This window comes from Microseira wollei NIES-4236, from assembly GCF_020521235.1.
GTDB lineage: Bacteria > Cyanobacteriota > Cyanobacteriia > Cyanobacteriales > Aerosakkonemataceae > Microseira > Microseira wollei.
This window is the reverse complement of sequence record NZ_BLAY01000089.1, coordinates 1-41615: the sequence shown is the minus strand read 5'-3', so window position 1 is coordinate 41615 and position 41615 is coordinate 1. Positions and strand designations below refer to the sequence as shown.

General features: G+C 46.5%; 35 protein-coding genes. 16 read left to right on the top strand and 19 right to left on the bottom strand.

The annotated features are described in order from the left end of the window. On the bottom strand, positions 1-197 hold a 197-nt coding region (locus MiSe_RS26615), incomplete at its 3' end, for a hypothetical protein (RefSeq protein WP_226586225.1). A gap of 97 nt (positions 198-294) precedes the next feature. Between MiSe_RS26615 and MiSe_RS51200 the strand changes: the two genes are divergently transcribed. Further along, a complete protein-coding gene (locus MiSe_RS51200) occupies positions 295-417 on the top strand; it encodes a hypothetical protein (protein WP_264196703.1) in 123 nt (40 codons plus the stop codon). Between the two features lie 332 nt (positions 418-749). Here MiSe_RS51200 and MiSe_RS26610 read toward each other — a convergent pair whose 3' ends face one another. The 3 genes from MiSe_RS26610 to MiSe_RS26600 form a co-directional block, all read right to left on the bottom strand. Then, positions 750-1445 carry a sugar transferase gene (locus MiSe_RS26610; RefSeq protein WP_444980554.1) on the bottom strand — a complete coding sequence of 232 codons (696 nt, stop codon included), beginning with the start codon at positions 1443-1445 and terminating at the stop codon, positions 750-752. Between the two features lie 377 nt (positions 1446-1822). After that, a complete protein-coding gene (locus tag MiSe_RS26605; protein WP_226586223.1) occupies positions 1823-5284 on the bottom strand; it encodes a hypothetical protein in 3462 nt (1153 codons plus the stop codon). Positions 5285-5483: 199 nt separating this feature from the next. Beyond that, positions 5484-6701, bottom strand: a complete 1218-nt coding sequence (locus MiSe_RS26600) for an RNA-guided endonuclease InsQ/TnpB family protein (RefSeq protein ID WP_226586222.1) — start codon at positions 6699-6701, stop codon at positions 5484-5486. A gap of 1262 nt (positions 6702-7963) precedes the next feature. Between MiSe_RS26600 and MiSe_RS26595 the strand changes: the two genes are divergently transcribed. From MiSe_RS26595 to MiSe_RS26580, 4 genes are all read left to right on the top strand, one after another. Then, positions 7964-8788 carry a zinc ribbon domain-containing protein gene (locus MiSe_RS26595; RefSeq protein WP_226586221.1) on the top strand — a complete coding sequence of 275 codons (825 nt, stop codon included), beginning with the start codon at positions 7964-7966 and terminating at the stop codon, positions 8786-8788. Between the two features lie 104 nt (positions 8789-8892). Further along, positions 8893-9600, top strand: coding sequence for a Crp/Fnr family transcriptional regulator (locus MiSe_RS26590; RefSeq protein WP_226586220.1), 708 nt, complete (start codon positions 8893-8895; stop codon positions 9598-9600). A gap of 69 nt (positions 9601-9669) precedes the next feature. Further along, positions 9670-10377: a DUF2232 domain-containing protein gene (locus tag MiSe_RS26585; protein ID WP_226586219.1), complete on the top strand. Its 708-nt coding sequence runs from the start codon at positions 9670-9672 to the stop codon at positions 10375-10377. 243 nt (positions 10378-10620) lie between these two features. After that, complete coding sequence (locus MiSe_RS26580; protein WP_226586218.1) at positions 10621-11832, top strand: nicotinate-nucleotide--dimethylbenzimidazole phosphoribosyltransferase; 1212 nt, start codon at positions 10621-10623, stop codon at positions 11830-11832. Positions 11833-12053: 221 nt separating this feature from the next. On the opposite strand, the gene MiSe_RS26575 is transcribed toward MiSe_RS26580, so the two are convergent. Next, positions 12054-12428, bottom strand: a complete 375-nt coding sequence (locus tag MiSe_RS26575; protein ID WP_226586217.1) for a hypothetical protein — start codon at positions 12426-12428, stop codon at positions 12054-12056. 417 nt (positions 12429-12845) lie between these two features. On the opposite strand from MiSe_RS26575, the gene MiSe_RS26570 reads away from it, so the two are divergent. Then, positions 12846-14006: an extracellular solute-binding protein gene (locus MiSe_RS26570; RefSeq protein ID WP_226586216.1), complete on the top strand. Its 1161-nt coding sequence runs from the start codon at positions 12846-12848 to the stop codon at positions 14004-14006. A gap of 42 nt (positions 14007-14048) precedes the next feature. Beyond that, complete coding sequence (locus tag MiSe_RS26565; RefSeq protein WP_226586215.1) at positions 14049-16430, top strand: response regulator; 2382 nt, start codon at positions 14049-14051, stop codon at positions 16428-16430. Between the two features lie 265 nt (positions 16431-16695). On the opposite strand, the gene MiSe_RS26560 is transcribed toward MiSe_RS26565, so the two are convergent. The 5 genes from MiSe_RS26560 to MiSe_RS26540 form a co-directional block, all read right to left on the bottom strand. Continuing rightward, positions 16696-17850: a response regulator gene (locus tag MiSe_RS26560; protein WP_226586214.1), complete on the bottom strand. Its 1155-nt coding sequence runs from the start codon at positions 17848-17850 to the stop codon at positions 16696-16698. Between the two features lie 67 nt (positions 17851-17917). After that, positions 17918-18958 carry an RRXRR domain-containing protein gene (locus MiSe_RS26555; RefSeq protein WP_226586213.1) on the bottom strand — a complete coding sequence of 347 codons (1041 nt, stop codon included), beginning with the start codon at positions 18956-18958 and terminating at the stop codon, positions 17918-17920. A 989-nt stretch (positions 18959-19947) separates the two neighbouring features. Further along, positions 19948-20781 carry a hypothetical protein gene (locus MiSe_RS26550; RefSeq protein ID WP_226586212.1) on the bottom strand — a complete coding sequence of 278 codons (834 nt, stop codon included), beginning with the start codon at positions 20779-20781 and terminating at the stop codon, positions 19948-19950. A gap of 95 nt (positions 20782-20876) precedes the next feature. Beyond that, complete coding sequence (locus MiSe_RS26545) at positions 20877-22007, bottom strand: aldo/keto reductase (protein WP_226586211.1); 1131 nt, start codon at positions 22005-22007, stop codon at positions 20877-20879. Positions 22008-22129: 122 nt separating this feature from the next. After that, a complete protein-coding gene (locus tag MiSe_RS26540; RefSeq protein WP_226586210.1) occupies positions 22130-22633 on the bottom strand; it encodes a bifunctional nuclease family protein in 504 nt (167 codons plus the stop codon). 328 nt (positions 22634-22961) lie between these two features. Between MiSe_RS26540 and ribE the strand changes: the two genes are divergently transcribed. Next, complete coding sequence (gene ribE, locus MiSe_RS26535) at positions 22962-23651, top strand: riboflavin synthase (RefSeq protein WP_226586226.1); 690 nt, start codon at positions 22962-22964, stop codon at positions 23649-23651. A gap of 369 nt (positions 23652-24020) precedes the next feature. Here ribE and MiSe_RS26530 read toward each other — a convergent pair whose 3' ends face one another. Beyond that, complete coding sequence (locus tag MiSe_RS26530) at positions 24021-26090, bottom strand: M23 family metallopeptidase (protein ID WP_226586209.1); 2070 nt, start codon at positions 26088-26090, stop codon at positions 24021-24023. Positions 26091-26123: 33 nt separating this feature from the next. After that, on the bottom strand, positions 26124-26912 hold the full coding sequence (locus MiSe_RS26525; RefSeq protein WP_226586208.1) for a biotin--[acetyl-CoA-carboxylase] ligase: 789 nt from the start codon (positions 26910-26912) through the stop codon (positions 26124-26126). Positions 26913-27045: 133 nt separating this feature from the next. Here MiSe_RS26525 and pgeF point away from each other — a divergent pair, with 133 nt between their 5' ends. Then, positions 27046-27840: a peptidoglycan editing factor PgeF gene (gene pgeF / locus MiSe_RS26520; RefSeq protein ID WP_373872876.1), complete on the top strand. Its 795-nt coding sequence runs from the start codon at positions 27046-27048 to the stop codon at positions 27838-27840. Between the two features lie 118 nt (positions 27841-27958). On the opposite strand, the gene MiSe_RS26515 is transcribed toward pgeF, so the two are convergent. After that, entirely contained in the window at positions 27959-29611 is a 1653-nt protein-coding gene (locus MiSe_RS26515) for an FG-GAP-like repeat-containing protein (RefSeq protein WP_226586206.1), read from the bottom strand. A 281-nt stretch (positions 29612-29892) separates the two neighbouring features. Continuing rightward, on the bottom strand, positions 29893-31074 hold the full coding sequence (locus tag MiSe_RS26510) for a calcium-binding protein (RefSeq protein ID WP_226586205.1): 1182 nt from the start codon (positions 31072-31074) through the stop codon (positions 29893-29895). 462 nt (positions 31075-31536) lie between these two features. Between MiSe_RS26510 and MiSe_RS26505 the strand changes: the two genes are divergently transcribed. The 3 genes from MiSe_RS26505 to MiSe_RS26495 all read left to right on the top strand — a co-directional run bounded on the left by MiSe_RS26505 (position 31537) and on the right by MiSe_RS26495 (position 33781). Next, the gene (locus MiSe_RS26505; protein WP_226586204.1) at positions 31537-32865 is read left to right on the top strand and encodes a helix-turn-helix domain-containing protein; all 1329 of its coding nucleotides are present in this window, start codon (positions 31537-31539) and stop codon (positions 32863-32865) included. Positions 32866-33092: 227 nt separating this feature from the next. Next, positions 33093-33407 carry a hypothetical protein gene (locus MiSe_RS26500; protein ID WP_226586203.1) on the top strand — a complete coding sequence of 105 codons (315 nt, stop codon included), beginning with the start codon at positions 33093-33095 and terminating at the stop codon, positions 33405-33407. Positions 33408-33478: 71 nt separating this feature from the next. After that, entirely contained in the window at positions 33479-33781 is a 303-nt protein-coding gene (locus tag MiSe_RS26495; protein ID WP_226586202.1) for a hypothetical protein, read from the top strand. Positions 33782-33856: 75 nt separating this feature from the next. Here MiSe_RS26495 and MiSe_RS26490 read toward each other — a convergent pair whose 3' ends face one another. Next, positions 33857-34882, bottom strand: a complete 1026-nt coding sequence (locus tag MiSe_RS26490; protein WP_226586201.1) for a beta-barrel domain-containing protein — start codon at positions 34880-34882, stop codon at positions 33857-33859. A 178-nt stretch (positions 34883-35060) separates the two neighbouring features. Here MiSe_RS26490 and MiSe_RS26485 point away from each other — a divergent pair, with 178 nt between their 5' ends. After that, positions 35061-35276: a hypothetical protein gene (locus tag MiSe_RS26485; RefSeq protein WP_226586200.1), complete on the top strand. Its 216-nt coding sequence runs from the start codon at positions 35061-35063 to the stop codon at positions 35274-35276. Positions 35277-35309: 33 nt separating this feature from the next. Here the strand turns inward: MiSe_RS26485 and MiSe_RS51195 are convergent, their stop codons facing one another. After that, complete coding sequence (locus MiSe_RS51195) at positions 35310-35444, bottom strand: hypothetical protein (protein ID WP_264196702.1); 135 nt, start codon at positions 35442-35444, stop codon at positions 35310-35312. A 498-nt stretch (positions 35445-35942) separates the two neighbouring features. Between MiSe_RS51195 and MiSe_RS26480 the strand changes: the two genes are divergently transcribed. Further along, the gene (locus MiSe_RS26480) at positions 35943-38087 is read left to right on the top strand and encodes a peptidase domain-containing ABC transporter (protein ID WP_226586199.1); all 2145 of its coding nucleotides are present in this window, start codon (positions 35943-35945) and stop codon (positions 38085-38087) included. Between the two features lie 417 nt (positions 38088-38504). On the opposite strand, the gene MiSe_RS26475 is transcribed toward MiSe_RS26480, so the two are convergent. The 3 genes from MiSe_RS26475 to MiSe_RS26465 all read right to left on the bottom strand — a co-directional run bounded on the left by MiSe_RS26475 (position 38505) and on the right by MiSe_RS26465 (position 39784). Beyond that, positions 38505-39014: a helix-turn-helix domain-containing protein gene (locus MiSe_RS26475; RefSeq protein ID WP_226586198.1), complete on the bottom strand. Its 510-nt coding sequence runs from the start codon at positions 39012-39014 to the stop codon at positions 38505-38507. Then, entirely contained in the window at positions 39011-39457 is a 447-nt protein-coding gene (locus tag MiSe_RS26470) for a DUF6932 family protein (protein ID WP_226586197.1), read from the bottom strand. Before MiSe_RS26470 ends, MiSe_RS26475 begins: the two co-directional genes overlap by 4 nt. A gap of 108 nt (positions 39458-39565) precedes the next feature. Further along, entirely contained in the window at positions 39566-39784 is a 219-nt protein-coding gene (locus MiSe_RS26465) for a hypothetical protein (RefSeq protein WP_226586196.1), read from the bottom strand. Positions 39785-39790: 6 nt separating this feature from the next. Here MiSe_RS26465 and MiSe_RS26460 point away from each other — a divergent pair, with 6 nt between their 5' ends. Next, complete coding sequence (locus tag MiSe_RS26460) at positions 39791-41194, top strand: tetratricopeptide repeat protein (RefSeq protein ID WP_226586195.1); 1404 nt, start codon at positions 39791-39793, stop codon at positions 41192-41194. A 159-nt stretch (positions 41195-41353) separates the two neighbouring features. After that, on the top strand, positions 41354-41615 hold a 262-nt coding region (locus MiSe_RS26455; RefSeq protein WP_226586194.1), incomplete at its 3' end, for a hypothetical protein.

The following is a 41615-nucleotide window of genomic DNA, read 5'->3' as shown; positions in this document are numbered from 1 at the left end:
GTAGGGGCACGGCATGTTTGAGCTGATCTACTACCCCATAACTTGATATTGCCGTGCCCCGACAAAAGTGCCGGGAAATAAATTTCGGGATGTAGGGGCACGGCATGTTTGAGCTGATCTACTACCCAATAACTTGATATTGCCGTGCCCCGACAAAAGTGCCGGGAAATAAATTTCGGGATGTAGGGGCACGGCATGTTTGAGCTGATCTACTACCCAATAACTTGATATTGCCGTGCCCCTACTTTCGGGGCACGGCATGTTTGAGCTGGTCTACTACCCCATAACTTGATGTTGCCGTGCCCCTACTTTCGGGGCACGGCATCTTTTACCTTGTCTACCGCGCCGGATAACTTGATGTTGCCGTGCCCCTACTTTCGGGGCACGGCATGTTTGAGCTGGTCTACTACCCCATAACTTGATGTTGCCGTGCCCCTACTTTCGGGGCACGGCATGTTTGAGCTGGTCTACTACCCCATAACTTGATGTTGCCGTGCCCCTACTTTCCGGGCACGGCATCTTTTACCTTGTCTACCGCGCCGGATAACTTGATATTGCCGTGCCCCTACCCGTGCCCCTGCCACAAATATCCAGGGCTAAAACACAAAACCCCCCTAAAAAAGGGGGGTTTAAAAAGCCACAAAAGAGTTTCCTAAACGATTGGTCTAACAGAAGCACTCAATAACAGGTAAATGCACCACTGAGGATCGAATTGATTTACCCCGTAGTCTTAACCCAAACTGCCCTAACTAGCAAGCGCCACTCTTATTCAAGACAACGGGGATAGTTTTCAGAATTAGGTGGATGTCGTAGGCAATTGACCACTTATCCTGGTAGTCCAGATCCATTTTGACGATATCTTCAAAATCTTTAACGCTAGAGCGACCGTTTGCTTGCCACTCGCCAGTAATACCCGGTTTAACTCTCAACCTTTCCCAGTGGTGGGGTTCGTACTTCATCACTTCATCTACTGTAGGCGGACGAGTTCCCACCAAGCTCATATCTCCTTTCAACACGTTCCAGAATTGGGGTAATTCGTCTAAACTGGTGCGGCGCAGAAACCGACCGATTTTGGTAATGCGAGGGTCGTTTTCGTTCTTAAAAATATGACCTTTGGCTTGATTGCTAATCAGGTGTTTGAGTTTATCCGCACCAACTATCATTGAGCGGAATTTCCAAATGCGGAAGGTGCGACCGTTAAGACCAACGCGAATTTGACTGTATAAAATTGGCCCTGGGCTATTGAATTGGTTAGCGATCGCAACAGGAACCGCCACAAGGGCTGCAATCCCCAATCCTACCACAGCTCCTGCAATATCAATCAGGCGCTTGGTTGTGCTTTTAACAGAGGGATGGATGTCTTTTCTTGCCGAACAAACCCGGCGGCGTTGGGGAACGAGCGTGGGTTGAATTCGACTGGTAGTAGGCAGGTCAGATGTAATCATCGCACTCGCGGTCAGCTTCTGGGGTTTATCTTTCTTCTCTTGCCAATATAACCAGAGTTGCTCGCCCACGAAATTGGTGAAACTACAGATTCACCAAATCTTGTAAAACGGAAGATGAAATGTCAAGTTTCGATCATTCTATTTGCATATTTACCGATATAAAGTTGCAGTTAACCCAATTATGCTGCTACCAAGCTTTCCCTAATTTCTCCTATTTTTTGCGGGTTTTACTAGACAATTTATACCAACTCCATGCTTCTTACCCCGATTTTGTTTTTGGCTACAACCTTTTAAAGTCTTTGCACGCAAAGTTTTTACAACAGGCGCTGTTATTCGAGCATCAAGTATAAATCGCAACTCATTAGTATATTTAACCATCACCTGTTGACGGTTGGGGTCAACCAGTAAACGCCTAATGGTTCCTCGAAGGTTTGGCGGGTTGGCTCCAAGACGGCATTAAAATAGCGGCGCAAGCGATCGCTTGTTTCGGCATTGAGGCAATAGGTTTGATTGTCTTGTTTATGGAACAGCGGTGCAGATGCGTTCGCCGCATTCTGTCGCGACGCCTCGGTTAGCATCAACGCATCCGCATAAGAAGGAACAATTCCAGGGGGAAGATAACCTTCTAAGTAAGCGAGGATGCGTTGCTGACAAGCACCCGTATTAATTCCCCGCCGCTCGAGTAACTGGGTAATTTTCCCTACTGAGAGGGGTTGCTCGCGCAAGCTACGTAAAAGTTCTAACAGTAGAAAATAGTCTCCGTACTGGTGTCGGGGTGCATCCAAAACTTGGGGATATAGGGGCAAAGTAACCAATCCCAAAGCCACGCTGGCGTTTTGGTTGGTGTCTTGAATTAAAGTAGCATTGGGGAGTTTTTGACGCACCCACTCTCGTATCGCATCGATGCGAGCCGTTCCACCCGTACAAATTACTTGACGAATCGATTCTACCGCCACACCCTGGCGCACGAGCAAAACGTTCAGTTCTCGATTGAGGCATTGAATAAAAGGTGAATAAACCAGGTTTTCCAATGCCTGACGCTGCAACACCCAACGGTATCGATCGATTTCTAACGTAGAACTGTCTTGATGTTGAAGGTCCAGCTTTACATGCTTTGCTGCTTCTAAAAGTATTTGTCCGATGGGGGAACTTTCTAAGATTTGCTGCAAGCGATAGCGCGTCGCCAGATCGGGTTCTCCCGGTAATGGCAACTCTAAGGAAGAATTTTCAGGCTCGATTAATCGCTCCGCAATCCTGCTTGCTTCATCTTTTAACAGTAGCTGGCAGATAATATCTTGGTCGATAAAGTTGCCCGCATAGGGAAAACTACGGCAAGCGAAGTCTGAGTAAGATAATGAGGTAATATTTTCTGGAATTTCTACCAGTCCCAGTTCGGTTGTGCTGGCTCCTGAGTGGATAATTAAAGTATCCCCTTGCCAACTGAAGTTAGCTTGCACTAACTGGGCAAGCGCCGAAGCGATCCCTTCCTCCACAAAGCAAATTTGTTCCGGATTTTCGACTAAATTTGCCCCTAAAATTGCTTCTCGGACGTTAAAGCGGTATGCTTCAGGCCACTCTGCGGGTACTGATGCGATCGCGCCTGCCAACTCACTCAGGGCCCGATTAAGGTTTTCTGCTGCCAAACCTACTGCTGAAATTGAAACTTGGGACTCGACATTTTCCGGCTTTTCTGCGTTTGGTTTGAGGGTTGAAAGCAATGCTTGCAGTGCTTGTCCAACCCAGTGTAGGGCAACCGGATGATTCGATTGCTGTATCGCTGGCTCCCAATTGCCAGTTTCAGATGAGTAATAAGGAAGGCCAATTTTCAGATATTGCTTAAAGTTCTTTAGCAATATCCCCGACTCTGTTTCTGGAGTAATTAAAAAAGCAGCGCTTTCACTATTTTCTTGTTTTACGTAAACAACAGCGGGTAGGCGAAATAACGGATCGCTTTCATCCATCTTTCCCGCAATTGACCAGGTAATGGGATAAACCTGGCGGGTTTTGCCATTCAATAATGCCGCCGACAGTCCGGTTGTACCAAAGTCAATTCCCAAATACCAGAAGCGAGGGGGTGTTAATGGAACGGCATCAAATGAGTTAGAGAAAGAATTAATCTCTGTTGCTGCTGCTTTCCTAAATTGCCTCGGTGCTGCTTTTTTTTCTGGTGCGGGTTCGGGTGGCTTTAAGTTATCAACTTCCGGTTGAGCCAAGTTTGCTTTAATATCTGAAACAGCCGGTCTTGGGTCTTGAGTCGAACCGCCAAACAGTTCATCAAATTCAGCCAAAATATCATCAGGGATTGCACCAGCGACTTCTTCTTCTTCCCCTGTGGCGGCGGATGCACCCACTACCTGAGCGCCAGGGTTTGCTGCTGGCATTTGTGTCTGGGGTATTGCTGACTGTGCTTCTACTGATTCCCCTAAAGTTGTAGCAATTGGTTCTAAGTTCAGATCGGCTTCTATCTGCTTGATCGAGGTCGGCAAGTCCTCTACAGATTCGTCCAACCCCGGTGACTGGGGTTGCTTTAAAGTAGAAACATCGGTATCGAGGGGGGAAGAATCCTCCAGTTCCTCCTTGTCCGTTTCATCATTAAGGGGTTGCGCTTCTACCGGATTGATTAAGAGTACCTCCTCTTGGGGCGGACTACTTTGACCCAGGGCAGAATTTTCGATTAAATCGGTCAGGGTGCTAATCGTATCGACCCTTTCTGCCTCGCCGATACTGCCTAAGGACCGTGCCGGTGCCGGAGCTGGCGGTTGGGTTGGGGCGCTCTCTGTTTGCGCTACCAGCGCCGCCATTCCCCCATAAAGCGCTTCTGGTCTACTTTCTCTTTCTCTACTTTCCTTCTCCGTATCCTTACGGTTGACATCAGACTGCGGTTGTTGTTCAGATGGACGCCACTCAAAACCGGCATAGGGTAGGAGTATGTCGTCAGGATGGTACTGCTTGAACCGAGAAGGATTTGGATCGGATAATCCTGGTGCTGATGGGGAGGCGGTGGTTGTTTCTGCCGTTGCGGTGGCGGTAGCCTGTGCGTCAGCACTTATCGCACTGCTGGTAGATTCTTGGCTCGCTCTAGCCGCTTGCTCTAATTCCTGCTCTATCCCAGCGATCAGATCTGTCAACATCGCCTCGCTCTCCGCGCTGAGGCTATGCATTTTCTCCAGTCCCTGAGAAAACGACGACTGATACTTTTGCATATTCACTTGTAGCGTTTCAAACATTAAATTCAGTTTGGCATCGAGGGACTTCAACAGTCGATCCAGCCTTGCTTGCTGTTTCCGCAGTTGAGCGGCCTGCTCTTGCCACTGGGGAGGCAAAGTTACATCTGTTACTTCTACATCCGGGGAGGGACTATGGGGAGATTGGTCGGTTACCAACTCGGTTTCTAGATGGGAGAGGGTTTGTACGATTTGTGGCGTGAGAGTTTCCTGTAAGTTACCCATCAGCGCTTGAAAGAATTGGGCGATCGCTTGCTGCTTTTGTGTCGATTGTTGCTGTTGGGATAAGTAATTTTGTCGTTGTTGCTCTAGCTGCTCGATTTCTTGCATCAGAGCTTGCCGTTGCTGACGTAAAGCGGCTATCTCCGAGCGCACTGACTGCAATTGTTGGTTTGAAGCCTCTTGGGAGGATGGCTTTGGCTTTGGCTCAAATGCTGCTGCTCTCGCTATTTGTTGTTCGAGAGAAAGGAGGTTGCTGCGAACTAGCTCTAAAACCCGACGCTGTTGAGCGGTTGCTCTAGAATTCAACCAACCCAAGCCAAAGGAGGCGGATTGATTGAGTACGGCGTCAATCTCCGCAATCATTGCCTGAATTTGATCCGTCTGGAACGTCACGATTGACTCCCTTGTTAGAATTGACACTCCCCGCAGCGAGCGCGAAGGGGTATGCTTTGTTCAATGATGATGGATTTTGTCATCAGTAGTCGGTAGCTTTGAAAAGACCCCCAATTCCTGCTTGCCCTGCGGATATCTAAATTTAAGGTTGGGCAGTGGATGCTTTTGTCGCGCGTTAAGAATTATCAAGGTGAACTACCTACGCTCCCTTTACAGGTGAGCGTAGGCTTCCCAATTCACGGGGAGTAGCCTCATCAGTAGTGGACTTACGCCCAAACCTCTTTGGTCTTACACTCCCTCCAAGGGCAGAAGCGCTGGTTCCCAACGCCAAAATCCGTAAGCCTTCATTTCTGATATTGATGGCGGCATTAATGTCTCGGTCATGTCGATTACCGCAGTGAGGGCAAACAAACATCCTGATAGACAAATCCATCTTTGGTATTGATAGCAGTGTCTCTGAACAAAGGTGTGTTGAAGGAAAGAATCTATCAATTTCCAAGTATACTTTTCCTTCTGCTTCAGCTTTGTATTTGAGCATGGTGCAAAACATTCCCCAGCCAGCATCATAAATACTTTTGGCTAGATTATGATTTTTGACCATATTCTTCACTGCCATATTTTCCACCACAATTACTTGGTTCTCGTTGACTATCTTACGGGATAGCTTGTGGAGAAAATCTTCTCGGATCCGAGATATCTTTGAGTTAACTTTAGCTACGGCAAGTTTCGCCTTACGGCGTTTACCTGTAGTCTTATCCTTTTTACGGCCGAGTTTACTTTGCTTGCGTTTTAGGTTCTTTTCTCTCTTGCTTAGGTGTTTAGGATTTTGATACTTTGAGCCATCTGATGTGACGACAAAATCAATTATTCCTAAGTCTATCCCTACCGCTTTACCATCACTTTTAGTATCAGGCTGTGAGATATAATCCTCAATCAACAGCGAAGCATAGTATCTGCCATCTGGTATTTTGGATAAATTGACAGTCTTAAGTTCCCCTGTAACATCTCTGTGGATTTTGGCTTTCACCGTTCCCAGTAGACCAGGAAACTTAATCTCGCTATTACTCAAAACCTTTACGTTCTGAGGATATTGAAGCGACTGCCTGCCATGTCTACTTTTGAAGGTTGGGTATCCTGCCCTCCCATCAAAGAAGTTGATAAAGGCTTGAGATAGGTTCAGTACGGATTGCTGTAAACATTGCGAATAGCAAACCTTTAGCCATTCGTGTTCTTTCTTCCATACAGGAAGTTGCTTTTTCATGGTGAGAGCAGAAATGCCCTTGCCAGTGTCCTTGTAGGTTTGGGACATGGTAACAAGAGACTGGTTCCAGACCCAACGAACACAGCCAAAGGCTAGCGCTAGATGCTGTTTCTGCAATTCGGTTGGGTAAAGTCTGACCTTGACTGCTCTCAACATGACTCGACCTTTATCACGCTTAGTTAAGTATGATAACAGCTGCTCTTATGCAACACAATCATATTGGGCAACTCCGTACCGACCTTGCCCCGCGATTCATCCCACGCTCACTTGTCGGGTTGAGACGTGGGGCTTCTCGCTATTCAAGCTAACGGTTCTACACAAAGTGTATGCTAAAAACAGCAAGGGTTGACAGCGTAGTCAAAATTACGGCTGCTTGCTAGCTGAGTGGTGATAGCGATCCCGACTGTCAAGCCCCGTGCAGCGTTGCTTGGGGTTTTGCCGCTTAAGCTTGCGCCATCCGGAGCCTGGGTTCAAGATCGCGAGCTGGTGTCATCCTCAGTAGGTTGGTAGCGATTCGCCAACCGAAGATCGCCAACCCAGACGCTACTATATGCGAACGGCTTCGCAAAAAGCGGATGCTTAAGGCACGCGATCGCTTGCCGCATTCGTTCTATACTGTTTTATCTCAATCGCGATCGCTGGTCAGTCCTGATGCAAAAAATATTGATATTTTGACAGTCCAACGGCTCTTAGCACGTTGGATTCTCCCGTCTAGCCCAACTCTTGGTCTGCGAACAACGTTCTCCCTCATTGGAGTTTTATTCATGGAGTTGCCCCTTACCGTTTCTTTTGTTGATATCACTACCAACATCAGGGAGGCATTTTACTGCCACCGGGAGTGCCTTTCACCCCGTCCCATCTATCAACTACGACGATTACAGTCTCAACCTCTGGCTAGGTTTTGCGTACCCCTCTCTAGATAAATTGGATGGTTCAGAGGTGGCTTTTTTACTCACCAATCAACAACTTGTTTTTTTTGTTGAACTGCAACATCCAGTTCAGGTGTCAGGATGTTCCTGATAGAATTATTGTACCGGATAAATTGGTACAAAACAATGGCAAAGGGAAGAAAATTCATCACGTTTGAGGCAATAGATGAGCAAAAAGAAATACTGAAAGCTTACTGGGAACAAGAGAGGCGAACCCAGACTGATGTACTTAGGAGCTATATCAGAACTCTCAAGGGAAAACTTAGGGCTGCTGACACTTAAGACAGCACCGTCCATATGCTGACCGCGCTGTATCCCACGCTTAAAGGTGGTGGGCTGTATTCGCGAGAGATTTTTTTAAAGACGCAGTACTAAGTAACCAAATCTCTACGTATTTCGCTTAATCCTTAACATTGAGTTTCACAATCTGACACCCATTACCCAGTTGCAAATCTTTAAGTTTTCCTTACCAATGCGGTCGTAGTAGCGATGTACAGCCTGAAGTTAGAGTTAAAACTCAACAACAAAGAGCGTTCAAGGCTTGCTGGTGGCGGCGGATTTAGTCGCAAAGTGTATAACTTTGGGCTATCGCTACTGGTCTGGTCATGGGGATTTGAGGGAATCAAAGCTAGGGAATCCAAGGGGTTAACCCAGATGGAGAAAGTCTTCACCAACCATGTCAAAACTAAGGCTGAATATGCTGGGATGAAACAGTACCCATCAGCTATCTACTCATCAGCACTGCTTTGGAATTTGGCTAAAGCTGTTGAGGGGTGGCGACAGGGTGAAACTGGCTCTCCTCAATACAAATCTAAAAAGAGTCGGGACAGTTTCACGGGTTTGAAAAAGTCAGGTGCTAACATCAGAAGCGATTTATGGCAGAAAACAACGAAGGCTATTAGTCGAAAGTACTACCTTATTACCAGTGAAGATTTGAACAGTTTTGGCAGGATTGCTAATAGCAAGCTAGCCAAATATATTGGCAGTATTGGTTTATACGATTGCAGCAGAATGGGGATTGAAAAACAGGCATTATACGGCACTCAGGTAGAAGTTGTGGATAGGTGGTTTCCATGGTGGAAAACATGTTATAAGTGCGGTCATGTCCAACCAATACCGCTGCCAAAAAGAGTATTCAATTGTGGTGCTTGTAAAAATGCGATCTCGCGGGATTTGAACGCCGCTATCAATCTAGAACATGCACCACCAGACCGAGTACGGTGGGCAACGCCGGAATTTACGCCTGCGGACAAGAAGATGCCGTCATCCTTGGTTGAGGCAGGAAGCAAACGTCAATTTAAGCGCAATGCTTGATTTGTGTAAGTTTTGTGTTGCACGCTATCAGTCAGTGCCAATTCAGTAGGCCACTGTTGATATAGATCGCAGTTATTCGAGACTCCTCGTGACATGATGGCCTCATGGAAGATAGAATCCGCCCTACAGAATCCCAGACGAATGTGAATGCGCTAATTCGTAACACTCCTTTTTTTACAGGTTTACCAGAACCAGCCGTCGAAAAAGCGACGGCTCACGTTGTCACGCGCAGCCATCCAGCCAATCAGGTAATTTTGCTGGAAAATGACTGGGGGAGTTCGGTTTACTTCATTTTGGATGGCTGGGTGAAAATTCGTACCTATAACCTAGATGGTAAAGAGGTAACGCTGAATATCCTGGGCAAAGGGGAAGTATTCGGCGAAATGGCGGCACTAGACGAGGTGCCTCGTTCCACCGACGTGATCACCCTGACTACCACGATGATTGCCAACCTGCCCGCTCAGGATTTCGTACAGTTGATTTATGGCGAACCAATGGCGGGAGTCCGCTTATCCCAGCTGATGGCGCGACGCCTGCGTCAAGTTAACCGTCGCCTGCGCTTGCGAGAATCTGATAGTATGTCGCGGGTGGCAGACACGATATTATTCTTGGCTGATGGGCAGGGTAAGCGCACGTCAGAAGGAACGGAAATTCCGAATTTACCCCACCGGGAATTGAGCAGTCTCTCAGGACTGGCGCGGGAAACGGTGACGCGGGTACTGACGAAGCTGGAAAAGAAAGGATTGATTCAGCGGGATCAAGAAACGCTGCGTATCCCCGATATCAATGCCCTCGAACGTCTCATTATCTAAAAAGCTGCTTAAGCAGGTGAAAATGAACCATAAAACCCGTCAAAATCAATTGGGTGGTCTGCTAGTGCCATGAAAGATCCGTTTGAAGCAACCCCAGAGTCGAGGGCAAGCGATTCCGCTTCCAGTCCCCCTGTATCCTCACCCCAGGTTCGAGCTACGAATGCTTTGGTGTTGGTGGAAACGGCTTTTTTAGCCAGTACCGCTAGCTTGATTTGGCTGGTCAACTATTATTTTCCCCTCGGTCCGGTGCTGCGGATCTTTTTCCCAGTGCCAATTGCCTTGGTTTATCTGCGGTGGGGCTATCGCGCCGCTTGGATGTCGGCTTTGGTTTCTGGGTTGTTGCTTTCGGTGCTGATGGGACCACCCCGCAGCATTCAGTATTTTATGCCGTTTGGATTGTTGGGCGTCCTGCTGGGGGCTTGTTGGCGACGCCGCACTAACTGGGCTGTTTCTATCGCCTTGGGTTCGCTGCTGGGAACGATAGGTTTCTTTTTTCGGTTTTGGTTGGTTTCAATTTTGTTGGGCGAAGACCTTTGGGTTTATTTGATCGTTCAAGTCACCCAGCTAGCAGAGTGGATATTTTTGCAGTTGGGTTTATTAGCTACGCCGAGTGTTGTGCTGATTCAAGCGCTCGCTCTCGCTGTTGTCCTTCTAAACAATATCGTTTACCTATTCGTCGTCCACATCGCCGCTTGGTTTCTCCTAGACCGCCTGGGAAACCCCATCCCCCGCCCCCCCACTTGGGTACAGGTCATGCTCGATTATGAAGGCGAGTAAGGGAATTTCAGATTTTAGATTTGAGATTTTAGATTGAAATTATCTTTGGAATTGGCCATCTAAAATCTGGCATTACATTAATTAAATCTGCTTTTCTTCAATCTATAGCGGATTGCTTTCCTCTTCTTGATCCAGCCCTTTGGCGCAAGTTTGTGTAGCAGCAGCATTAATGCTGCTGCTACACAAACAAAGCGAAAATGCTTTCCCTCACTTTTCTTCAATCTAAAATCTACAATTAATTCTATGCCCGATGACCCATTACCGATTCGCGTTTACACCCAAATACCAGCAGGACACCGATGGTTGCAGCGATACCAAGGTTGCCAACCTGCGTTCGCTTGCGTTTTAGGATTTACCGAAACTGGATTAATTCCGGGAATTTCGGCAGCCGGTGCAACGCCAGATGACCGGCGCTATACTGCAATCGCAGATGCCGAGTTTTTGTCCCAAGGTTGCCAAACCAACCCCCAATATCCCTTGCCACCCCTGGCAGCGGGTGCTTCACCCGCAATCATTACCCGCGCAGTTGTGGAAACCCTGTCCCTACCAGTTTATCTATTCAACGCTGGACTGCCCGAACCGCCGTCTGTACCTGCAATTGATTTAGGCGGTACAAGTGCTAGCTGTCTCACTTCCGGGAATGCTCTAGAACTAGCCACGGTAAAAAATTTATTCGAGCAAGGATTGACATGGGGCGAAAAGTTAGCCCAAAACCACCCATCGAGCTATCTGATTTTAGGCGAATGCGTCGTGGGAGGAACGACAACTGCACTTGCGGTTTTAACTGGCTTGGGTATCAAAGCCGCTGGAAAGGTCAATAGCAGCCATCCCCAATGCAATCATGCCCAGAAGTGGGCGATCGTGCAAGCAGGACTGCAAGCGGCGAGGGAGAGATGGGGAGCAGGTGCGCAGGGGAGATGGGGAGCAGGGGAGAATAGAGAGTCAAACGCTGGACCCCACTCTTTGCCACCCGCCCACCCGCCCACCCGCTCACCTGCTCCTGGGCCCCCGCTACAGTTAATCGCAGCGGTGGGAGATCCGATGCAGGTGGTGGTGGCTGGGATGGCGATCGCAGCCAGTCGGACAACGGGTGTTATGCTCGCTGGTGGGACGCAAATGCTCGCCGTCTACGCGCTGATGCGAGACATCGCCCTCAAATATTCCCTCAATTGGCAACCCGAACAAATTGTCGTCGGCACCACCCGCTGGGTGGCAGAAGACCCCACGGGCGACACGCTAGGATTGGCACAAGAAATTGGCTCAGTACCTTTGATCGCTACCCAGCTGAGTTTTGTTACCTCGCGTTACGGAAAGCTACAAGCTTACGAACAAGGATATGTAAAGGAAGGCGTAGGAGCGGGTGCTTCCTGCATTGCAGCTTCTTTATACAAAGGCTGGAAGCAAACTCAACTACTTCAAGCAATTGAATCAATCGCAGAACGTTTCGCCAATTAAAGCGGCAATATCAATCATAGGACTTACGCAAACACCAAAGTTTCTCTGAAAAATCGTTGATTTGTCAGCTAGAGATCTAGGTCGAAACTTTGGTGATGGCAACGCCCTTGCGTAAGTCCCGAATCAAAAACAGACAAGGAAAACTCCTTGTCTGTTGGGAAACGACACACGCCTTCCATACATTTGCGACAAAGCAAGCTAATGTCAGGTCAACTACCGGGTTAATGAACTCTTTGAGCGAGTAATTGTTCTTCTAAAGCGGCAATGCGGTTGTATGCTGCTGTTAGTTGTGCGGTTAGCCGTTGGATTTGTATTTCTGGTGACAACTCTTTTTCGCGGGTAGTAGAACCCGCATCTAAGTAGTTGGTATCAACTAGGACATCTTTGTGTGCAAAAGCCGTATCGAGACGGCTATTAGCTAAAGCGGAGTAGCGTCTTTCGTTGGTTTTCAGCGGCGATCCGTCAATGCTAGAGCCAGCCGTTAGCCTTACTTCAGAGATAACTTCGGATAATTTATTACTTAGCTGCTCGATAATTTGATACAGTGCATCCACTTTGTGATTCAAAGCGGTGACTTGATTTTGTAATGAATCCATGCCAAGCCCCAATGAGTGCTGATTGCTTCCTTCATCCTAAAGAACAATAAGTTAAAAGTAATCTAACAATAGGATTATTTAACTTTTGATAGAAATGGCACTATCATCTGCTTTTCAGTTTTGTTATAAAACTTTACGTTAACTCGGCAGCTAAATAGGAAAAAATTACTAGAAGGAAAGCGAACAATTTTGGCGGCTAAGGGTCAAAAGGGTAGTAGGTGGATCGAGACGGAGGCTGGTCGAGGCCAGAAACCGGGTTTATTCTAAGAGAAACCCGGAATATGAGCGTAAGTTCTGTGGATATTCGATTACCAATTACCCATTACCAATTACCCATTACCCATTACCTATAACGCTGCAAAACCGCTTAAGATAATCTAAAAGAGCGGGATATGAGCAGCCACGAGCCAAAATCAGATGAAGAGACGGTCTTTTTTAGTCGGTGCGGGAAGCCTGACGTTGTCTGGGCTAGTGAGCGGGTGCGATCGCAACCCTGGGACAGCGTTGAAAGTACGGCTGCTGAAAGATTCTATCCCAGCCCAAATTTTAGATGAATTTCGCCAGGGATTGCAGCAGTCAGCCAAATTGGATTTTGTGGCGGAAGCTCAGCTATTGGACTTATTTACACGGCTGCGATCTTGGCAGAAAAAATCAAGCGATAACGATCTGGGATGGCGGCTGTTGCCTTTTGGCGGTCAACAAACCACTCCCACTGCCGATCTGGTCACATTGGGGGATTATTGGTTAGCCCCAGCAATTAGACAGAAGCTAATTCAACCCCTCGACCCAAAACAGCTCAAAGCTTGGCAGCAATTACCCCAAGAGTGGCAACAACTCGTGCGGCGTAACGACACTGGACAACCAGATCCAAACGGAAAAATTTGGGGGGCGCCTTACCGATGGGGCAGCACGGTTATTGCCTATCGTCGCGATAAATTTAATTCGAGTGGTTTGCAGCCGCCTACAGACTGGTCGGATTTGTGGCGGGAGGACTGCAAAGGTCGCATTTCCTTACTCGACCAACCACGGGAAGTCATCGGCCTGACTTTAAAGAAACTAGGATTATCCTACAACACCCCAAATCTTGACAAAGTTCCACAACTGAAAGAAAACCTTCGCGCCCTGGATCGGCAAGTTAAATTTTATAGTTCTAATGCCTACCAACAACCCCTAATTTTAGGAGACACCTGGCTGGCTGTCGGTTGGTCTACCGATTTATTGCCTCTGGCGCGACGCTATCGTCAAATTGAGCTAGTGGTTCCCCAATCTGGCACCGCTCTTTGGGCAGATTTATGGGTACGTCCCAAAAACGAAAAAAGTCCAGATACTCCGCCTTTGGTGCAACAATGGATTGATTTCTGTTGGCAACCAGATATTGCGCGTCAACTTTCTCGCTTTACCCAAGCTGTCTCACCCATCTTAGTCAGCATGAAACCCGAAGAGATACCAGATTCCTTAAAAAACAATCAGGTACTTTTGCCACCAACGGAAATTATAAAACGGAGCGAATTTCTCCTTCCTCTTGCTCCGGAATCGGTTAAACAGTACCAGTCTCTTTGGGCAAAAAAATTTGGATAACATTGCCACGCTGGACTTTTGAAAAACCGACCGAAAACTAAGATGGCTCTACCTCAAAACACCAAAGCTATAGCAAAAATATTAGTCGTTGACGATCTTCCTGATAACTTACGTTTGTTAGTTAAGGTTTTACGAGAAAATGGCTACGCCGTGCGCCCCGTTCCTGATGGATATTTAGCTTTAGAAGCTGTGAAAAAAAGTCCACCAGACTTAATTTTACTTGATATACTTATGCCCAATTTAGACGGTTATGAACTGTGCCAAAAACTGAAGGCAGACCCGCAAACCAGAGATATACCCGTTATTTTTTTAAGTGCGATCTCCGAAGGGTTAGATAAAGCTAAAGCCTTTCAAATTGGGGGCGCTGATTATATTATAAAACCCTTTTACGTAGAAGAAGTGTTAGCGCGGATCCAACATCAACTCAACTTGCGTTCTATGCAAGCACAACTGCGGCAAAGAAATCAAAAATTAATCAAGCGCAATACCCGATTGAGACAGGAAATCCGCGCTCGCAGACAAGCTGAAGCAGCATTACGCAATAGCCAATATTTTCTGCAAAAAATTGCCGATACGGTGCCGCAAATTTTGTTTCTATTTGACCTTAAGCAGGGAACAAATGTTTATCTTAACCAGCAGTATACTACATTTTTAGGCTACTCGGCGGCGGAAATTTCCCAGGCTTCTAGACAGTGGTTAATCGATTGCTTTCATCCAGATGACCAACACTTATGGAACGACATATCGCGTCGCTTCATCAATCTTGGTGACAATGAAGTTCTCTCCACCGAATATCGCTTCCGACACAAGAATGGGGAGTGGCGTTGGCTTTTGGCACGAGAAGTAGTATTTTCTAGAGATGATTTGGGCTGCCCCACCCAAATTCTTTGCTCAGTAGAGGATATTAATTCGCGCAAACTTGCCGAAGCCGAACTTCAACAAGCAAAAGAAGCAGCCGAAGCCGCTAACCGTGCCAAAAGCATTTTCATCGCCAACATGAGTCACGAATTGCGAACTCCCCTCAACGCCATTCTCGGCTTTTCCCAACTGATGAATTATGATGCAAATCTCTCAAAAAAACAACTGGAAAACCTGAACATTATTCATCGCAGTGGAGAACATCTGCTGACTTTGATTAATCAGGTGCTTGACCTCTCGAAAATTGAAGCAGGAAGGATGGCGCTATCGGAAAATAACTTCAACCTCCACCACTTACTGGCAGATGTGGAAGATATGTTTTCTTTGAGAGCAAAAAATAAAGGTTTACAGTTAGAATTTGACTGTGGGCCTGATGTAAGCAAATATATTCGCACCGATGAAGTTAAATTGCGGCAAGTACTGATTAACTTAATCGGTAATGCGATTAAATTTACTGCATCTGGGAGCGTAAGAGTCGTAATTCGCCAAAAACAACTGACAACTGACAAGGGCAGGAGGACAATTCAATTTGAGGTTAAAGACACAGGGGTTGGTATTGCTGCTGAAGAATTCAAGAAACTATTCCGACCCTTTGTACAAACCACATCCGGGCAAAAAGTGCAGGAAGGAACCGGATTAGGATTAACGATTAGCCATCAATTCGTCAGGTTGATGGGGGGTAAAATAACCGTTATCAGTGGCGGTAAAATCTTTACTCCGGGAACCCCTCCCAGGGAATTGAACGACGACGCAATACCAAAAGAAGGCACAAGGTTTTTATTTGACATTCCCGTGGGTATTGCTGATGGGATAGTTGAGAACCAACCCCAAAGTCGTCGCCTTATTGCCCTTGCTCCTAACCAACCAAAATATCGCATCCTAGTGGTGGATGATAGCGATATAAATCGTCAATTGTTAGTTCAACTGATCTCGCCCGTTGGTTTTGAGGTACGAGAAGCTAGTAACGGTAGTGAAGCGATTGAAATTTGGGAATCATGGTCACCCCATTTGATTTGGATGGATATGCTCATGCCGGTGATGGATGGGTATGAAGCAACGAAACGCATTAAAAGCACGACCAAAGGTCAAGCCACCCCTGTCATTGCGCTGACTGCTAGCGTGTTTGAAGAAGAAAAGTCGGTGGTTTTATCGGCTGGCTGCAATGATTTTGTGCGAAAACCATTCCAAGAAGAAACTATTTTTGACATCATGGCTAAATATCTGGGAGTGAGTTATATTTATGAGGAAAAAGATCCGCCTTCTCGCCCTGGAAATGTGACTGTTGAACCGTTAAATTTAACAGTTATACTAGCAGCTATGTCCAAGAAATGGATTGCTAAATTGCATGAAGCCGCTCTGGACGCAGATTCGGAATTAGTTTCTCAACTAATTGAGGAAATTCCTTCATCTCATGCTCTTGAGTTAATGACTCTCAAGGATTGGGTTAATAAGTTTGAGTTTGAAAAAATTTTGGATTTAACTGAACCGTTAGTTGGTCAAAAATAAAGTTCAGAAACAGCGCCAGCAGCCAGAATTGCAGATAATTCATCAGGACTTAAGCAAAAAAACAAAGGGCGATCCGAAAAATCGTGGGTGATTAGTCGCGAGATTGACGCATCACCTTTGTTTTTGGCTCCCCATGGCAACGGTTGTGTAACTGCTAATAGCTAATCGCTAATGGCTGCTCTTGGAGGCAATTGACAAGCTTGCAATTAGCAATTAGCAATTAGCCATCCATACACTAGCGATACGGACATGATATAAGTCCTGTTCAGGCAAAATCGGCTTGCAGCTTTAACTTTAATTTAAGCTGCTTAAATTCTGTGATATCGCGGATGGTAATCGAACAACCATCTCCAAATTTAACGGCAATCAAGTAATACCATTTCTGAAAGTCATCAGAGTTCCAATAAAATTCTTGCTCCAGGGATTCTCCTGTTTCAACAACTTGCACCAATAAATCAAACAATCCTGGAGTGAGTTGATTAAGTTGTTTCTTGAACGCTAACTTACCCATAAGGTCTTCTCGTTTTTTGCCAAATAGTTTAGCAATGACAGGATTCAATACTAAACAGCGAAAGTCCTGGATATTTCCAGTTATCGCATCCCTTACCGCTTGCATCGCTGCCAGTCCATCTAAGGAATTGTTCAATAAACTTGCCAGTAGGGCGCGAGATTGGTAGAGAATTTCTGCGGTTTGTTGATGTCGCTCTATTTGCTGTCGCAGCTGGTGTTTTTGTTGTTGGATAGTCAGTTGAGTTTGAATGCGGGCAATTACTTCTTCTGGCTGAAAGGGTTTTGTAATATAATCTACTCCTCCGACTTGAAAAGCTTTGACTTTATCAATAACTTGGTCGAGCGCACTTAAAAAAATCACGGGAATTTCTGAGGTATTTTCATCGGCTTTTAGGGCAAGGCAGACTTGATACCCATCCATATCAGGCATTTTAATATCGAGCAAAATCGCATCCGGGGGGTTATTGCGGACTGTTTTTAATGCCATTTTGCCATTGGTGACGCTGCGAACTTTGTAACCCTGCTTAGTCAATAATTCTGTTAAAAATCGCAGGTTTTCTATCAGGTCATCAACAATTAGGATATTCGCTTTGGGGTCTGTAGGTTGATCGGTTTCGCTTGCTTCTATTTTCACAGAGGCGCGAGTGGGTACGCCGCAAAGCTGCTCCACTAAACGGCGAAAGTTATTCTTGGTTACTTTTTCCCCAAGTGCGTCTGAAAGACGTTGCCATAACAGGGAGGCTAAATCTTTAACATGCCCGATACTCAAGTATAAGCTGTCGGCAACGCTGCTGTAGGTTTCGTTTTCCCAAGCAGCTTTGAGGATTTCTTTTTCTGGGTTACTTAGTTGTTTACCTGTTTTGGCTTCCAGGGTAGCTTCTATAAATAAGATTGCTTCTTCTGTTGTCATCTAAAAATCTCCGGGAAGTGTGGAAACCGTGCGTCAAGAGACCAGGTCGGAACACGACACGCCAAATTTATTTGGCGAGAGCAACGCGCCACGAATTGTAGGCAAGAAACTTACAATCAGTGGGCAATGCATTTTGAGTCAATCGCTTACCTGAATTAATATGGTGCAAGCTAATTGTTTTTCTGTCTGGATTTTTCTTGGTGGGTGACTCCTGCCAACCACCGACGTAGCAAAAGCCGTATTTGGGATGCTTGACGACTGACCCACGCTTAAAACCAGCGCTGATGGTTCCACCATAGCGAGGTCTAACCTGTCCTACTTGATGTTGCAGTCGGTGCAGTTGACGACGATGAAACTCTAAGGGAACAACTTCGATTACTCTTGTGTTGTCGGGAACACTATGACCTCCAACATACCAATTAGCCAAAACCCACGAATCAACACAGTGAGCATCAAACTTATTGGATAATTTATTTTTAGACTTTTTCAATCCCAACGCTTGACGCTCAGTGTAAGTATCATTTCCCGAACGAATTTCTAGATTGGCAATTCGACGTAATTCAAAATAAAACCACTGCTTGCCAACTTCTAGGGGAGAAAACATAACATGCCACTTGCGTCGGTTCTTCCATGTTTTAGCTTTGATATCTTCGACCACAAATACTGTGACCGTAAAAATAGATGTCAGCCATTCACAAATACGCATTTTCCATTGCCAACGAGCTTTTGTTGATGGTGGTAATTTCTGTTTATTGACTAATCGATTCTGGCGATTTTGACGGCATAGAGTTTTACGAAATCGTCTAGCCCGTCGCATATTACGACGTGTTTCTACATGGTCTTTCACCCAATCAACTGCATGAGTTTGCACGTTTAAATAGGTGTTTGATTTTGATTTAACCGTAAATCCTTCACGTTTGCTACCTGGGTCAACACCGACTGCGATTGGTTGATAGTTTCCTAGTATGGGTTCTATATTGAGTCGAACACAAAACACCCCTTTTTTAAAGAATGGTGTAGCTTTGCCCGATTTTATCCAACGTTTAGCCCTAGCAGAGGTTGTTGGCATCAGGGGGCGATTATTGCTGTCTACAACTGGAACAAACATTTAACGATAAGTCCTATTGCTAGGTATATATTTCCCTTCGAAACTGACTGAAGCGAGAGGTTAAAAACTAGGGAAGCATTCTTAACGTCTTCTGGGCTACCACACCCAAGCAGTTCAGTTTTTTGTCCTACCCTTACGGTTAGCGTCTAGACACTGGTTTAGTCTTGTATTAAGAGTTTGGTGATTTCTCCTCTTACAAGCCCCCGAATAGAATTCGTGGGTCAGTGACGAGCGTCTATATATCCCTCTTGTCAGGTGTTTGGTTTTTGTACCCCTGATAAAAGTTTAGCTCGAACAATGGCAGTCGCTAGACAAACAAAGCCGTACCTCATAGGGTTGCAAACGGCTGTATCATGTCCGGTGGATTGGGGATCGTTTCCTTGTCTGTGAGAAAACTCTGAAACCCTCTCATATCATGTCCGCTTGTATCGGCATCGCGAGGGGGGCGGGTTTATCAACACAATTCGCTATCAATCAAAGGTATCTGGTTAAACCCGCCCCTACAACACCATTAACTATACAAGTCCGTATGCGTTGGGACTCGGTATCATATCATCAGAACTGACGCAGGACTAAGCCAGAAACAAAGGTGAGACCTTGATCTCTGGTTGCCAAACCAACTATGTTTCGTATCACCAAAGTTTCTTTGCGTCAGTCCTAATCCTGTGGAGTTATATCGTGTCCGGTTGCATCGGTTGCGTTTGGAGAGCAAAGGGGATGGGGGAGCAAAGGGGATGGGGGAGAAAAAACGCTTTTTCGCACAATCAACTATACACAACTGATCTCTCGCGGACATGATATTATATAGCGATCGCGCGGGGCAGCGGGTTGATCGATACAATTAACCTCAGATCAAAAATTGTTGGTTAAACCCGCCCCTACAACACCATTAACTATATAATGCCGATGCACCCGGACACGACTGTTGTTAAATCCGACTTAACGTGCGATCGCTCTGCCAAGGTAATCAGCGATCGCTTCCAATCATCTTACCTTGACCCAAGGCTCCTGATATTGGGAGTATCTAGTTTAAGATTGCAGCTGACTGGAGTCGCGCTGAAGTTACAGGTATAAGTTGCCAAAGGCGTATTCTGCTGATTAAAAACCCGAACATTGTACTGAAAATCTCTGGCTACCGTACCAAAGTGATTAACAAATGCGTAGCGTTCTAAATACGTAAGCAAGCTCCAGATTTGTCGATTTACAATTAAATCTATTCGACGTTCATTCGGGTAAGCACACCAGTTGTTGAGCAATTTGTTACCAAACTGTTCGTCAGCCCACCAAAGGCTAGGTCTTGTCAGTCCAGTTTGGGAAATAGTATTTGCAGTCACAACAGAACCAGCGGCTATTGTAGGGATGGGTGGCGGATTTGTTCCTTGTTCTAATGGCGGGCAATTTGTAGGAGGTGCAGACGGTTCTGGTGCAGCTATTGTTACTGCTGGTAAAAATAAAATTGCGCTCAGGTTGACAACCATTAAAGCAATTTTAGATTTGGCATACAACGAATTGCCATTGGGTGTGGTCAAAAGTAGTTGGTTGAGAGTGACGCTCTGACGCAAAGACGCTCTGACGCGGAGAAATTTTTTCCCTATCACCAACGGGTTTTGATCGCACCCAGAGCCATTGGGCTTCGTTTGTGTAGCGGCAGCATTAATGCTGCCGCTACACAAACGAAGGTGTACAAGAGAAGGCTGCAAACGGCTATAAATGCGTAGGTTGGCTTGAGCGCGATATGCCGACCGCACGCTGGCGCGAACGCCATCCCACATTTTACGGATTGGGTTTCGTTCCTCAACCCAACCTACAAAATTTTCCCGCATTTTTGAACTTGATATTAGATGTAATTTTGGATTAAACATAAAGCTGCCAAATTGAAAATTTCAATCTCAAATCTGCCATCTAAAATCTAAAATTACTATTCCCAAAGGCGGCGACCTGCTGCACCATTGAGACGCTGATTAGTATCTTGCAATAAAGCGGGGATATCCAAATGTTCTGGACAGCGGGGAAGACAGTCGCCGCACTCGGTGCAACGGTTTCCTTTGACGCCTGGAAACCAATGTCCGGCGTTTTCAAACATGCGGTAACGATATTGACCGTAGTCGGTCATTTCGTAAGCAACGGCTAAATTTCGCAACCGCAAGATTTCCGGAATGTTGATGTTTTCCGGACAAGGGAGACAAGCATAACATTGGCTGCATTTATCCGTTCCTAGAACGTTTTCTAAATGCACCTGCAAGCGTTCTAATATTTCTAGTTCCTGGGGCGTTAGGGGTTCGTCGCAGTTTGCGACTTTTAAAGGTTCGGTCAGTTCAGTTGGGTTGGCAGCGCCTAAACTGAGGGTAGTAATTCGAGGGTCGCTCAATAAAAAACGGTAACCCAGGTGTAAAGGCGTTAAGGGATGGCAGAGGTTTTTCAGGGTAGAGGGTGGTGTGTAGAGGCGTCCTCCTTTATCGGCGGGGGAAATGATGAATACGCCCATGTCTTTTTTCCAGGCTAATTCAACGGCTGGGTCGTGGCGCTGGAAAAAATAGTAATAATGCAGATTGACAAATTCAAATAAATCTGTATTGATAGCTGCCTGAATCAATTCCAAACAACCGTGGGTGGAAAAGCCAAGGTGTCGCACCCGCCCATCGGCAACAGCTTGCTGGACTGCTTGCATACAGCCATCTGGGCGTTTTACCCAGTCTAGGTGTTCCCAGGTATTCAAGCCGTGAATTGCCAGACAGTCGATGTAGTCTAAATTCAACCTTAAGAGGGATTCATCGATCCACCGCTGCATGGTAGAACGATTGTCGGTTGGCGAGAATTTTGTGGTGATGTAAAGTTGGGAACGGGGCAGCCCTAAACCAGCTTTCAGGGCTGCCCCTAGATATTCTTCGCTTTTTCCGTATCCTTTAGCCGTTTCTAGGTGATTAATCCCCTGCGCTATAGCTGCTTGCAGCGTCTGCACCGCATTTGCTTCAGATTCGAGGTAGCGCATGGTTCCCAGGGAGAACACTGAAAGCCGCAGATTCGTTTTTCCAAAACGCCGGTATCGCATAGGATCGATTTTAGATTTGAGATTTTAGATTTTAGATTGGGGGGATTGGTTTGAATTAAACATTGACGGCTTTAAAAATCACCATTAAATCCTGCTATCCAAAATCTAAAATCCTGGCATAATTAGCCTTCGCCGGGACTGAAGCGTCCGCGTTGAATCAAATCTTCGGGTCTTAGGTTGGATAAGAATTCGCGGAAGGCTTCTTGTTCGGCTTGATCGGCTTCTCGATCGACGGGGATCGAGGCATCGGCGATTACTTCTTCCATTACCCATATGGGGCTGTTGGTGCGGAGGGCGATCGCGATCGCATCGCTGGGGCGCGAATCGATCTCTTTCTTGACTTCACCCTGACGGACGATCAGCAAAGCATAGAATGTATTATCCTGCAGCGCATGGATCACGATCCGCTCCAAGGTCATACCCCAAGCTTCTAACATATTCACGAACAGGTCGTGGGTGAGGGGGCGAGGAGGCGCTTGTTTTTCCAAAGCCCCAATAATAGATTTGGCCTGGTCTTGGCCTATATATATAGGTAGCGCCCGTCTATCTGAAGCATCTTTCAGAAGCACTATCGGGCTGCGCGTCATAGCATCGAGTGCAATTCCGGCGACTTTCATCTCAATCATTAGCTTAGCCTCTAGAATACCTTAGGCGATAGGGAATCAAATTTGAGCGGTAAACTGGTACTGAATAGTCCAACGGTAAGAATCGACTTTGTTGGGGGGGGTCGCTAGAGTTCATCTGTTGTACTCTGTTCGGGCTTTTAGACCTGGTTACGGTCAAACCCATAATAAGGTCTTTACCCAAGTATGCCTCGATCTTGACGCGGATCTCACAGGTCGGGTTTGGGATTTTGATTGTATAAGTAGACCATTAGGCTGGATAAATTGTTGCCTTTGTCACCAGTTTCAGCCCGTTCGAGGTTTCTTTGAGCAATTTTTGAGTAATAAAGCAGTGTTTACCGGATTAATTCAAGCTTTAGCTACAATTGAGCCGCAAGAGTCTGATAAATTGCGGATTTCTTGCTCATCCGAGGCAGCCGAGCAAATTTTACCGGGTCTGGCGATCGGCGACAGCGTGGCGGTGGATGGGGTTTGTCTGACCGTCGAGGAGATACATTCATCGGGGTTTGTGGCTTCTGCTTCTCCAGAAACCCTGCGGCGAACTACGTTGGGACGGCAGCAACTAGAAAATAGCTGGGTCAATTTAGAGACATCGCTGCGGGTTGGCAGCAAGTTGGGCGGACATTTTGTCACGGGTCACGTGGATGGGGTGGGTGAAGTGCGATCGCTCGAACCAACCGCCAATTCCTGGGAAATCACCTTTACCGCTCCGGAAATTGTCGCCCGTTATATTGTCCCCAAAGGCAGTATCGCCGTCAATGGGGTAAGTTTAACTGTTTCAGACTGCGACAAGAAGGGAACTTGGTTTAAAGTTGCCGTCATTCCCCACACCTTTGCCCAGACGAACCTGCAATATCTCCAACCAGATAGTTGGGTGAATTTGGAAGGAGATATTTTAGGCAAATATGTGGAAAGATTCCTGCATTTTGGCTATAGTCGCGAGACTGCGCCTAGTTGGGGCGAAGTCCCCAGTTTAGAGACAATTACACCAGCCTTTCTAGCCGAACACGGCTATCTTTAAATTTTAGGGCTGCTAATGGCTAATCGCTAATGGCTAATCGCTAATGGCTGGTCAATCGCTAATGGCTAATGGTCAATCGCTAATGGCTAATCGCTAATGGCTAATGGTCGATCTGGAAAATATTCCTATGAGCAATTAGCAATTAGCTATTAGCTATTTTTAAACTGTTAAATATTTAAGATTGCAGATTTAATTTTCCATCTGATATCATGTCCGGTAGCAACGGTTGTGTAACTGCTAATAGCTAATCGCTAATGGCTCTTTTGGCAATTGAATTGCGAGCAATTAGCAATTAGCAATTAGCCATCCATGCACTACCGATACCTAAGGACATGATATGAAATCTTAAATCTGCAATCTGCAATTGGGTTAGCCTCCAGTTAAAGGTGGAACGAAATAGGCTGGGGTATTGGGGACGATAATTTCGGGTAATTCGGTGTTATCTAGCTGGGTTTTTGGTTGGGCGAGTTTGGTTGACTCGGTGGTTTCTGATTGGGGCGATTGGGCGATCTGCAAGGTATTGAGCAGTCTAGCTAAGCTGGACTCGATTTGAGCGCCCGCATCTATGGCTACCCAGCCTTCTGGGGTTTGCTCGCGAATTTCAAAGTGGAGGTGGGGACCAGTAGAGGTGCCGGTGTTACCCACGCGCCCGATTGTGGTTCCCTGTTCGATAAAATCTCCTGGTTCGACATATACCTCTGACAGGTGCGCGTAGCGAGTTTCTTGAGTGCCGTCGTTGTGCTGGATGATCGCGGTTAAGCCGTAGCCGCTTAACGTATCTGCTAGGGCGACCCGACCCGGATAAGCTGCCACGACGGGGGTTCCCATTGGTGCCCCCAAATCGGTTCCGGTGTGGAAGCGCAGGTCGCCGCTAATGGGATGAATTCGCCAACCGAAGACTGAGGTAATCTGGGCGGGTATGGAAAGGGGAAAGATGATGGGAAGAGTGGGACGGCGAGGATATTCTTGGGGTTTGCTTGTGGCGGTATTGTAAGCTAAACCGGGCCAAGGCGGGATGGGTTGGCTGTTTTGCTCCCTGCCGATGGGTTGCGGGGCTAAACGCTGCGGCAAGGTTGTCTGCGTCCCGATCCCGTTCCAATGACGGACGCGGACAGAGTTGGGATTGGGGGTAACCGAGCCGATCTGGATTTGCCCGACTGCGGCTACTTCTGCGCCTCGACGCGAAGAACGCCATGCTGTTTGGGAACGACGGCGGAAATTATTGATGCTGGAGCTATTGGCGATGCGTTCGCTCGCCGAAGTACTGGCAACGTATTCGATCGGGATTTGCGCCGGTCGTCGGGAACGCGACATTTGGCTGCGTCTAGTGCTTCTTTCTGGCTCTGGTTGCCCAATGCGCGCCTTTTGGCTGCGTCTGTTGCTTCTTTCTGGCTCTGGTTGCACGATGCGAGCAATTTGGCTGCGTCTGTTGCTTCTTTCTGGCTCTGGTTGCACGATGCGAGCAATTTGGCTGCGTCTGTTGCTTCTTTCTGGCTCTGGTTGCACGATGCGAGCAATTTGGCTGCGTCGAGTGCTTCTTTCTAACTGCTCTGGTTGCCCTCTGCGAGCAATTTGGCTGCGTCGAGTGCTGCGTTCTACATGAGTGGGTTGCGAGTTGCGGGCAATTTGTACCCTACGGGGGATGCGATCGACTTGAATTTGTGGAGCGCGGCGGGCAATTTGTACCCTACGGGAGATGCGATCGACTTGAATTTGTTGCTCTCTACGGCGGGCAATTTGTGACCCACGAGAGATGCGCCCGAATTGAGTCGGTTGTGAGTTGCGGCGGGTGATTTGGGAACGGCGGGAGATGCGACCGACTCTATAACGGTAAACGGGGATTTCGATTGAGCGATCCGTTTGCGTCTCTGAAGCAGAATCCCGTCTAAATAGATTACTCCTCACCCTTGTTCTCACGCGCGCCACTGATTCGCCAGCTTCGATCGCCCGCTGTCTTCTGGCGATCGTTGTTTGACGCCTCGTGGTGCGTTCGGTCATCACCACCGAACTGGGGGCGTCATAGGTGTCAGTTCCGCCGCTTCTGCGTCTGGTCGCACCCAGACTGTAATCGGTTCTGTCGATGTATGTATTGTTATTAACAGCGGATGTTATTCTTTGTCTTTGCCGCTGCATTCTGGCTCTTAAGCGCCGTCCCGACCGAGCTGGAGCGCGTCTGGGAGCTGCTAAATTTGGTTCGATGGGGGAAGCTTTGGGGAGCGCTTCCACAATTGTAGAACCACCGCCTGGGTTGGATGCTTGCTCTTGTGTCCAAGCGATGCTGCTACCGAGAATGCCGAGCGCGCCGACCCAACCAATGCCTTGCGCTAACATAACCCGCTGCCAAAATTTACCCCGCGAGGGATTGGTGGCGAGCGCTACTAATTGAGTTTCTTCGGACTGCAATTTTATTTGCTTGTCTCGGTTGATTGGTTTTTCCATCTCCATCACACCGTAAGTAAATTGACTAAAACTTTATCTATAACCCAGACTGATTGTACCGGGCTCTACGCTAATTTCCACAGGGGTTGCAACTCCCGTTTGACAGATTTGCACCCGCAAATTGCCTCTGGCACAAACTCCCACTACTACCCCCGCTTGTCCATCGACTGTGACTGTTTGACCCATATTGGTCAGTATATTTTCATAAGCTGGCAATAGATGATCGATTCCTTTTTCCTGCCAATATTGGTATCCAGAAACAATTCCCATGAGAGTAACAGCAGCTAAGATTTCCAGCGAGGTAATCGGCGATACTGGGTTATTTTCTAAAAAGGATTGTAAATTGATCCCTGTTTCCGGAACTGAATTAGCCCAGTTAATGCCTACTCCCACAACAGCTTTGGCGATTTTCCCTTGCTGTACTCTAGTTTCGGTAAGAATGCCCCCTAATTTGCGCCCTGAAAGTACGAGGTCGTTGGGCCATTTGAGCCAGACTGGAATGCCTTTGTCGCGCAAAGCGGTAGCAATTCCCCAAGCACTGCATAGAGTCAGACCAGCCGCCAATTGAGTTGGCACCTTTGGAAACAGCGCCAGGGATAAGTATAATCCACCCGGTGCAGATTGCCAATGCCTGCCCCACTGTCCTCGTCCTGCGGTTTGTTGGGTGGCGATCACAACGGTTCGGGGGGGTGCGTTGCCCTCAAGTAACTGCCACAGCGTCTGGTTAGTTGAAGCGACGGTTTCAAAGATCTGGAAATTATGCGGCGTTTCTTGTGGGGACGCACCTATCGCTGCGATAAATTTTTGCCGATTGAATTCCACTGGTGATTGAAAATTTTAGATTTCAGATTTTAGATTTTAGATTGAGTGTGGCTGCGGATTACAGTCCAAGAGATTTTGTGATACTAGGTAAAAAATACCTACTACCCACGACCCACTACCGATGACCCAATCTATGCATACCTGGCACTGGCGCACTTGGGAAGGATTGCCCTATCTTACCTGTAGTCTTTTGGAAAAGTGGCCTCACGGCTTTTTTACCCAGCAGTTTTGGCCTCTCTATCCGGCAGAATTTTTAGCAGCATTGCGTCCCGATGTCAAGGTTTATCGGGCACAACAGGTACATGGCAATACTGTCGTTACGGCAAAGCAAGTGGAACAGTTCGTCGGCGCGGCAACAGAAATCGGGAAGCTGGATAAAGATTTTCTGCCCCCGGCGGATGGTATCGTAACAGAACGGGCAGATCAGGCGGTGTGGATTTGTACGGCAGATTGTACGCCGGTGTTAATTGGGGATGTGGAGACAGGACAAGTCGCGGCGATACACGCGGGGTGGCGGGGGACTGCACAGAAGATTTTACCTGTGGCGATCGCGCGTCTCCAATCCAATGGCAGTCAACTTAAGCATCTTCGCATTGCCATGGGGCCGGCGATCGCGGGGGAAGTCTACCAAGTCGATGTGCAAGTTGCCGCCCAAGTCGGAGCCAGCATTATACCATCGGATTCACCGCAAGAAATTCTAGACACGTTGCAATGGTTACCGAATCCACCGATATTACCCGATGAGGAAGATGGAAAGGTGCGGTTGGATGTGCGGAGGGTGAACGAGTTGCAATTAGAACGGATGGGAATTTGTGGCGAACAGGTGGCGATCGCGCCTCATTGCACCTATCAACAACCCGAACATTTCTTCTCTTATCGTAGAGACAAAGAGAAAAAAGTTCAGTGGTCGGGAATTGTCAGTTCTTGATTAATATCGACAAAACAAACAGGGCTGGAAATTTGTCAGCCCTGTTGCAACTAAACTCTCAGGACTTAGGCAAAGAAACCGGGTTTCTATGAAAAAAACTCGGTTTCTCAGATCGTCGTTACGCCACAACAAGGAAGTCAGTATTTGATACCGTATCGGGAGACCCGACCAGGGTGGCAAACTGACCGCCTCCTGTGCCAAACCCTGGTAAAGCCCCATTCGAGTTGTAGAACAAGCCACCAGTTGTACGGTTATAAACAATCTCAAATGCGCTAGTGGCTTCGCTACCAGTGACGTTGGCAAAGTCTGAAGCCAACAAAGTACCACCAGCAGCAGTTTCGAGTTCCGAAAATACCCACTTAGCCAGGACAATTTTATCGAAGCCAACTGTCAGGTCATCGACGGTATCTACACCAGCAGTGGCGAGGGGTGTGTTGAACAGGAAGCGATCGTCTCCACCACCATCAATCAGTCGGTCATTACCTGCACCGCCAGCAATCGTATCATTCCCGTCTCCACCGTCGAGGGTGTCATTGCCAGTGCCACCATCTAGATAGTCGTTCCCAATACCCCCGTCCAACGAATCATTGCCAGAACGACCATATAATTTGTCGTCCCCAGCACCACCTCTGAGAGTATCATTGCCACTTAACCCATCGAGGGTTTCATTACCGCTGCCACCGACAATTGAATCATTTTTATTGGTAGTTCCCAGGGAGACAAAAACGTTGTCAAAACCAAAACCGACAATATCGGCGCGACCATCTCCATTAACATCACCTAGTTGGCGCGGATAATCATCCTGAGTAATCCATCCCCCACCATTTTTCGCAAAGTTATTTGCCACACCTACTGTGGCATTAGCAAAGGTGCCGTCGCCGTTAGCAAATGAGACGAATACGTTGTCAAAACCAAAACCGACAATATCGGCTAAACCATCCCCATTAACATCAGCTAGCTGACGCGGATAATCATTCTGAGCGATCCATCCCCCATCGTTTTTCGTAAAGTTATTGTCTAGACCTACTGCGATCGGATTAAAAGTGCCATCTCCTTTAGCCAGCGAGACATAAACGGCGTCTAAACCAAAACCAACAATATCGGCTAAACCATCCCCATTAACATCAGCTAGCTGACGGGGATAATCATTCTGAGTAATCCATCCTCCATCGTTTTTCGTAAAGTTATTGTCTAGACCTACTGTAATCGGAGCAAAAGTGCCATTGCCATTAGCCAGGGAGACATAAACGTTGTCTAAACCAAAACCGACAATATCGGCTAAACCATCCCCATTGACATCGGCTAATTGGCGGGGATAGTCATTCTGAGTAATCCATCCGCCATCGTTTTTCGTAAAGTTATTGTCTAGACCTACTGTAATCGGAGCAAAGGTGCCATTGGCGTTAGCCAGGGACACATAAACGGCGTCAAAACCAAAACCGACAATATCGTCTCTACCATCCCCATTAACATCGGCTAGCAGTCGGGGATAGTCATTCTGAGTAATCCATCCTCCATCGTTTTTCGTAAAGTTATTGTCTAGACCTACTGTAATCGGAGCAAAGGTGCCATTGGCGTTAGCCAGGGAGACATAAACGGCGTCAAAACCAAAACCAACAATATCGTCTCGACCATCACCATTAACATCGGCTAGCTGGCGGGGATAGTCATTCTGAGTAATCCATCCTCCATCGTTTTTCGTAAAGTTATTGTCTAGACCTACTGTAATCGGAGCAAATGGTCTATCGCCTAGCAAGGACAAATTTGGCATATTTTCCGCCTCTATTTCAGTTTTTTGAGAGGATGTAGTAACGCAAGTTGCTAGTTATAAACTTTGGCGTTGCTAATTGCTAATTGCTAATTGCTAAGCTTGGATTTTTACCAATCTCGCCATTAGCCATTAGCCATTAGCCGCTCCCAGAGAGATAACTAGCAACTTGAGTTAGTAGGACTTACACAAAGAAACCCGGTTTCTAGCACAAGTCATTTGAAGAGCAACGAAATATGGACGCAGAAACCGAGTTTCTCAATTCTGAGATTCCGCAATTATTGCTACACCACAACGAGGAAGTCGGTTCTTGATAAATTATTCGGAGAACCGACGAGTGTGGCAAACTGACCACCGCCCACAAGACCTGGTGTATTATTATCCGGGTTGTAGAACAAATTGCCGGTTACGGTGTTGTAAACAATCTCAGCATTGGTATTTCCCGCTGTGATGTTTTCGATGAAGGCATTCGTATTGATGACGGCAAAGTCGTTGGCTAGCAACACAGCACCACCCGGAATAGGAACTGTTTCGAGGGCGGCGAAGATTGTCTTGTCGAGGACAATTTTGTCAACGCCGACTGAGAGGTTATTAACCGTATCTACACCGGCGGTAGCAAAGGTTGTGTTGAAGAGGAAGCGGTCATTACCGCCCCCGTCAATTAGGACATCGTTACCAGCACCGCCAGCCAGGGTGTCACTGCCTGTACCGCCAGTAAGGGTGTCGAGGCCATCGCCACCGCTCATGTTGTCGTTACCAGCACCGCCATTCATGTTGTCGTTGCCAGCATCTCCATTCATGATGTCGTTGCCAGCATCTCCATTCATGATGTCGTTGCCAGCATCTCCATTCATGTTGTCGTTGCCATCGCCACCGCTCATGTTGTCGTCGCCATTACCGCCGCTCATGATGTCGTTGCCGATACCGCCACTCATCGTGTCGTTGTCAGCACCGCCACTCATCGTGTCGTTGCCAGCACCGCCAGTAAGGGTGTCATTGCCACCTAAACCGCTGAGAATGTTGTTGCCACTATTCCCAGTGATTTGGTTGGCAAGGCCATTGCCCGTACCGTTGATATTGAGGACACCCGTGAGTACCAGGTTCTCCACGTTGGCACCCAGCGTATAGGTGACGGAAGACCGGACGGTATCGATGCCCCCAGCAGCGCCGGCACCCTCTAAGATCGTGTCACCTGTGCTGTCAACAATGTAAACGTCGTTGCCAACTCCACCAATGAGCGTATCAGGACCTCCTCCAGTTGCATCTAGGGTATCGTTGCCTTCTCCACCATAGAGAGTGTCTAGACCAGCACCACCAATGAGTGAATCATTTCCAGAATCACCCAGCAATAGGTCGTTACCACCAGCACCATTGAGCGTGTCATTTCCACCCGCACCAAGCATGAGATCGGCTAGAGGAGTCCCGCTGAAGTTGTTGTTTAGCCCATCGCCAAAGAAATCTGCCATGATAGTTTCTCCCTGCAAAAATTCAGTACAACTGATGTAAATCAAGAGCTATTTTTGAGGCTACAAAGTGTTGAAAAAACGGTAATTTCTCAGTGAAACTACTGTCTCTTTCACTTCTGATTTGTGTCAGTAACAATTTGGAGGCGAGAACTCGTTACTTTTCTCAGATCGCCCTGATAATTACTGACTTCAGTGGCCTACTTCATAAAGTTAAGTTAAAGATTCCTGATTTACCGTAAGAAAATGTGAGAAAATGTCAGAATTTTTTGGCAAGTATTATTAAGTTTTGTTAAAATAGTCCTGAAATTTATGGAAAAATACTGAAGTGTAGTTGTGATGGGGGTACAGCGCATAACCTTTGCCAAGCAAAGGGAGTAGGATGCTGTCACCCAACAGCAGTAGATGCAACGGTTACCTGGTTTAACAAATCGGATTGTTAAGTATTTTTACAAGCTGGGAAAAATGAATATAGAAGACGCACTTGCTTTTTTGGAGACTGTACTAAAGCCAGAGTCTCTCAATCACGTTCAAGAGCTAGTATTTCGGGGAGCTTGGGAAGAACGGGTGTATGAAGAAATTGCGGCTTTAGCTGGTTACGATGCCAATTATTTGCGGGATGTTGGCTCTGGGTTGTGGCGCGCGCTCTCTAAGTCATTGGGGGAAAAAGTCACTAAAAATAATTTCCGGTCTGTCCTGCGGCGGCGATTCTCACCAATTCCCAATAACAGCCTCAGCAGTCAGGATACACAAACTTTTCTGGCATCCAATGGTAACAATAACCAGCACCAAGATTGGGGCGAAGCGATTGATGTTTCTTTTTTCTTAGGACGCACTGACGAACTCGCTACTCTCAAGCAATGGATTTTGCAGGATAAATGTCGTTTGGTGGCAATATTGGGCATGGGGGGAATGGGTAAAACTGCTCTGGCTATCAAGTTAGCAGAACAAATTCAAACTCAGTTTGAGTACCTAATTTGGCGCAGTCTCCGCAATGCACCACCCGTGGAAACAATTCTGGCAGAGATCGTTCAATTCCTTTCAAAACAGCGGGGAACGGATTTACCAACGACTTTGGACTGTAGAATCTGCCAGTTAATGTACTATTTACGCTCCGCACCTTGTCTGCTAATCCTGGATAGTATTGATGCGGTTCTGCAAAGTGGCAATTGCGGCGGGCGCTATCGCGAAGGATATGAAGGTTACGGTCAGTTTTTCACAATAGTTGGAGAAGCAAGCCATCCAAGTTGCTTGGTACTGACTAGCCGGGAGAAACCAAGGGGGTTGGCTTGTCAAGAAGGCAAAACTTTACCCGTTCGCTGCAAATATTTGGGGGGTTTGCAGGAGATAGAAGCGAGAAAAATTTTGATGACAAAAGGGCTTTTTGGCTGGGAAGAAGATTGGGAGAAGCTCTCGTATTTCTATGCAGGCAATCCGCTGCTGTTGAAAATCGTTGCCACGGCGATCCAGGATTTATTTGAAGGAAATATCGCTGATTTTTTAGCCCAGGGGACGCTAGTTTTTGGAGAGATTCGCGATATTTTAGATCAGCAGTTTAATCGTCTGTCAGATTTAGAAAAACAGGTGATGTCCTCGCTGGCAATTAACTGGGAGGCGATGAGGCTGGAGAAACTGCGGCTTTCTATTCCCTCTGTTTCGCAACAAGAGTTGCTGGAAGTGCTACAGTCTTTGCAAGCGCGATCGCTGATTGAAAAAACTGACGACGGTTTTACGCAACAACCTGTGGTAAGGGAGTATGTAAATACGATTAAATCATTTGTCCTTAGTCATTAAGTTTACCCAGCTCCCCGACTTCACAACAGAAGTCAGAGATCTAGTCTCTGGGATCCCATGTCGGCGCAACACGAGAAACCCGGTTTTTTGAAAAAACCGGGTTTCTTTTTCTTATGTACTTTGCACAAATGGGTATGTGGGTGAGTATTTTGTGAGTCTTCTTACACATTCTCACTGGGTGCATGAATGTACTGACATAGTTAAAACAACAGAATCGATATAGAACTATGTCTAAAGATTGTCCTTACCAAGATAACACGAATCTTCATTCGTTGCCCTGTAATTTCCAAAGGCATCCTGACTCTGACAAACAACACCTCTACTTTTGCACTGTTTGTGAAAAAATTTGCGATACTAAGAAAATTCCTCAAGAAAATCCCGAAAAATCTCCCGATTTAGTTACCCAGTTACTTTTGATCGCGGGTTTGGTTTTACTTGGCATGGTGACTCTGCCTAGATTTGAGAAAAATCGATTAATCCAGCCAAATCAAAGCAGCGTTCAAAGTGAAGCATTCATATCAAATCCGGTTGCATCGGAATGATTGGCCTTTCTGGGTAATTGCTAATTGCTAATTGCTAATTGCAAGAAAAGCCCCTACAGGTCGTAATTCCGATGCCTAAGGAAACGATATCAGATAAATTAAGCGTTAGAATTGGCAGCGATATGCACACCCCTAGCACTCGCCCAAAGCGATATGCCGACCGCACGCTGCGCGATCGCACCTCATTTCCCCATCCAGAATTAGTGCGATCGCAAAATTATTTATCCAGACAACTCACCGAAGCGAATGCGCTAGGCGCAAGCTTCGCGAAGGCGATATCGCCTCAACAATTTTTCCATTTCCTCTGCCCAAAAGTCCACGCTTTGTGGAATGAAGAAGCTTTTATAGTCCTCTTAAGAGGACTTTTGCTATGAGACAGGGACTTAAGTCCCTGTCGGGACATGCAACTGAGCGAAGGACTGAAGTCCTTACTACGAACGATCTTTTTGCTACAAATCTGTCATCAATCTTGCCTTTCTCAACAAAAATGTTAGTACTGTCTCTTCCCTAGAAATAATATCTGCTGTCACTCCCATTCCGGGTTGAATATTGTATTGCTTATTGCTCCTAGTTAAATAACTTTTTTCCGGCACAATCGTGACTTCGTAGTAAGCCGCAGCAGCGGGGAAGCTGCCTTCATCGTTATTGTTATTATTCTGGTTCTGTGCGGTGACGGCGTCGGGTGCGATCTCGCTCACTTTCCCTTTCAGGGTGCCATAATCCGGATAAGGATATGCTGAAACCCGCAATTGCACAGATTGACCGACTTCCACTTGACCCAGTGCATCAACGGGTACGTTGGCTTTGATTACCATCGGCACGTTTTTGGGGATAATTTGGGCAATTCTGGCACCATTACGTACCGGCTGACCGACGTTTTCCACGTCTAAACCAAAGATCGTGCCAGCAACTGGTGTCCGGATCGTACTGTTTTCAATTGCTTCGTCGAGTTGTTCTACTTCTTTATGTGCGCTGTCGATATTATTCTGTAGTTGCTTGTACTGTCGGATCTGCGGCGCTAGGTTGGGAAAGTTGAGTTCGTTGATGTCCAAACCTCGCGGTGGATTTTGTCTATTGCCGCTGGTGCTGCCATAGATTTGATTCTTGAGTTGCTGCTGTTGCGTTCTCAAGCGATCTATATATTGTTGCACCTGGCTTCTCTTGCGCTTGTGCGGGGTGTCGTCGATCTGCGCGATCTCGCTTTCCGCTTGCACTTGCTGATTTTCTTTCACTTTAATCGCTGTGAGTCTTCCTTCGCTTTGCGCCTGTACGGTTTGCAATTCGGTTTGAGGACGCACCATCCCAGATGCTTTGACGACGGTATTGTACTTGATGAACCCAGACAGCGCGATCGCTGCACCAAACGTCCCCATCAAAAATATGCCACTTAATCTCATCCAACGACCCATAGGCGGGAGGAAGTCGTCGCTATCGAGGGGATTTAGGGGATCTATGTCAAATTTGTCGTTAATCATCACGATTTCAGGTTTTGTTAAGAAACGTTAACAACTTTCCAGAGCTATCCGGATGTAATCTCTGGCTTGGGTAATCTGTATTAGAATTCGCAAGAACAAGCTACAAATCAGTACAGCTTCCTGCGGGTTTTCTCCTCTATATCAATTCCAAAAGGAGTTCACTGTGAAAGGAAAGGAAATGGAAACAACCACGCTATTCACCGATCTGTCTGCTGAAGAAGCTGAAACAGTCAACGGTGCCCACTATTATTACTACCAGTTCGTTGGGTACACTCCCGTATACGAGCTTCGTTATGGGCACCGCCGTCGCCGCTGTCATCGTCGTCGCTACTACGGACATTGTTACCGTCCCCGCTATTACTCCTGTCGGCGTTCTTACTACAGCTACAACTAAGGTTAGCTGTAATAGTACGAACGGTGACGCGAGTCATGGCGCGATCTGAGTTCGATTTAAGTCATTTTTGGGAAACGAAGCGCCACAAGCAAAAGTTGCCAACAACGCGGCTTCTTCTAACTTGGTGCTAAGAAAAAGTTGGTGACGCGGAGAGATTTTCCAGAACATCGCCGCGTCTCCATCTCTTACCTCAGTTGTGATGTCGAACTAAGGTCACGTAGTTTATCTTACCAGCGTACCGCCAAACTGTAACCCATAAAAGTATCTCGTTATCTAAAAATGGATAATTTGAGCTAACACTCATACTTTTATGGGTAAAAGTTCGATGTGGTAATTCGGATGAATTCGCCGGAAATTAGGCAATTTACCGGCAATTTTTGATTGCAGGACTTACGCAAAGAAACCGGGTTTCTCTAAAAAATCCTTGGTTTGGCAACTCAAGATTTACCCAGAAATCCGGTTTCTAGGATTGTCCTGCGCCCAGAAACCGGGTTTCTCTAAAAAATCCTTGGTTTGGTAACTAAAGATTTACCCAGAAACCCGGTTTCTAGGATTGTCAGTTAAATAATTTGATGCACCCGTAAAACTACGGGTATTTTTTTGCTGATGGGGGTGGGATGAGGGCGAATTAACTACTTGGTGTATCAAACTTAGATTAATTTTCTAATGAAATACTCAGTTGTCATGCAGCATAGCGAAGAAGACTGCGGCGCGGCGTGTCTTGCTTCTGTTGCTAAGTCTTATGGGCGCATCTTTGCACTCAATCGGATTCGGGAAGCGGTGGGTACCGGACAAATGGGAACGACTTTGTTGGGGTTGAAGCGAGGGGCGGAGGTGATGGGTTTTAATGCCCGCACTGTGCGAACTTCACCGGATATTTTAGACCAGTTGGAGGCTGCACCGCTACCAGCTATTATTCACTGGATGGGTTCCCACTGGGTGGTTTTGTACGGACAAAAAGCTAAGCAATATGCGATCGCAGATCCGGCAATAGGTATCCGCTACGTTGACCGCGAGGAGATGGAGGAAGGTTGGACTGATTGGGTAATGCTGTTGTTGGAACCCGATCCGGTGCGCTTTTTTAGCCAAACCGATGATAAAGTTGGCGGTGTGACTCGGTTTGCGCGCCGAGTTTGGCCTTTTCGGGCTTTGCTAACGCAAGCATTGCTGTTAAATTTAGTTTTAGGGTTGCTGTCTTTAGCTTCGCCGTTTTTGCTGCAAATTCTCACCGATGATGTGTTGGTGCGGGGGGATATGCAACTGCTGACGGGGTTAGCGATCGCTGTCATCGTCATGAACGTTTTTAGCAGCGGTTTAGAATTCTTGCAATCTAATTTTATCGCCCACTTTGCCCAGCGGTTGGAGTTAGGTTTAGTCTTGGAATTCGGGCGACAAATTCTGCGCTTACCGCTTTCTTATTACGAATCGCGGCGCAGTGGCGAAATCGTCAGTCGCCTCCACGATATTGAAGACATTAACCAGCTAGTTTCCCAAGTCGTGGTCAGTTTCCCCAGTCAGCTATTTATTGCGATTGTTTCGTTCTTCTTTATGCTGTTTTACAGTTGGAAACTGACGATTGCGGCTGTATTGCTGGCTGCGTTGATGACTTTATCGACGATTGTATTCTTGCCAGCTTTACAGCGAAAAACTCGCAATACTTTAGTTTTAGAGGCAGAAAACCAAGGGGTTTTAGTCGAAACCTTCAAAGGCGCGTTGACGATGAAAACCACCAATTCTTCTTCGCAATTTTGGGAAGAAGTGCAGGGGAGATTTGGGCGATTGGCTAACTTAAACTTCCGCACGACTCAAATTGGGATTATCAACAATATTTTTTCCGGATTTGTTTCTGGGAGTGGTGCGATCGCTTTACTTTGGTTAGGCAGTTGGCTAGTAATTAATAAAGAACTCAGCATCGGACAATTGCTGGCTTTTAACAGCATGAATCAAAACTTTGCTGGTTTAATTACTACCGCGATTGGATTGGTAGATGAATTCACCCGCGTCCAAACAGCTAGTCAACGTTTAGGGGAAGTAATCGACGCCACGCCAGAAACTCAAGAAGATGGTAAAAAGCCCTTTGCGAAAATACTAGACGACGCCGATATTACTTGCAGTAACGTTAACTTTCACTATGCGGGAAGAGTGGAATTAGTCAAAAACTTTTCCCTGACAATTCCCGGTGGTAAAGTTGTAGCGATTATCGGTAAATCCGGTTGCGGTAAAAGTACCTTGGCCAAACTAATTGCTGGATTGTATCAACCCCAATCTGGTAATATTAGAATAGGGATTTATAACCAGCAAGACTTATCCCTGGAAAGCTTGCGCCAACAGGTTGTTTTAGTTCCCCAAGAACCCCATTTTTGGAGTCGTTCAATACTTGAAAACTTCCGTTTAGGTTCCCCAGACGCGACGTTTGAAAGCATTGTCCGCGCATGTCAAATTGCCGAAGCCGATGAATTTATCAGTCAGTTACCCGATAAATATCAAACAATTTTGGGCGAATTTGGCGCTAATATTTCGGGAGGACAGCGGCAAAGATTAGCAATAGCAAGAGCAATAGTTAACGATCCGCCCGTATTGATTTTAGACGAATCTACCGCCGGACTAGACCCCGTAAGCGAAGCGCAAGTTTTAGAGCGACTTTTGCGTCACCGTCGAGGGAAAACGACCATTTTAATTAGCCACCGTCCCAGAGTAATTAATCGCGCTGATTGGATTGTCTTATTGGATAAAGGTAAATTGAGATTACAAGGAACACCAGAGGATTTGCGGTCTAAAGCAGGCGCGCATTTAGACTTCTTAAATCCTTGATAGATAGACAGAGTTCGTAGTAAGCGCTTTAGCGCTGTTTGTGGCGCTAAAGTGTATTTTTTCTAAAAAACCGGGTTTCTCAAATTATCACAGACAGTAGGGTGCGTTAGGCGCGGCGTTTAATCGTGAAATTCTGACAAAAAATCGCATCCGCGCCGTAACGCACCGTCAAAAATGGTGCGTTACACTGCGTTAACGCACCCTACTGCTGAGATCTTCTACCAGTCGCATCACCCGCCAGGGGTTAAAACCCCTGGCTAATAGCTAAAGTCCTCTGAAAGAGGACTGAAAAACAGCATTCAGTCCACTGTGGACTTGCGGCTATTAGCCAGGAAATTGATTTCCTGGCGGGTGTTGAGCTAAGTGCAAGATCTCCATCTACGAAACCGAAAAAATGAAATCCGCGCCGTCAACACCCTACTGCTTATTTTTCCGAGATGAAGATAGGAAATCCTCTTTATTAAAAGGTTTTCTCCTCAAGGTATCCAAAGGAATTAAAAACTGACATTTTTGAATTTTTATATCCAGTGCATCCATCACAAATCCGACATGAACGTAGCTAGCATTTTCATAATCATTATGTTCGTAGCTCTTAATTTGTTCTTCTGTCAGTCCAGTTAAAGCCGCCAGTTCTTTTTCGCTCAGTTTCGCCGCTATCCGCGCTTTAATCAGAATTTGAGGTAGATAATAAAGTTCTTCCAGTTCTAGCACGATTGGCGTATGACTATCGTGGGATATGAGCATTTCATATTCGGCGATTTCAGCTTTCAATTTATCGAGATGGCATTGGGAGGCACTGCGTAAAAGTTCCCATCCGTCAGGGTCATTTTTTTTCCGTTCTTCATCTCTATCCATTGCGGCTATAGATTTTTCAAATTTCTCTACCCATTCTTGAGTAACTCGATACTCTAAATCATTTTTAATCATGGCTCCCACCTCATTAAGTCTATAGCAATAATACCTTTACGATTTCCCTTTCTGTCACTTTGAAAAAAATTGTAGGAATTGTCTCCGTAATTCCCTACAGGTTGGTCTGCTGGAAAGATTTCACCCTTGTATCTAGCTTTTTGTCTAGCGCGGTCATAATGATTAAGTAATCTAGGAGCATGGATTCTGAGATAATCTGTATCGACTTCTTCTCTATCCCAGCAGGCATCAAAATCTTCAGGTCTTAATTTACTGGTAACAAAGCTGCCATTGATATAAATTGTCCGGCAACCAGCGGCTTTTAATTCCTCCATTGCCATCTGCAAACCTTGTATCAAGAGAAATCTTTGATCTGTTGTCGCAAATCTCTCAACAAATTCTTGCCATTCGCAAAAATGTACGCCTGGTGGTAAGTTACCATGTTCGTCAAATTCGGGAATCACTTTCTCACACCCTAACACAGATTAAATTATACGGTTAGCAGCCTACCACAATCGGAATCCTAAGCCTCGCGGATACACAAACAAAGCACCGAACGATTAAAATCGCGGCTACACAAACAAAGCCTGCCTTCGCAGGCTTTTAAACCGTTGATTTTTCAGTCCGCGCAGGCGGACTTCGTTTGTGTAGCCGCACCCTTCAGGGTGACGGCGACGGCGACAGCGACGCGCAACCTTCCCCGCATCGAAAATCCCACATTTCCGTAACCCCCCAGCCGCCTCCTGTAGCAATTTATTAGAATCGCTATATCGGAATAAAATTAATACCAAAGGCAGATGCTCAAGCAGGTTTGGCGGTGGCTGAAAAGCTTGTTACAGCGGTGGTTGGGAACTCCTCCTCAGCGGTCAAATGTGGGAAATGGAACTCCACAACAGCGGCAAATACTGACAGATACCGGGTATGAATCTTTATTTCTCGAACTCTTGGAATGGGTGAATGATGGCTGGAGTCAAGGCGATGTGCGGGGTTTTTTGATCTCAAAAAATATTACTGCGGCGGAGTTGGTGGCTTGGTTGCAGCGGTTTGGCGAAAGGTTGTTGGCGTCAGATGCAGCGAATTCTGAGTTAGCAATGCGGATGGTGCAGTTGGGTGAGTTGGATGTTGGGGAGTTGTCAAAGGTTGCGGGTGAGGTTGGGAGAAGGTTGAAGGAATTGAACCCCAGAGACGCAGAGGACGCAGAGGAAGAGGTAGGAGACGCTAAGGCTTGGTTTTTGCCAGGTAATCAGCAATATTTAGCTGGGGATTTTGCAGGTGCGATCGCCAATTATGACCAAGCTTTGAATTTTAAACCATATTTCCACGAAGCTTGGAACAACCGGGGCTTGGCGCTAGCTAATTTAGGAAGATTAGAAGAAGCGATCGCCAGTTATGACCAAGCTTTGAATTTTAAACCAGATGACCACAAAGCTTGGAACAACCGGGGTATTATTCTGTGTGATAACTTGGCTCGATATGAAGAAGCGATCGCATCTTTTGACCAAGCTTTGAAATTTAAACTAGATTACTACGACGCTTGGTTCAACCGGGGCGTTGCAGCCGGTAATTCACCTAGTTGCGATACCTTTCTTGCTTTCCAAAGTCCCATCGCCAGCAAAAATCCTCATCTCAACCAACGCGGTTATCAAGGCGCATTAGCAAGCTATGAGGAAGGATTAAAATATTGTCTCGAAGACACACATCCCGAAATTTGGGGCAGGTTACATCGTGCTATAGGTAGAGCGCACTATTTCAAAGGACGCAGCTATTACCCCCAAGCTGTAACCGAATTCAACGAAGCACTAAAAACCCTGACATTAGCAGATTTCCCAGAAAGGCATTTAGAGGTTTTGCGAGATTTAGTTCGCCTCTATCTAAAATGGGGAAAAACTGTAAAAGCAGAAGAACTCCAGCGAAAAGCTACTGATGCGTTACGGCGCTTTTTGGAATCATCAAACCACTCTGAAGCTAATCAAACAAAACTACAACTAAAATACTCCTGGCTGCAACAATTAACAGTTGATATTGCCGTACAATCTGGGAATTGGTGCGCCGCCTTAGAATTAGCAGAACAGGGAAAAAATGCCTGCTTATCTTGGTTGCTAGCTGGGTGGGATGAAACATCACCCACATGGCAAGAAATGAAACAGCTACTCAATCCCACTACAGCGATAGTTTACTGGCATCTCAGCGATTACGCCTGACACACTTTCATCCTCAAACACAAAGCGCCATCACCAATTGTCCTTTCTGCTACTTCTGTAGAAACACCAGTAAAACGCCAGCGCGAATTTGCAGCATGGGTAAAAGAGTGGAATCAACAATACAGCGATGATTTCAAACAGAAAAACGCAGGGGTGCAGGTGAGCAGAGGTGCAGGTGAGCAGAAGAAAAGTTGGCGCGGTAGTTTGCCAGAAATGCTGAACCGACTATCTGATATTCTCGGTATTGCCGAAATAGTAGAATCAATCCAACATCCAACATCCAACATCCAAAATCTCATCAGAAACTTCCGGGAGCTTGGAAACCCAGCGTCTTCAGACCTGGGAGGAAAAGCGACACGAGCGGTTTTAACCGCCGTGGTATTTCAGAATTTGTTGGATGATAATTTTCAGCGCAGCAAAA

Excerpts from the sequence above, each read along its gene's own strand:
- MiSe_RS26610 (WP_444980554.1), bottom strand. The coding sequence starts at position 1,445 with ATGATTACATCTGACCTGCCTACTACCAGTCGAATTCAACCCACGCTC.
- MiSe_RS26600 (WP_226586222.1), bottom strand. The coding sequence starts at position 6,701 with ATGTTGAGAGCAGTCAAGGTCAGACTTTACCCAACCGAATTGCAGAAA.
- MiSe_RS26595 (WP_226586221.1), top strand. The coding sequence starts at position 7,964 with ATGTACAGCCTGAAGTTAGAGTTAAAACTCAACAACAAAGAGCGTTCA.
- MiSe_RS26590 (WP_226586220.1), top strand. The coding sequence starts at position 8,893 with ATGGAAGATAGAATCCGCCCTACAGAATCCCAGACGAATGTGAATGCG.
- MiSe_RS26585 (WP_226586219.1), top strand. The coding sequence starts at position 9,670 with ATGAAAGATCCGTTTGAAGCAACCCCAGAGTCGAGGGCAAGCGATTCC.
- MiSe_RS26580 (WP_226586218.1), top strand. The coding sequence starts at position 10,621 with ATGCCCGATGACCCATTACCGATTCGCGTTTACACCCAAATACCAGCA.
- MiSe_RS26575 (WP_226586217.1), bottom strand. The coding sequence starts at position 12,428 with ATGGATTCATTACAAAATCAAGTCACCGCTTTGAATCACAAAGTGGAT.
- MiSe_RS26570 (WP_226586216.1), top strand. The coding sequence starts at position 12,846 with ATGAAGAGACGGTCTTTTTTAGTCGGTGCGGGAAGCCTGACGTTGTCT.
- MiSe_RS26565 (WP_226586215.1), top strand. The coding sequence starts at position 14,049 with ATGGCTCTACCTCAAAACACCAAAGCTATAGCAAAAATATTAGTCGTT.
- MiSe_RS26560 (WP_226586214.1), bottom strand. The coding sequence starts at position 17,850 with ATGACAACAGAAGAAGCAATCTTATTTATAGAAGCTACCCTGGAAGCC.
- MiSe_RS26555 (WP_226586213.1), bottom strand. The coding sequence starts at position 18,958 with ATGTTTGTTCCAGTTGTAGACAGCAATAATCGCCCCCTGATGCCAACA.
- MiSe_RS26550 (WP_226586212.1), bottom strand. The coding sequence starts at position 20,781 with ATGCGGGAAAATTTTGTAGGTTGGGTTGAGGAACGAAACCCAATCCGT.
- MiSe_RS26545 (WP_226586211.1), bottom strand. The coding sequence starts at position 22,007 with ATGCGATACCGGCGTTTTGGAAAAACGAATCTGCGGCTTTCAGTGTTC.
- MiSe_RS26540 (WP_226586210.1), bottom strand. The coding sequence starts at position 22,633 with ATGATTGAGATGAAAGTCGCCGGAATTGCACTCGATGCTATGACGCGC.
- MiSe_RS26530 (WP_226586209.1), bottom strand. The coding sequence starts at position 26,090 with ATGGAAAAACCAATCAACCGAGACAAGCAAATAAAATTGCAGTCCGAA.
- pgeF (WP_373872876.1), top strand. The coding sequence starts at position 27,046 with ATGCATACCTGGCACTGGCGCACTTGGGAAGGATTGCCCTATCTTACC.
- MiSe_RS26515 (WP_226586206.1), bottom strand. The coding sequence starts at position 29,611 with ATGCCAAATTTGTCCTTGCTAGGCGATAGACCATTTGCTCCGATTACA.
- MiSe_RS26510 (WP_226586205.1), bottom strand. The coding sequence starts at position 31,074 with ATGGCAGATTTCTTTGGCGATGGGCTAAACAACAACTTCAGCGGGACT.
- MiSe_RS26505 (WP_226586204.1), top strand. The coding sequence starts at position 31,537 with ATGAATATAGAAGACGCACTTGCTTTTTTGGAGACTGTACTAAAGCCA.
- MiSe_RS26500 (WP_226586203.1), top strand. The coding sequence starts at position 33,093 with ATGTCTAAAGATTGTCCTTACCAAGATAACACGAATCTTCATTCGTTG.
- MiSe_RS26495 (WP_226586202.1), top strand. The coding sequence starts at position 33,479 with ATGCCTAAGGAAACGATATCAGATAAATTAAGCGTTAGAATTGGCAGC.
- MiSe_RS26490 (WP_226586201.1), bottom strand. The coding sequence starts at position 34,882 with ATGATTAACGACAAATTTGACATAGATCCCCTAAATCCCCTCGATAGC.
- MiSe_RS26485 (WP_226586200.1), top strand. The coding sequence starts at position 35,061 with ATGGAAACAACCACGCTATTCACCGATCTGTCTGCTGAAGAAGCTGAA.
- MiSe_RS51195 (WP_264196702.1), bottom strand. The coding sequence starts at position 35,444 with ATGTTCTGGAAAATCTCTCCGCGTCACCAACTTTTTCTTAGCACCAAG.
- MiSe_RS26480 (WP_226586199.1), top strand. The coding sequence starts at position 35,943 with ATGAAATACTCAGTTGTCATGCAGCATAGCGAAGAAGACTGCGGCGCG.
- MiSe_RS26475 (WP_226586198.1), bottom strand. The coding sequence starts at position 39,014 with ATGATTAAAAATGATTTAGAGTATCGAGTTACTCAAGAATGGGTAGAG.
- MiSe_RS26460 (WP_226586195.1), top strand. The coding sequence starts at position 39,791 with ATGCTCAAGCAGGTTTGGCGGTGGCTGAAAAGCTTGTTACAGCGGTGG.